Here is a 57,671-nt window from a genome sequence, read left to right as displayed (position 1 = left end):
AAGCGTATGGGATCAAGCTGGCAATAATAAAATAACCTTAACAGGTACATTTTCAGATCTAAATAATGATACAGTTTCAATTTCTGCAAAAATTGCAAATGTTACAAAGACGGTAAGTATCTCGAATACAGCGTCAAATCAAACATGGTCTCTTCAATGGGACATGGTTACCGATCAAATTCCTTCCGGAATTTATACTTCCATTCCTGTTACATTTAATGATGCATATGAAACAACATCAATAACGTATACAGGAAGCACAACGGTTGATCGTATGCCAAATCTACCTGGGAATACTCTCCCTGGCAACCTATCGGCAAATACGCCAGAAATTATACAAAATATAACACCTACGCTAACATGGACATTTTCAGATGTAGATGCGGGAGATAGCCAAACTGCTTATGAGGTCAGCATCAATAATGGGGCATCGCAAGTTTACGATTCTGGTTGGATTAACTCAAGTAGTACTTCATTTACAGTGCCAGATAAAATACTCAACAGAGGAACAACCTACAATTGGAGTGTGCGAGTGAAGGATAGCAAAGGAATTAGCAGTTTATACTCTTCACCTAAATATTTTAAGACGAATAATCAACCCTCGCTCGTTGTATTGTCACCAATCAATGGTCAAACATTTAGTGACAATATTCTTAATTTCACTTGGAATTACAATGATTCAGATAATCAACCACAAGTCTCATATCAAGTAATTGGCTCTAAGGATAATTGGGCGACACGAGAATATGACTCTGGAACAATTATCTCAGCCACAACAACACATAAAACAAGCGCATTAACAAGCGGTGGCTGGAATTTTGCAATAAGAGTTTTTGATAATTATGAATGGTCAAATTGGGTTTACATAACAAACCTATCGATCCCTTCAGCTTATGAGCCAAACGACTCCACTACGAATGCATTTGTTATTAATTATAATCAGACAATTGCCTCCAACATCTCTACAGCAACAGATATAGATTACTTTAAATATATTGCTCCTTTGACAGGGGTTGATCGAGTAACTATGAGTGTTCCTAGTGGATTAAATTATGATGTTTACATCTTGGATTCTAATAGTAATCAAATTGCATCAAGCACAAGAGGAACTGGTTTTTCTGAGAACGTTCTGTTTGATGTCACTGCTGGCAGTACCTATTTCATTAAAATCATTGGAGTTGGCGGTAGCTTCAGTACAACTTCATCTTATTCAATTAACGTCAATAAGTTAACTTTGCAGGTCCAAACGAATTATCAATATGATAGCAATGGAAACATTACAAACAAAACAACAACTAGTTCTAACTAGGAGGTTTCAATACTTTGAATATAATTTTGAAAAGAGTACTTTCTCTTACGTTGCTCTCAGCTCTGTTACTTTCTATTTTGCCACATGCTAGTGGGATATCTTATGCCTCGGAAGTGTTTATCAAGGATAATAAGCTAGTTGATATAACTGAGAAAAGAAAGAAGAATCTAGAGGATACCTTCTCGGTCACAATGGAAGAAATTCAGAGCATACTTGACCAGGGATATACATTAGAAGATGCAGAGAATGCTCTGCAAGATCAAAGGAAAACTAGTGGCGACATTAAAGTAAGTTTAGATAGGGTGAAACCGCACCCTGTTAACATGTCTAAAGAAGCGAAAAGCGAAGTGATTAGCGAACTGAGTGACGAAAGTGATGAGACCCCCATGATGATGAGTGCTAGTACTACTGATCCAGGTCCCATACCTGATTACAGCTATGTGAATACGCACCCTGACGAAGCGCCATATTCAGTTAAACTAGATCAGGAAACTGTTTCTACACTTTCTGGCGGGCTTTCTTTACAGGTTGCAGACTTAAGTCTCCCTGGAAGAAATGGGCTTGGATTTACCCTGTCTAGATCATATGACAGCGGTTCGTCTCAGTTTAGTCAGATGTCACTCTATGGAAGAATAAATGGTACAAGTAAACCATATGATGAGAAGCTGTTTCCAATTGGTAAAGGTTGGAGCTGGGATATTTCCTCTATAGAATTCGGTATTGATGTTAAATATTTGCATCTTGGTGGATCAGGGGTTTACAAGATTGATCAATTTAACAACAACTTGATAGGTTACCCATGGAAGGATCTTACATTTAAAAGTGATAGAACAGTGTCTGTCAATGGAATTTCATCAGAGTATGTGTTAAAGTCTACTCAAAATATTAGTCAATACTTCAGTTTGAACGGTCAGTTAATTCAGATATCTGATGCGTACAACAATAAAGTGACATTCACGTATGAAAATAATGTAGTTTATGGTTCGGTGTTAAGTGCCATTACAGATGCTATCGGAAACACAATAAGAATCACATATCGTACAGATTCTGTTGTTCTTACAAAAGGCACGCAAACAATAACTTACAACAAAACAATAAAGAATGGTAAAGAGTTGCTTAGCCAAGTGGTTGATGCTGTTGGGCGAGCAACAACATACGACTATAGCTTGAAGGATTCTCTTTTTAGTCTTGCTACAGGGGCTCCAGAGTTTAGCAACCCCTATGCACTTTTGACCGGTGTTACACATCCTACTGGCTCTAAATCAATCTATACGTATGAAGATACACCGATAAAAAGGCAAATTGGATTAGAATTCTTTAATAATGTATATCGTATAAAGTCAAGGCATGATCAATTCATTAAAACAGATGGCAGTACAGAAACGGCTAACCACAAGGATATTACTTATCCATTAAGTGATATGGGCAGTTCGTACAATCCACCTACACCACTGCTTTTCTCAGTTGCAATTGATGACGGATTAACAAAGTCGACTTTTACAAATAAAAAAGTTTATTTTGACGAAAATACGCCATCGGTTTTCTATAACACGAAAGTGGAGACAACCTCTCAATACGGTGGTAAAACGTATACGAATACAACAGACTACACCTATGATGAAGCAAAAAAATGGACATCGCCTATTGCCACAAAGGTAACAAAAGCGGAGTCTGGAAATGCCAAATTGAACGTGATAACTACTTCACAGTCGTATAACGACTATGGGAGTGTAACAAGCGCTGTTGATGTTCTTGGTGTTACTACGACGTATTCATATGATACAGCGTCACATTTACTGATCGGGGTATCTAAACCCATATCAGCTACCCAAACCCAGTATACGGAATATGTCCGTGATACGGTTCATGGGAATGTAACAACAGTACGCGTACGTGATGGTAGTTTAACAGGAGCTATTTTACAGGAAACGATAAATGAGAATTACGATGCCTTCGGAAATGCTTGGCAAACGCGGGTTAAGAAAGATGCATCCAGTTATGTAACCTTTCAAATCGAGTATAATGCAGCTGTTCCTTACTCAGGCGCTTTTCCGACCAAACAAACAATTGCTGTGACGGATGCTAATGGAACATCATCGACAATAACAAAACAATATAGTTACAATACAGCTAACGGGCAACTAAAAACGTTTATAGATGGTAAAACCAACAGCACGAGCTATGAGTATGATGCCATTGGACGCGTGACTAAAGCCATCCACCCAGATAACAGTTTTGTGAAAATAGATTACTTTGATCTCCAGAATCAAGTGCAGCAAACGGATGAGACTGGGGTCCAGTCGATTACCAAATGGAATCCGATTGGATGGAAAGTTGATGCTGGCATTAATGAAGGTGGCATCTATAAATCAAAAGCGAAGTATACCTATGATCAGTATGGTCGATTGACAAGCACAGAGGATGCATTGGGGAATAAGACGAGTTATGGGTATGATCAGTGGAATCGTCAGAATTTGACTACGTATCCAGATCTGTCAACTACAAGCGTGATGTATAATGATATTGATAACACGAAAACAAGCAAAGATGCTGAGGATTATTCCATCAAGGAAATAGCAGATATCGCAGGTCGCATAACGAGTAGGGAGGAAACTAAAAAGCTGCAAGGAGGTGGAACGCAATCCACGGTTTTAGGCACGTTTACATTTGATAATGTTGGACATGTGCTGACAGCAACAGATAATCAGACACCGAAAAAAAATATAACAACCTATAACTATGATACAGTAGGTCATTTGACCGGCGTAAAAAATGCCAAAGACGAGATTACATCGTATCAATATGATAATTTAGGTAATCTTCTCCTGGTTACATACCCTTCGCCGGAATTGAATACAAACCAGAAGAAATACGATGAAATAGGTCGTTTGATTCAAACAAAGGATGCTAATGGTAAAGTAGAGAAGTTCTTCTATGATGCTAATGGAAACCAAACAGGGCTAATTGATCGAAATAATACAAGTTTTAAGTATACATTCGACAATAGGAACTTTCTTGTAAAGAAAGAAATTACTGATGCCTCATGGGTGCCATTAACTAGTGAGGAAGCCATCTCCTTCAAGTATGATTTTGCTGGACGACGCACACAAATGACGGATGGTACAGGTGTAACCAAATATGACTTTTCACCGACAGCAGGAGTATTACAGACGCAAACCTATCCAGATGGCAGAACGATTAAGTATGACTACGATGCCGCGGGTAATCGTTTTGTGATGAATGATCCGTTTGGGGTTAATACGTACTATCATTATGATTCACGTAATCGTTTGGATATCGTAGCTCCTTCCCCTGATTTTCTAAAAGACACTGAAACAAAAAAGACTACAGATTACGATGCAAGATATACGTATTATAACAATAGCTTGTTGAAGCAGATCACACAGCGTAATGGAGTTACATCAGTCTTTGACTATGATGGAATGCGTATTGGCAGCCTTACGGAAAAAAGCGCAGCTGGTACTGTGTTAAACAAGTTTAGTTATACGTATGATAACAATGGCAATCAAGAGACAAAGACAGAGCAACAAGGTGCAAATCCAGCAGTTACAAACAATTTTTCGTATGATCAATTAAATCGTATCTCAACCTCCGATCAGTTTAACGAGACTTACGGATATGATAATCGTGGCAATCGCACAAGCATGACGACGAGCATTCCATTCGATAGTCCTGACTCGAAGCGTACCTTTGACAAACGTGATCGTCTTACCAATGTAGCTCTGACTAGTGGTGGTAACGTCACATATAAATATAATGGTGATGGGCTACTATGGGAACGAAGAGAGAATGGGCAGACTACACGTTACTATTGGGATGGAGATCAGGTAATAGCGGAAGGAAGAGTAGTTGGTGGCGTTGCAACGCTTAAAGCTCGTTATATACGTGGCCAGGGGCTAATTGCACGTGAGGATGGTCAAGGAAAGGCTTATTATCTTCGGAATGGTCATGGGGACGTGGTGAACCTTATGGACAGTACGGGTAATACGAAGCTGAATTCATACTCGTATGACATTTGGGGGAACATTGTCAGCCAGCAAGAAAATCTGCCACAGCTGTTTAAGTATAGTGGCGAGATGATGGATGATAAGGTTGGGCTGCAATATCTAAGGGCTCGATGGTATGATCCGTCGATGGGGCGTTTTATTAATGAAGATACGTATGAAGGGCAGATTGATAATCCGCTTAGTTTGAATTTGTATGCCTATGTTCAAAACAATCCATTGATCAGGGTAGATCCTTCAGGTAATGATAGCTACGTTCTGTATACAACGAATCCAGATTCTGACTTTAGTGAACAGGCAGAGTATCAGAAAAAAGTTCTAGAGGAAAAAGGTGAGAAAGTTCATCTCAAATTAGTAAATAGCGTTGAAGATTTTATTTCTTCGTGGAATTCTATGGGAATAGAAGATGAAGCGTCAGTAAGCATAGATACAGTGGTTATTTACACTCACATGTCTTACAAAGCTATTCTATTGCAAGATGGTACTCGTGATAATGCTCTATCCATAACTGGGAAATCAAGTTCTGGAGCTGACATCGGAAACTTAAATGATCTAAGCGCGAAGGAAATGAAAGAACTCGTACTACTAGGTTGTAATGCAGGTCATAGGACGGTAGCTTCAGAGAATTTAGCTAGCTTTTTCCTTGAAAATAAGGTAACCGGAGGAGATGTTTATGCTTTTGATGGTAACGTATCTTTTGGCAATCCATTAACAAGATGGGCTTCAGGAAATCTATATGCTAGGCTATCCGACAAACAAACAGCGTTCTATAACGTGCTAAATGATTTTGGAGCTTCTAAAAGAAAGCCAGAAGGACTTTATAGATACTATAGAAATAACGGCAAGACTTATCTGACACAATCTGATAAAGTATTTTAAAACTGTTTTTGAAGGGAAAGATATGGGTACATCTACATACAAATTTCTAGTGATCGTTGTCGTTGTATTTATTGCAATTGTTAGTTATCTGGTTATGAATGGAAAGCAAGAGTATGAATTAAAATATTTCGAGAAAACAGGTATCACATCACACTTGTATAATCAAATCGTTAGTGAGAAAGGTAAACTCATTGATGAAGAAATAGTATATGAAAAAAACGTTGCTATACTAAAATTGTATTATAAAGGGTACATTTATTGTTTTATTGGAATAAATCCTCTTGATAAAAGCAATGCGGTATTATCTAATGTTAGAATAACTGATACAGATTATAAACTGGGTAAATATAATGTTGGAGTTGGTAGTAGTAAGAAAGATGTTGAAAAATCCTACAGACAAATCAAGAAGATCTCTAATGTGGATCTGGGGTATATTGACAATGGGGTGTGGGTGGAATTTAAATTTGATGAAAACGAGAAAGTACAGGAAATACTAATTTATAGAGGTCCCTAAATGCATTCCGGAGTCTGTAAAATATTGTGCAGTGTTTAACCAACACACACTAGCCGCCTAGTGCTCACCGCATGGCGGCTTTTTTCGAGCAAGGCAGTTGCTGGAAGCACAGGACTTCATGCTCGGCAGCAAGGTTGAGGTGTGGGAATCGCGGGACGAGCTGTCGATTTGGTTACTCAAAACCTACAATAATCTTTAACTGACTAATTAACAAAGTCGAAATTCAAACTAACCTAATAAGATATTTAGCATCAGTTTTTAAAGATGATCATCTAATTTAATATCTTAATCTTCCGCCTTGCGACAATCGCTTGGCGGTTCTTCTTTTTCCGATACGGTGTTTCACCCCCACCCTCCCCAACCCCCAAAAAAATTCTTTTCAACCCACGGTCACACCGTACTAGCCGCACGCGCATATACTACCGTAAGACTGCAAAGAGGAGCTGTGCAGAGCATGATGCGCGTAGAACCCATTCTCCTTGAGGGACGTACTGCAATTGCGATAGAGGTTAAATTGCCTAAGACGACGCTGCTGGTAGTGACGACGGATAAAGGTTACATTATGTGCGGCGCGCTTGACGTTGCACTGCTCAATGAGCGCTTGCGGGATCGCAATATTGTCGCGGCAAGGGCAACCGGTGTCCGGACGATTGAGGAGCTTCTGGAAGCACCGCTGGAATCGGTGACGTACACGGCGGAAGACCTTGGCATTATAGCCGGAATGACGGGGAGAGAAGCCATTTTAAGAATGATGTAGCGGTCGGTCAATGATGGAAATCAAACGCTTGGAACCTTAAGTTCCAGGCGTTTTACTATTTTCTTTTGTGCGAAAAAACAAAGGAGATCAGCTTCGGTTGTGCAGAAATACGAAAATGAACGAAAACTGCGATTGCCTGCAATTTCCTGAAGAGTTTTCTAAACTTAAGCGTTGTCATTTTATTGACCAGGTGTTAAAATATGAGTCGTTCCATACATAGCACGGGGGGAATTATAATGAAAAAGTTATCGTTTTTTGTTTTGACAGCAGCTCTAGTCATCGGTTTAACCGGTTGCGGAGCTAAAGATAGCGGAGGCACGAAGTACAAATTTGCGACAGATGCTGCCTATGCACCAATGGAATATATGGATAAAGGCAAGCTGACCGGCTTTGACATCGATTTTCTTGCAGAAGTGATGAAAGAAGCAGGACTTTCCTACGATGTAGCGAATATTGGTTGGGACACGATGCTGACAAGCGTGAAGCAAGGCAATGAGTATCAAGCGGGCATTTCCAGCGTTTCGATTACCGATGAGCGCAAGCAATCCTACGATTACTCCGTCCCTTATTTCGAATCAACCAACATGATTCTTGTCAAAGAAGGCAGTCCAATCAAAAGTGCGACAGATCTGAAAGACAAGAAAGTCGCTGTTCAAATCTCGACGACTGCGGATATTTTGATGACCAAGATCATGGGCGATAACAATAAATCTTTGAAACGTTTGGATAACAACACGCTGGCACTGATGGAGCTGGAAAATAACGGCGTAGACGCGGTTGTCGCGGATGTTGCTATCGTTCGTGAATATGTGAAAAATAATCCGAATAAGAAATTCGTTACTATTTCCGATCCTAAAAACTTTGAATCCGAATACTACGGGATTCTGCTTCCAAAAGGCAGCGAGCTTAAAGCGAAGCTTGACCCGGCTATCAAAAAAGTCATTGAAAACGGGGCTTACGCGAAAGTATACAAAAAATGGTTCGGTCAAGACCCAGACACCAAAAAGTTGCTTGAACAAAAATAAGAATCAAACAGCATGCGTGACGTTATCCCTTGCGCATGCTGTTGTTCTGTTCACAGCTTAAATGACAAGGAAGGAAGTGTGGAATGAACTTTCGTTTTGACATCATCATTGAATATATACCGCTTTTATTAAAAGGTACGCTTTGGACCATTGGCATATCCATTTTTTCCATCTGTCTCGGCTCTGTGTTGGGACTGGCTGTTGGCTTAGGTAAAATGTCGCACCGCGGTTATTTAAGATGGCCGGCCAGCATCTATGTAAACTTTTTCCGCGGCACACCGCTGCTCGTGCAAATTTTGCTCGTACATTTCGGGGTCGTCCCGCTGTTTCTCGGAACAACGAATGCCATCGTAGCTTCTATTGTCGCTTTGTCGCTGAACTCTGCAGGCTATATGGCTGAAATTTTCAGAGCCGGTATCCAGTCCATCGATAAAGGACAAACCGAAGCTGCGCACTCGCTCGGCATGACCCATTTTCAAACGATGAAGAAGATCATTTTACCGCAAGCAATTAAGCGTATGATTCCACCGTTTGGGAATGAGTTTATTGTGCTGATTAAGGATTCTTCCTTGTTCGCGGTTATTGCTGCACCTGAATTGATGTATTGGTCCAATGCGATGCGCAGTCAATATTTCGCAGTTTGGGAGCCGTACTTGACTGCTGCGCTTATTTATTTCATTCTCACTTATTCTCTAAGCAAGCTGCTTAGCTATGTTGAAAGGAGAGTGTAGAGCTATGACCGCAATGATCGAAGTTAGAAATCTGAAGAAAGCATTCGGCGATAATGTCGTTTTGCGAGATATCTCTGCCGATATTCAAAGCCAGGAGGTTCTGGTTGTGATCGGTCCGTCAGGATCGGGAAAATCGACATTCTTGCGTTGTTTGAATCTGTTAGAGCAGCCAAATGGGGGTTCTATCAAGATTGAGGGCAAAGACATTATGGATCCGGCCAATAAAATCAATGAGATCCGCATGGAGCTAGGCATGGTGTTCCAGCGTTTTCATTTGTTCCCGCATATGAAGGTCATCGATAATATTATGATGGCACCGATTCAAGTGCGCAAATGGCCAGAAGATAAAGCGCGCAAAAAAGCGATGGAGCTGCTCGCGAAAGTTGGGCTGGCTGACAAAGCCAACGCGAGTCCGGATTCGCTTTCCGGAGGTCAGGCGCAGCGTGTTGCGATTGCCCGTGCACTCGCGATGGAGCCGAAGATTATGCTGTTCGATGAACCGACATCCGCTTTGGACCCCGAAATGGTCGGAGAAGTGCTTGCCGTTATGAAGCAGTTGGCCAAAGAAGGGATGACGATGGTTGTCGTAACCCATGAAATGGGCTTCGCCCGTGAAGTTGGAGATCGCGTGATGTTTATGGAGCAGGGCGTCATTGTCGAAGAAGGCAGCCCTCAGCAAATTTTCGAAAATCCGCAGCAAGAGCGCACGAGAGCCTTTTTGTCCAAGATACTTTAGTACGGTGAATAGGAATAGCGTGATAAAAAATGGAAAAGGAGCCGATTGGCTCCTTTTTTTTATTCTAAGCACATGTACTAGAGATAACGATAGATAGATTACTATAGAAAAAAAATCCCTTTGTGGTATATTGACTATAGCTAGATATTTCCATTAGAATAAATACATACTAATCCAGTAGGAATTATCGATTTTAGAGGAAATCAAATCATCCATCGTCCAAGGAGGCATGTGCAATGTCAGATTCCAAACGTCAGTATTTACCGGAAACATTAGCCATACACGCAGGTCAGGAGATCGACCCGGCCACCAACTCAAGAGCTGTTCCGATTTACCAAACGACGTCTTACGTGTTTAACGATACGGATCATGCGGCTAATTTATTCGCGCTCAAAGAATTCGGCAACATTTATACGCGTATTATGAACCCGACGACGGATGTTTTCGAGAAGCGGATTGCCGCTTTGGAAGGCGCTCCGGCAGCCCTGGCTGTAGCATCGGGTCAAGCGGCTATTACGTTCGCGATCTTGAACATTGCTGGAGCCGGAGATGAAATTGTTTCAGCTGCATCCTTGTACGGCGGAACTTATAACTTATTTGCGAATACGCTGGCGAAGCTGGGAATTACCGTTAAGTTTGTTGATTCCAGCAACCCGGAAAACTTCCGCAGTGCCATTACCGATAAAACCAAAGCGGTATATGCAGAATCGATCGGCAATCCTAAAGGGGATATTCTCGATATCGAAGCTGTAGCGGCGATTGCTCATGAGAATGGCATTCCATTGATTGTTGACAATACGTTCCCGAGCCCTTATCTGCTTAGACCGATTGAGCACGGGGCTGATATCGTCGTACATTCGGCAACCAAATTTATTGGCGGCCACGGAACGACCATCGGCGGCGTCATTGTTGACGGAGGCAAATTCGATTGGGCGGCGAGCGGCAAATTCCCAGGCTTGACGAAGCCGGATCCGAGCTATAACGGTGTTGTGTACACCGATGCGGTTGGGCCTATCGCTTACATCATCAAAGCACGAGTCCAATTGCTTCGCGATTTAGGCGCATCGCTTTCGCCGAACAGCTCGTTCCTGCTCCTGCAAGGGCTGGAGACGCTGCATTTGCGCTTGGAACGCCATAGCTCGAATGCTTTGAAAGTGGCGCAATTTTTAGAGTCTCATGATGCCGTGGAGTGGGTTAGCTATGCAGGACTGGAGAGCCATCCTTCCCATAAGCTTGCTCAGAAGTATTTGCCTAAAGGGCAAGGGGCGATCCTGAGCTTTGAAATCAAAGGTGGCGTAGAAGCAGGGAAGAAGCTGATTCATTCCGTTGAACTTTTCTCCCATCTAGCCAATGTCGGGGATTCCAAATCGCTCATTATCCATCCGGCCAGCACGACGCACTCGCAATTGAATGAACAGGAACAAATTTCTGCTGGGGTAACGGCTGGACTTATTCGTCTATCGGTCGGTACAGAAGCAATTGAAGATATCATTTATGATTTGGAGCAGGCAATTGCTGCAAGCCAAGCTTAAGAGTGACGCTGGAAACAGGTCAAAACTTGTAACCACAACTTTTTCCGCATAAAATATGAGAAGGCTGCGATTTGGGCGCAAAACCTAAATGGCAGTCTTTTTATGTTGAAAATGGAAATTGAAATTTGGGTTTGAAAATTGAAGTTTGACGTCATGCAACTTTTATTTTGAACGTGAAGTCTATTTCAGTAGATAAAAAAGTATAAGTTTTATACTTTTGCTTCGCATCTACCTTGACAAACGCGCCCGTCCTGACAGGACGAAGAAGTCGTTTGGGCTTGTGTGACTGTTTTTTACTTGGAGGAGGCATTCAATCGATCATGAACAAAAAGATGAAATACTCGCTAACCCTGCTGGTAGCGATATCCATAGTATCAGGCTGCAGCAGCAAAGAGGAAGTGAAATCCAGCGCCAGTCCGCCATCGAGCACAGCAGCAACGGCCGCTTCGACGCCTTCGCTTGGCGCGGCAAGCCCGACCCCAACGTCGTCTGCAACGGCAGCGGCTTCTCCGCAAGCAAGCTCGAAGCCGGCTCAAAGCCCAGCCGCATCGCCGAAGTCCTCCGGCACGCCTTCCAAAAGCGACGCCGTGCAAGTCATCGCCAAGCCGGAAAGCGTAACGGTTCTTGTGAATAAGCAATTCTCGCTGCCATCGAGCTACGAGCCAACCGATTTGGTATATCCGGATATTCCATTTACATTTACGGAGAAAGTAGAGAAACGGAAGATGCGAAGCGTTGCGGCGACAGCGATTGAGAAGCTTTTTGCCGGAGCGAAAAAAGATGGCATTAGTTTGGCCGGAGTCTCCGCCTATCGTTCATATGCCACGCAGAAGTCGGTTTTCCAGCGCTACGTGCAGAAAGATGGCGAGGAGAAAGCCAAAACCTACAGCGCAGTACCGGGAACGAGCGAGCATGAAACGGGACTGGCTATCGATGTAACAGGCAGCGACGGGAAGTGTGCGGCGGAGGATTGTTTTGGAGGGACGAAGGAAGCGGTCTGGCTGGAGAAGCACGCGCCTGAGTACGGGTTTATTATCCGTTATCCGCAAGGAAAAGCAGCTATTACTGGGTATCAATATGAGCCGTGGCATATTCGTTATGTGGGCGTAGATACGGCTAAGGATATCGTCGCCAAAAAGATGACCATGGAAGAATACTATAACGCCGTACCTGCAAGCAAGTGATAATGATGTCGTAATTCTGCACCCTCTTCTGTCGCTAATTCGAAATTTATCAAGCTGCAAAGGCATGTTATTATGAATCTAAGTCACTTATTTGGAGGTTAACATGATTAAAGTAGCGATGTTAAGTTTTTGGCACGTGCATGCAAGAGATTATGCGAAGCAGGTTACCGAGCACAAAGATACCGAGATTGTGGCCGTTTGGGACGAAATTCCTGAACGCGGACAAGCGGAAGCAGCGCAGCGTGGTGTAGCTTTTTACGCGGATTTGGCAGAACTGCTGGCAAATAAGGACATTGACGGCGTCGTTGTCGACACGCCAACCAACCTGCATCGCGATGTCATGGTGGCGGCTGCCAAGGCAGGGAAACATATTTTCACCGAGAAAGTAATTGCTCCGACTTTGCATGAAGTGAATGAGATTTTGGATGCGGTAAATGAAGCAGGCGTAACCTTGACGGTTTCATTGCCGCGTTTGAATCCATCGTATACATTGGCAATTCAAGAAATTATCGAGAAGGAACTGCTGGGACCGATTACGCTCGTTCGTGCCCGTTTATCCCATAACGGGGGCATTTCCACGGAAGCGAATCCGAAAGGGTGGCTGCCTGAGCATTTCTACAATGCCGAACAATGCGGCGGCGGCGCGTTAATCGATCTTGGTTGTCATCCAATGTATCTGACGCGTCTATTCCTTGGTCTGCCTGAGTCTGTAAGCGCTGCTTACGGCTATGTGACAGGTAGAGAAGTTGAAGATAATGCCGTAGCGACGCTTCAATACGCAAATGGCGCCCTGGGCATCGTTGAGGCTGGATTTGTGAACGCCCATTCGCCATTCGTCATTGAAGTTCATGGTACCGAAGGCAGCGTGCTGTACTCCGATCATGACGGCAGAGTGCTGCTCCGTACGAAAAAGCTGGCGGAAGCAAGCAATGGCTGGGTAGCTTACGAGAACGGCCCGAAAGAAAAACCGTCTGCTTTTGATCAATGGGTATCCCATATTCAAAACGGGACGAAAGCCACTGAAAATATTCAGCTGGCTGTGGACTTAACGATGCTGATGGAGGCTTCCAACCGCTCCGTTCAAGCCAAACAGCAAATACGCATTGATTCCCTGGCTCAGTAAGAGCTGTGAAGGATGAAAGGAGGTTCAGCATGAGTCAGCCCTTTTACTTTGAACCGATGCTGGAAAATCCAACGGCGCTTGATCGCTTGGATTTAAGATTTCGGTGGGGTTCTTACGGAATCCGTGTACTTCGCTGTCATTTGACCTCCTTTCCGGCCGGAACGGTTATTGATTTTCATCATCATTCCGAGTTCGAGTTTCATTATATTCCCAGCGGCAAAGGCAAAGTTATCCTGGAAGGGGTTACGCACCCGCTGCAGGAAGGAATGCTGTACCTCACAGGACCCGGCGTCTCGCACCGTCAAGAAGCAGATGAGCACGAGAAGATGGATGAGCTCTGTCTTCATGTTGATTTTGTGAAGCTGGACGAGGCTGAGCCGGCCGGAGATGCCGGGCATGGGGCTCAGTCCTGGGGAGAGGCTTGGGAGATCGCTGAGGCAGAAGCTTGTGTGAAGCAGCTAAGCGAGCTTCCGCATGTCCCTGCATTTGACCGCCAGGAAGCGATGAAATGCTTTCTGGTCGCCTATGAAGCTTGGCGGGACAATCAGCTCGGCCAGTATACGATCATTAAACAATCGATTATCCAAATGCTGCTCAGAACGATTGGCGCATACAAAGCGGATCATCATGGTCTTAACCTGCCGGCGCGCGATATGAAAAGCTATCGCTACCAGCTCGCAGTGCAGTTCATCGAGGACAACTTCGGGCGTCCGTTAACGCTTGAAGGCGTGGCCGAACGGCTGCAGATTTCTTCGAGACAGCTTCAGCGCATTTTCAAGGAGCAGGCGAACATTTCCTTCTCTGAATATTTGGAGCAAGTCCGTTTGAAACATGTGTGTGCGGAACTGCTGCAAACGACCATGACGCTGGAGAAAATCGCTGAAAAGAGCGGCTTTGCGTCCAGCAATTATTTGCATTACGTTTTCAAAAAAGCGCACGGCGTCACGCCGAACCGTTATCGTGACCGTGACCGCATGCATGGATAAAGAAAAAAAGGCTGTTCCCGCGCAGATTCTGCATCTCTGCGTTGGGACAGCCTTTTTTCATTAGATAAGAAAGTATAAGTTTTATACTTTTGCTTCGCATCTACCTTGACAAACGCGTTCGTCCTTGTTGCAATCTATTCGAAAAGCTTACGCAAGTTCTCTGCATAAGGAGCGCGAACGATGCCTTTTTCCGTAATAATCGCAGTCACATATTCGTTCGGCGTGACGTCGAAAGCAGGGTTGAACACTTTGACGCCTTGCGGAGCTGTGCGCTTGCCGAAGCCTTGCGTGATTTCATCCTCATGGCGCTCTTCGATCGGGATATCCCCGCCCGTAGGCGTGTTCAAATCGATCGTGGAAATCGGGCTCGCCACGTAGAATGGAATGCCGTGCGCCTTCGCCAAAACGGCCACGCTGTAGGTGCCGATTTTGTTAGCCACGTCGCCGTTTGCCGCGACGCGGTCGGTTCCGACGATGACCGCCTGGATCCAGCCCTTGGACATGACCGCACCGGCCATATTGTCGCAGATCAGCGTCACGTCGACGCCGGCTTGCTGCAGTTCAAAGGCCGTGAGCCGCGCGCCTTGCAGCACGGGCCGGGTCTCATCCGCGAACACTTTCAGGTTCACGCCTTTTTCTTTAGCCAAGTAGAACGGCGCTAGCGCCGTGCCGTACTTGGCTGTCGCCAAACCGCCGGCGTTGCAGTGCGTCAGCACGCCGAAGCCATCCTCGAACAGCGCCAGCGCGTGTTCGCCGATCAGGCGGTTGGTCTCCTCGTCCTCCGCTTGAATCTTCTGCGCTTCGTCGAGGAGCGCTGCCTTGAAGGCAGCCGGGCTAACGCCGGCCGCTGCCAAAGTGCTTGCCTGCGCTCTCATCCGGTCGAGCGCCCAGAACAAATTCACGGCTGTCGGACGCGACGTCGCCAGGTAGTCCGCTTGCTTCTGTACTTCCTCCAGAAGCCCGTCCACGGCAGCATCCGAGCTGCGGATGCCGAGGTAAACGCCATACGCGGCGGCGATTCCGATGGCCGGAGCGCCGCGAACCTTCAAATGACGAATCGCTTCCCACACCTCAATCGGCGTTTCCAGCGGCAAATAAACAATCTCTTCCGGCAGCAAGCGTTGATCTAACAGATCAAGCTGCTGTCCATTCCAACGCAAGGATTGCAAGGCACCTTGCTCCCCTAAATTCTGTACGTCTAAGTTCGTGTTAGTCATAGAACAAATCCTCTTTCTACTGCTGATTCTTTGGTGACGATGGCAATAAGCTCATCGATCGAAGCTACTTGGCGGTTTGCGCGGATAAACGCAGTGCCGATCGCTAATGCCAAGCGTTGAGCACGCTCTCTTGCGGCGCTGTCTTCAATTTTATCAATATCTGCGACATGAGCAAGTCCGACGATGCGGCGCACCATTTTGGCCCCGGTGAAGCCGGCCGTATCCTGAAGCAGATTTTTGAGGAAATAATCCTGATAGCCCGGCGTTTGGAACACACGATCCACACCATGCTCATTCCACAAAGCGCGGAAATTAGCTTCGAAATGCGTCCATACGTCCTTCACGGTTTGCAATAAATAGGCACGGTACGCTTGACGGCTTTCGTGATCAAGGCTCCAACCTTCTTGCCCGGCGAAGTTAAGGATAAGATTCGCCAGCACAGCGCCGATATCAAAGCCCATGGGTCCATAGTAGGCGAATTCCGGATCGATGACTTTGGTGGAATCCGGTTTGATGAAAATGCTTCCCGTATGCAAATCGCCATGAAGCAGCGCTTGCGCGTTCGTCAGAAATTTCTGGCGAAGGATCGCCACTTCAAATTTAAGCTCGCTGTCTGACCAAAGCTGTTCGGCCGCATCGCGGATCTGAGCTTCAATGTTGTTCGTCTCGGCATCGCGGTACGGATCGTCGAAAATCAAATCCTCTGTAATTTTGCACAGCTCGGGGTTGATGAAACGGCCTTGTTGAATTTTCTTTTCCTGCTGGTTTTTGCCTAAATCCGAAGTGAAGAACAGTGTATTCGCTAAGAACCGGCCGATATGTTCGGCAAACAGCGGGTATTGATTCCGTTCGATAAGCCCCTTGCGCATAATGACATGATCGCTTAAATCCTCCATAACCGTAAGGGCGAGATCTGCGTCATAAGCGTACACATGCGGCACCAGATCTGCAACTAACCCTTCCTCGATCAAAAGCGCTTCGCTCTCAATACGCGCCCGATCCAGCGTTAGCGGCCAGGATTCGCCGACAACTTTGGCATAAGGAAGAGCCTGTTTTAAAATAATGCTTTTTCCGGAAGCTTTTTCCGAAATGCGAAAAACGAGATTTAAGTTGCCGTCGCCGATTTCGTGGCTGGCCAGCTCCGCTCCCGGTTGAAACAAGTCCGGGATTTGGCGGGCGTATTCGATCGCTTGAGCTTCACTTAAAGGATGATAAGTAGACATGGCATTCCCTCCTATGAGTCATTGGAATTAATTCCAACTATTTTACTGTGTATTAATCATCTTTTCCTAGTATAAGACAAAAAGGTGCCGCTTGAAATACTCTCTTCGGAAATGTTGCACAAATTACATAAAATTAGCCTTTATAACGCAAATTAACGTGTACAAGCTGCACCGATAACCACACTATTAGGAGGCATATTCATGGCAACGACAACGATAACATCTGCGCAATCGATTCAAACCGTACTCAACAAGCAAATTGCAAACTGGGGCTTGCTGTTTATCAAGCTTCATAACTTCCATTGGTATGTAAAAGGCAGCCAGTTCTTCACTTTGCATGTAAAATTTGAAGAACTCTACAATGAAGCGGCGCTGCACATCGATGAGCTTGCTGAAAGGCTGCTTTCGATTGGCGGTAAGCCTGCGGCTACAATGAAAGCCTATATCGAGCTGTCCTCTTTGAAAGAAGCGTCGGGAACCGAAACGGCAACGAAAATGGTCGAAGCCGTCATCGAGGATTTTACGATCCTGACGCAGGAGTTAAAAGCCGGCATGCAAGCCTGTGAAGAAGTCCAAGACGAAACGACGTCGGATATGCTGCTCGCTATCCAAACATCGCTGGAGAAACACCGCTGGATGCTGCAATCGTTTCTCGGCTAGGTTTACAAAAACTTCAAGCTGAATAAACATAAGTTTAATCATACTAAGCTATACTGGTAGCAAAATCGCTTCGGAGGATCTGATGATGATGAAAATCCTGAATGTGCTGCTGGTAATGGCCGCGTGCTTCTTCTTGTTATTCATGGCTTTTGAGGCGGATGCTCCCCAAAAGAATGAAGATCCGAATCCGATGAAACAAAATCAAGAACAGTTTGCCCGTATACATCAATCGTATTACGCCGAAGATGTTAAATAAGTACGCTTAGGGATGGCCTGAGAGCCATCCCTTTCTTTTCGTGCTTTCATGAAATGTTGTTTTGCGCCTCGGAATTCCTTATAATAAATTGATTATTGGGTGAACGAGGAGTTGGCGGGTGTGGATAAACCAAAGGCCTTGAAAGAATGGGCATCGGCTGTTAAAGCACTGGAAGACGGAACGCAAATTTTTATTATGCGCAAAGGAGGTATTGTTGAAGAGACGAGGGATTTTCAAGTCGTTTCCAATGACTTTTTTCTTTATCCGACCTATGAACATCAGAGAAAGGAATTGCTGAAGGAAAATTTTCGCGAGGTGATTGATGAGACTCTGGCCGGTTGGAGCGCGCAGGATGAGCATGTCAAGATCAGTTCCTACGCCCGGATGGTTGAGGATATTGAAATCAGCGATGGCGAGCTGCTGAATAAGCTGTATCCTTTTCACATTTGGACGGAAAATTTCACGGAAGAAAGGCTGAAGTGGAAACGTAAAAATCCGCTGCATCTTATGCTTTTGAGAGTATATCAATTAGCAGAACCTTTACATATCCCCATTGAACAAGCTTATATCGGCTGCAAGTCATGGATCGAGCTGGGAGCTGAAACACCGCATGAATCAGCGTTGATTCCTGTGCTGAGCGATGAGGAATTCGCTGCGCAAATTGCTGAAATCAAACGCGCTTTGTCGCAATAAAAGGCAGGAGTTTCACAAAATGACCACCATTTTCATGCAATGGCCCTTTCTTGATTTGACATAGTAAGTTATAATAGAATTATTCTAATGAGAATCAATGATAATCACCTTATGATTGTCGTTTTTCCAGTACATTTAAACATTATGGAGGCTTAATGAAAATGGCAAACTCACCAACTTTTACAATAGACGGTCTTAGAGCGAACGTCGAAGGAAAGGAAATTTTGAAAGGTCTTAGTCTTGAGATTAAAGGCGGAGAAATTCACGCGATCATGGGACCGAACGGTACTGGTAAAAGTACATTGGCATCCGCGCTGATGGGTCACCCGAAATATGAAGTGACGAAAGGCTCCGTAACTTTGGATGGCGAAGATGTTCTTGAAATGGCTGTTGACGAAAGAGCACGCGCTGGCTTGTTCTTGGCTATGCAGTACCCAAGCGAAATCACAGGCGTAACGAACGCCGACTTCTTGCGCAGCGCAATCAACGTACGCCGTGGCGAAGGCAACGAGATCTCCTTGATCAAGTTCATCCGCCAAATGGAAGCGAAAATGAAACAGCTTGAAATGAACCCGGAATTTATGCACCGTTACTTGAACGAAGGCTTCTCCGGCGGCGAGAAGAAACGGAACGAAATTCTGCAAATGCTTTTGCTTGAGCCTAAATTCGTTATTCTTGACGAAATCGACTCCGGTTTGGATATCGATGCTTTGCGTATCGTTGCGGAAGGCGTTAACGCTATGCGCAGCGAAGAGCGCGGCTTCTTGATCATTACGCACTACCAACGCCTGCTTAACTACGTTAAACCTGATTTTGTACATGTTATGATGCAAGGTCGCATCGTGAAATCCGGCGGTCCGGAGCTGGCTGAGCGTCTGGAAGCGGAAGGTTACGACTGGATCAAAGAAGAACTCGGCATTGTGGATGAAACCGTTGGTCAGGACGAGGAAGAATTCAAAGTCCCAATGAACACGACTGCGCCGAAGTACTAAGAGAGGAGAGACTTTGATCTCCGATCAAAGATCCTTATAAATGGAGGAAAACATGAGCACTCAAACACAACTTTCCATAGATTCCAATGCTGTCATCGAGCTCTCCCGCAGCAAGCAAGAGCCGGAATGGATGACTGCCCTTCGTACGGAGGGGCTGGCGTTGGCGAATTCTTTGGAGTTACCTACGCTTGAAAAAACAAGAATCGATCGTTGGAGCATTTCCTCCTACGGTTCCTATAAAACGCAAGCCCCTTTGGCTTCCCTAGAAACTTTACCGGAAGTTGCCAAAGGCCTGACGAATTCGGATAACCTGATCGTACAACGCAACTCCGGTGTCGTTTACAGCCAGGTTTCGGAAGAACTCAAGAAGCAAGGCGTTATTTTCACCGATTTGGAAACGGCGATTCGCGATCACGCAGATCTGGTGAAGCCTTACTTCATGAAAGCAGTCGAAGCGAATGAAAATCAAGTGACAGCTTTGCACGCTGCGCTTTGGAACGGCGGTATTTTCATCTACGTACCGAAAGACGTTCGCGTGGAAGTTCCGCTTCAAGCGCTGTTTGTTACGGATGATGCCGAAGCGACATTTGCTCCGCACGTGCTGATCGTCGCTGAGCCATTCAGCTCCGTTTCCTACGTGGATAACTTCGTATCCTCCCTTTCAGGAGCAGAGCAAGTACAGAACGGCATCGTTGAAGTATTCGCGAAGCCGGGCTCACGCGTGAATTACGCTTCCGTTCACAACTTCGAAGAGTCCGTGACGGACTTGACTTACCGCCGTGCGATTCTTGACAATGATGCAAGCATTGCTTGGGTTGTAGGCGAAATGAACTATGGCAATACGATGTCGGACACGACGTCTATTCTTAAAGGCAATGGCTCCGACTCCGATGCCAAAGTGATCTGTGTCGGTACGCAAGAGCAGAAGCTGAACTTAACGACACGCGCCGTTCACTGGGGCAAAGCTTCGACGAGCGACATGATTACGCGTGCTGTCATGAGAGACGGCGCTACGGCGATCATCAACGGCATCACGAAGATTGAGAAAGGCGCGACAGGCTGCAACGGGCAGCAAACGGAGAAAGTGTTGATGCTCAGCCCGAAAGCACGCGGAGACGCGAACCCGATTCTTCTGATTGACGAAGATGATGTAAAAGCAGGCCATGCGGCGAGCGTTGGTCAAGTGAATGCCGAGCAAGTTCACTATTTGATGTCTCGCGGTATTACGAAGGAAGAGGCTCAGCGCTTAATTATTTACGGATTCTTGGCGCCTGTCGTTTCCGAAATTCCGATTAAGAGCGTTGAAGAACAGCTGCAAAGCTTAGTGGAGAGGAAGCTGGGACAATGAATACAGCCGAGATACGTGAACTTTTTCCCATTCTAAAACAAGAAGTGAACGGTCATCCTTTGGTGTATTTGGACAGCGCTGCAACCTCCCAGAAGCCCATTCAGGTGATTGAGGCACTGAAGCATTACTATGAATGGGACAATGCGAACGTACATCGCGGTGTTCATACCCTGGGTTCCCGGGCAACAGATGCGTACGAAGGAGCTAGAGCGAAAGTTGCTAAGTTCATTGGCGCATCCAGCGAGCAAGAAATTATTTTCACCAGAGGCACGACAACAGCCATCAATATTGTGGCGAGCAGCTATGCCAAAGCGGTGCTGCGCGAGGGCGACGAAATCGTCCTCACGCCCATGGAGCACCACAGCAATTTGATTCCATGGCAGCAAGCCGCTAAGGCAACAGGCGCCACTTTAAAATATATCCCGTTGCAACCCGATGGATCGATTTCGCTGGCAGATGTAGAAAATACGATTACAGACCGTACCAAAATCGTTTCTGTCGTCTATGTTTCCAACGTTCTGGGCGTCATCAACCCGGTCAAAGAGATCGCTCAAATCGCGCATAAGCATGGTGCGAAGATGATGGTCGACGGCGCACAAAGCACGCCGCACATGAAGGTGGATGTGCAGGATTTGGATTGCGACTTTTATGCGCTTTCCGGTCACAAAATGTGTGGACCGACCGGAATTGGGGCATTGTATGGCAAGAAGGCCTTGCTGGAAAGCATGGAGCCGGCTGAATTCGGCGGCGAGATGATCGATCATGTGGATCTATATGAGTCGACATGGAAGGAACTGCCTTGGAAATTTGAAGGCGGGACTCCGATCATCGGTGGAGCTGTTGCGCTAGGCGCGGCGATTGATTTTCTGCAAGAAGTCGGTATGGACAATATTTTCAAACACGATATTCAGCTCACGAATTATGCCATGGAACGCATGACGCAGATCGAGGATCTGACAGTTTACGGCCCATCGAGCAATCGTGCGGGACTCGTAACGTTCAATCTGGGCGATGTGCATCCGCATGACGTGGCAACCGTACTGGATGCAGAGGGCATAGCTATTCGTGCAGGCCACCACTGCGCTCAGCCTCTGATGAGATGGCTTGAGGTCAGCAGCACGGCGCGTGCAAGCTTTTATCTATATAATACGGAAGAAGATATTGACCGTCTTGTGATGGCCTTACAAAAAACAAAGGAGTACTTTGGCCATGCAATTGGATGATTTATACCGCAGAGTCATTATGGATCACTACAAAACGCCTCGCAACCGGGGAAAATTTGAGTCAGGCGAAGCGGTGACCATCGATCTTAACAACCCTACTTGCGGCGACAAAATTTCACTGCAAATGCAAGTGGAAAACGGAATCGTGAAGCAGGCCAAGTTCACTGGGGAAGGCTGCTCGATCTCGCTATCCTCCGCTTCGATGATGACGGATGCCGTGAAAGGCAAGACGATCGAAGAGGCGCTGAAAATGGCTGAAGATTTCTCTGGCTTGATGAAGGGCGAACCTGTAGAATTTGAATATGAAGATATAGAAGCTTTATCCGGGGTGAATAAGTTTCCGGCGCGGATCAAATGTGCGACCCTGGCGTGGAACGCGCTCCGCAAAGGTATTGAACATACCCAAAAGACCGATCATTGACGCATACGCGCTTGCATAGAACACGGCAATAAGATGGTCATACCATTACGTTAAGGAGGAATTAACCATGGCAAAACAAATGCCAGATCTCGAAGATTATAAATATGGTTTCCGAGATGAGCATAAAGCGATTTTCCAATCGGGAAAAGGCTTAACTCGTGAAATCGTTGAAGAAATCTCCAGAATGAAGGGCGAACCGGATTGGATGTTGGAGTTTCGTCTGAAATCCTTGGAGCAGTTCTTCAAAATGCCGATGCCTCGTTGGGGCGGCAACATGGATGATCTTGATTTTAACGACATCCAGTACTACGTGAAACCGTCCGAGAAACAAGGTAAAACGTGGGAAGAAGTGCCGACTGAAATTAAAGAAACGTTTGACAAACTGGGTATCCCTGAAGCGGAGCAAAAATTCCTCGCAGGTGTATCCGCACAGTACGAGTCCGAAGTTGTTTACCACAGCATGCAAAAAGAGCTCGAAGATCAAGGCGTTATCTTCACAGATACGGATACGGCTCTTCGTGAACACCCTGAGCTATTCAAAAAATATTTCGGCACCATTATTCCGCCAAGCGATAACAAATTCGCTGCGCTGAACAGTGCCGTATGGTCCGGCGGTTCCTTCATCTACGTGCCAAAAGGCGTTAAATGTGAAGTGCCATTGCAGGCTTACTTCCGTATCAACTCCGAGAACATGGGTCAATTCGAGCGTACGCTGATCATCACGGACGAAGAAAGCTTCGTGCACTACGTAGAGGGCTGTACAGCTCCTATCTACAGCACGAACTCCCTTCACAGTGCGGTTGTTGAGATTGTATGTCTCAAAAACTCCCGCGCTCGTTACACAACGATCCAAAACTGGGCGCCGAACATCTACAACCTCGTTACGAAACGTGCGGTTGCAGAAGAAGGAGCTACGATGGAGTGGGTCGATGGCAACATCGGTTCGAAGCTGACAATGAAGTATCCAGCGGTTGTGCTGAAAGGCCGCGGCGCTAAAGGGATGGTTCTTTCCATCGCTGTAGCCGGCAAAGGACAGCACCAGGATGCAGGAGCGAAAATGACGCACCTGGCTCCGGATACGACATCAACGATTGTGTCCAAATCGATCTCCAAACACGGAGGTAAAGTAACCTACCGCGGTCTGGCTTCCTTCGGACGCAACTCCCAAGGTTCCAAAGCAAACATTAAATGCGATACGTTGATTCTTGATAACGAGTCAACATCCGATACAATTCCTTACAATGAAATCATGAACGATAACATTACCCTTGAGCATGAGGCAACGGTATCCAAAGTGTCTGAGGATCAATTGTTCTACCTCATGAGCCGCGGTTTAACTGAGGCTGAAGCGACACAAATGATCGTAATGGGCTTCATTGAGCCATTTACCAAAGAGCTTCCAATGGAATATGCCGTGGAAATGAACCGTCTCATCAAGTTCGAGATGGAAGGCTCCATCGGTTAATCGATGTAAACCCCAAAAAGCGTGCCCGAATTTCTCGGGCACGCTTTTTTTAATACGAAGACTAAGAATTAATCCGTTTGCGATTTTGCGTTGCCAGCGTGAGGATCGCAACATAGAAGGGCTGAAGGTTGAACTTTTTGCCAAACTCAAATTTATAAGCTGCGGTGGATACGTTGTTTGCTTTGAAATACGGGGATGTAATATAGTGAATGGTCAGTTCGCTATCGTCAAACCCAGTACCCGCGGTTTCCATTGTCACTTCATAGATGGAATCCAGATCAATAGAGGCAATTCTCGTTTTTTTGCCTGTAACTCCCTGATGATCGATCAGAATAATTCTTTCGTCGGTTACGATGAACGTATCCCGAATCAACTTGAAGCCGGTTGTCACCTTTTCATTAGGCATCAGATAGATGCTATACTGCCGTGAGAGCTCATCGACGGAAACCTCTGAGAAATTGCCTAGAAGACCATTTAAAAAACCTGCCATGTGACCACTCCTTTTTAAACATTGTACTTCTTAACAGTATTCGATGAATCCAATAAGATTCCCTTCAACCGCATCTCAGTCTCTGGACGGACATGGTAAGCCGCCTAAAGGCGGTTCTGAACGCAAATCGAACGTGATAGGATAAGAGTAAAGACAGCCTGGATGTGAGGCTGCGAAGCGAGGGATAGCCTTATGAGCAGCAATAACTGGTTTAATGGCATGTGGGAAAGCAGGGGATGGAACCATCGGGAAATCGATTATCAATGGCCGTCTCCTTCCCTGCCCATCATTAACATTCGAACGGGCGGCGCGCGAAAAGGCCGGCACCGGGTAGCGATCGGCCTTATCGCTGTAGGCGATATCGCAGTTGGTCTGGTATCGGTTGGGGCCGTAAGCGTTGGTGTATTTTCGATAGGCGCAGTCGCGATATCGTGGCTTGCATCGTTTGGCGCAGTTGCCCTTGCAAGTTACCTAGCAGGAGGGGCTGTCGCCATCTCGGGCTGGCTATCCGTCGGCGCCGTGGCGATAAGCGAGTTGGCTCTAGGCGCTGTTGCGATTGGCAGGACTGCGCTCGGTGCGGTAGGAATCGGGGAATATGCTTACGGTATTGTTGTGATCGGCCAGCATGGATGGGGGCTCGTGCCGATAACGGCCGATTTTGCCAATTGGATCAAGAGGATATTCAAATCATCTTAATGGCTTGCTTTCCAGCATGCTCCAAGGAGCTCTTGCCTTGGTGAATGCATATTTATTTCCCACAAATCTCACTCTATAGAGGATCATAAAGCGTCCCTAAAGGAGAGAAGTGAAGGTATGTGGAACAAGCTGAAAATAGCGGGAATTGGGAGTATGGTTGTCGTTCTGGCGACAACGACAGCTTGCGGGAAAGAGTATACGGCCCCCAAAAATCAGTTACCGTCAACGCCGAACGGAGTGACACAATCGGGTACAAGCAATTCGCTTCCACACAGCTTGTCGCAGGGGAATGGTATTACGAAGCTAGGTACAGATGATGCCGTGCTGCCTATAAAAGTAATCAACAATGTAAATTATGTTGCTGCCAGTGAGCTTATCCAAACATTAAAGTTCCAGTCTGATTGGGATGTTAATGCTCAGAAGCTGCTGATTGGCGATAATGATGCCAATTTTGAAGTATCGGTCAATGACAAGAAGGCGATGAAGGATGGGGCAGAAATGCATGTCAACCAGCCTTTTGTTAAAGAAGGCGACGCCGTTTATTTGCCGGTCTCCGCCATCGCCGATCTATTTCAGGAAGAAATGTCCTATGATATAAGCGGCAACCAACTGAACATTCATCCTTCGCCCGTTGCGCCAATCGAGAATATGGACGCCTCCGATCCCAGTGCGGACTCTCCGGAGTTTGCGTTTGCCGACGACCCGAGCGATCCTTTCAAAGGCCAAGCGGCGGCTGAAACACACCCGGCCACTAAGAATATTCATGCCCATCATGAGCAGCCTGTATGGTCGCCTTTCGGCGAGGACGCTATTCCCGTCCTGAAAAACATTGATATTAATGCCCTGATTAGCAAAGGCGAACAGTATAAAGGGGTTAAGTATAAATTCGGAGCGGGTCCCTATCCGCAAACCGGGCGATTTGATTGCTCGACGTTTACCCAGTATGTATTTGGCAAATTTAACGTGAAACTTCCTAGACTTGCTCGCCAACAAGCAACGGTAGGCACTTTGGTCAGTCGTAAATCTTTGCGCAAAGGCGATTTGCTGTTCTTCTATGTCCCAGGCCGCTTCAAAACCAATAAAACGGTCGGACATGTAGGCATCTATATAGGCAACATGCAGATGCTCCATGCCTCGCCAGAGCCAAAGAACGGCGTTCAGATCAGCAATATTGATAAAGCGTATTGGAAAAAAACGTTCCTTCGGGCAAAACGTGTTGTATATTAAGTCATTCAAGTCTATCCTTAGGGGTAGGCTTTTTTTTACATCTTTGAAACAAATACAAGGTTCGTGCGTTTTATCTAGTATGAAGTCATCGATGAGGGAGGAAGAAAACGAATGACGATTGTGCTTTTCGAGAAATTGGCGGATGGACAGCTTTTGAAAATAAGTGAACGTCCATGGGATGAAAAACTGATGCAAGCGCTGGATGCAGCGAATTATGTGCTTGTTGGCGGTAAGGAATACGAAATGATCGAAGGAAGACTGAATTTGGATTCGGATGTGTTTGAGCTTCTACTTGTTGCAGTCCCTTCAGAAGGAGGAGGGAACAAGCAGTGAAAAGACGGCTAAAGGTATTCTCAGCTTCGTTAAGCCTCGTACTTGCCAGTCAATTGCTGCTAGTGCCGGCGTATGCCGCGGAGTCGCCTAGTCCAAACCCAGCATCTTCGAAGCTGGTCGAATGGTCGACCGACGAAGTGAAGGCATACTTCGATCCTTCGGTTGACTGGAATTTACCGCTCCCGCCGGCCTCAGGCGCGGCATCGCCATCGCCTTCTCCGACGCCAGGCAGCGCCTCGACAGGCGGAGGCACAACGCCCGTTATCGTGAACAACATCGGCGGAGGGAGCGGGTTCGGATGGGATGATCTGCTATTGTACCATCTCATTTTTAATAGACCTAGCCCGTATTCCTCCAGCAGTTGGGGAAGCAGTCACCGCTCTTATTACTACCGTTCAAATACACCGTATGTTACCAAGACATACCAGCCCAGCTCGTTCACTAACCGTTCCACCACGAAAGAGCCAACAACGTCAAGCGGATCGGGGACCTTTACCACGAATAAGTCTTCCTCTTCAAGCGCGAAGTCGGGAACAACAAGCTCATCAGGAACGAGCAGCGGTACAACATCAAGCTCGAAATCAACTTCTACCTCCACCGGCAGCATAGGCGGCAAATCGAGCGGTTTCAGCTCCTCATCCAGCTCAGGAGGTTAATGAACGTGGTATTCGAAGTCATCGGAACGCCTTCGCCGGAGAGAGAGCAGAGAGTCAGGCAGCTGGAGGAGATCGGATTCACATGGGCGAATCTGGAAGATGAAGCTTACTGGATCGATCAAATTGTCCTCATGGAACAGCAAACTTATGAGGAACTAATCTGCGCGGCGGCGCTGCTGTGGCGCGTATTTGATAAAGCCGCTCGCCATGTGAAAGGAAACAGGGTGTTATACGAACGGCTGTCTATTCCCGAGGTGCTGTGGGACGGCTTAGACCGGCTGGAACTGGGTGCCATAGGGGTTATCAGCCGCTATGCACGGTTTGATTTTTCGGTGAATCAGCAGGGAGAAATTAAGCTCTTGGAGCTGAATGCAGACACGCCGACAGGTTATGTGGAAGCATCGATGGCAACACCGTGGTTGTGCGAACAAATCGGGCTTGTTTCCCCGAATACAGAGATGAGAAACCTGCTTCGCGCGGCGTGGGACATCGAAGGACCGGACTTTGCCGCCTGTGTGGCCTATGGGCGGCATGCGGAAGATACGGGAACCATCGATGCGCTCGTGGCTCATAGCGGAAGAAGCATGACTTGTGTAGATTGCCTGGATTTATGGATTGACGAAGGCGTGGTCAAGGTCGGCGAGCATCAAACTATCTCCAAAATGTTCGCGCTGTACCCAAAGGAATGGATGGGGATAGATGACGGTGGCGAGGCGCTTTCCTACGCCATTGAAGAACAATTCATTCAATTGTTCAATCCTTTGCATGCCGTCATCCTGCAGTCGAAGGGTTTGCAAGCCCTTGTATGGGAATTGCACAGGGAGAATTCCGCCATGTTCGCCTTGGAAGAGCATAAGGCGATAGCCGCCTATATGCTGCCTACCTTTTTCTCTGAGGAGCTGTCGGGGGATTATGTGTCCAAATCGATGTTCGGAAGAGAAGGGGGATCTGTTGAACTGTATGGCGCCACCGGCGAGCTGGAAATCAAGGATGAAGCCGGCTTTGATACGAGCGTTTTTTTTAAGCGTGTATACCAGCAGCGGGCGGATTTACCGGAACTAGGCTTTGCGCATGGAAGCAGGCATTTATTAACGGGACTTTTTGTATTGAACGGAATACCTTGCGGACTCCTAGGCCGGGCAGGCGGGAAAATTACAGGAAATGCAAGCCAATTTGTACCGATTGGAGTGAAAGCACCTTGAAACATAGACGATTTTGGCTTATGGGGGCGCTCGTCTTCGTCGTCATATTGATGATTTGGGGCGTAAGCAGCTTGTTCAACAAGAAGCCTTCTGTGTTAAGCAATGCGGCAGCCGGGAGCTCAGCGAGCGTAAGCGGCACGAACGGTGAAGTGCCTTGGGATTATCAAGTGCAGCAAGCCAAAGTTGGGGATTTGCTCGATGGAGATATGGTGCTGCTGCCGAACAATGAGCGCATATCGAATGACCAGAATTTTGCAACAGGCGACCAAATCTATGTGCTTAGCTATATGCAAGCAGCGATGAAGACGGATGATCAAGGGAAGAACGACGTGACATTATCACAATGGAAGCCCATCAAAACGTTCAAAACAAAGGAAGAAGCCGATAAAGATTTGACTGAATTAAAGGTGGAAATAAAGACGGATGTGAAATTGGTTGGCGTATATAAAACGGAGCTGGACGGTAATTTCCGCTATTTCGCTGTTGCGGAGCTGCCGACAGGGCAAAAGGTGAAGCAGCCGATTCCGGAGGAGCGCTATGCAAGCTTCAAAAACAAGAAGGAAGTTCAGGCTATTTTGGAGGAAGTACACGATTACAGCAATTATGATCAATCTATGGCAAAATTTCGGGGGTGGGCAGAATGATCGTCTTGAACATTGCGATTAGCTTCTTTGTTATTGTCCTGCTGCAATTTGCAGGGATGTATATATTTAGTTTAATGACGCCCTACCGCGATATGGAGGAAGTAAATAAGGGGAACGTAGCCGTTGGAATCACGATGGGCGGCAAATTTGTGGCAACCGCGATTGTACTGGCGATCGCCGCATACAGCAACTCCTCGATTTGGCATATGAGCTTATGGTTTGCGGTAGGTTACGTCTGTTTGCTTGCGGCGTACTGGGTATTCGATTGGCTGACGCCGGGCGTGAAGCTATCCGATCAGTTAAAAGGCGGCAACGTGGCTGTCGGCACGGTGCTTGCTTCCGTATATATCGGAATTGCCCTGGCCGTCAGTTCGCTTATTATTTAAAACGAATTAGATCGCGATCGACGAAATTTCGACGCTGCTCTGCAGCGAGAGATCCAGGAATTCATCATTGATGTTGATGAGCGGCCGGAAAAAGTCGGAAGGATTCGTCATGACGATGGTACCGGTTCGTCCATCGCTCAGGGATGCTTTTTTGCCGATAAAGTTAGGAATCATGTTGCGAATAAACACTTGGGTGATCTTCGGATCAAGCTGTCCGAAGCTCATCCGGTGAAGCTCCTTGAGAACGAACAAGAGATCGCGCTTCTCCTTATAAACCCGGTTGTTGATCATAGCGCTGTAGACATCGGCAACGGCAACAATTCGGGAGTAGGAGTGAATTTCCGTATTTTTTTTGCGTAAAGGATAGCCTGTACCGTCCATGCGTTCATGGTGCTCCAGCGCAACGAGAGCAAGGGTGTTGTCCTTTAACGAGGTTTTGATATACTCATAGCCATAAATGGTGTGCTTCTGTATTTCACCGAACTCGTCATTGGTCAGTTTGCCGGGTTTATTCATGATCGCCGGATCGACTTTGCATTTGCCGACATCGTGTAAATAGCCGGCTTTCCCAATGACGAGAGCTTCCTGCTCGCTTTTGTCCATCCATTTGGCAATGTAGTAGGACAACATGCCTACTTGTACACTGTGCAGAAACAAATAATCGTCTTGGCTGTGTAAAGAAAGAAGTAAGGAAACGACATCATTCTCTTCCTCAAAGCTCTCGATTAACGGATTGAAAGCGGATTCTATTTTTTGGTTTGATAGTAGTTCCGCGGTTTCTACACAACGAAAAATGTCTTTGATACCAGACATGCAGTCGTGAAAACAATTTAATTGAGCCAGCTTTACTTTGGGCACGGCTGCCGGCTCAGGGTCGGCTGCCGCAACCCTTGGGGCAATATCCACATATTCCACACTGTGGCGGTTAAGCATCGATATATCGCTTGCATCCACCACAGTGCCCGCTGACAGCAGATGAAGCCCTTTGGTATTGTAGGAATCGGAAATCAGTTTATCGCCAACTACCAGTTGAAGCACATGTATATGCATTGAATTTCCTCTCCCAGTCCTATGTTCATGTAGGTATATTGTAATACTACATCCCTATATAACGGCTGTAAAGACTTTTGGCCTGAATTAGATCATCCGTTCCTTGGATGAGGACGCGCCCGTCCGGGAAAATAATCATCGTCAAATCGGTAGCCGGTTGGAACTTTAAGAGGAAGCGGTTCCGCTCAACCGGACCTAGCGGTTTTAAACGCTCTTCCCAATATTCAAGCGGCTTGGCGGCAGGTATGACCGGATGAATCTGGACCGAGTTGCGACCGCATAAAGACTGGATGGTGTCGCTGTCCAAATGAGCTTCCAAGTAATCATATTGCTTGGAAGCGCAGGCGGGACAATCCGCTTTCCGCGCGCCGGTCATTTGAATGGCAGAGTGCTGATTGAACCAAAGGTCCCACTGCTGCATACGGGTATTCAGCTGCTCCGCAGCGCCCACCAGCAGCTTCATAGCTTCCGTGGCTTGAAACGAAGCCACAACATGAATAATGCCGCCAATGACACCGGCGGTATCGCAGGTTTCCGTCGTCCCCGCAGCCGGGGCTTGCGTGAACAGACAGCGGAGGCAGGGCGTTTGTCCCGGGAGGATCGTCAAAGAGACGCCTCTGGAAGCAACCGCGCCGCCATAAATCCAGGGAATGCCCAGCTTGATGCTCACATCGTTGATAAGGAATCGGACGGAGAAGTTATCCGTGCCATCTAGAATTAAATCCACATCGCCTAATAAGCCTTCGGCATTGGTGGCATTGAGATCCGTTACATGGGGCTCGATTGTGACCAGTGAATTCACTGACTGCAAGCGTTTGGCAGCTGCAACCGCCTTAGGCGTCATAGCTGCCGCATCCTCTTCGTCGTAAAGCATTTGGCGCTGCAAATTGCTGGCCTCGACAAAATCGCGGTCAATCAACCGGACATATCCGACTCCGGCGCGCACCATATGATTGGCTAGCACGGTGCCCAAGGCTCCCATGCCTACGATGGCGACTCGGCTGTTGTTCAGTTTGCGCTGCCCTTCCGAACCGATGGGGGAAAAGAGCACTTGTCTTGAGTAGCGCGCATCCACGCCGTTTTCTTGCCCTGTATGTAAAAATGTATCCACGTAAGTCATCTCCATTCCATCTATTCCGCTGTTGGCGCTTGGAGCGGGTTCCAGGGGCCGGTTTGGCTGCCTTTCCACTCCGAGCCGTCTTCCCAAATTTCCTTTTTCCAAATCGGTACGATTTGTTTCAAGCGTTCGATGGCATAGCGGCTGGCCTCATAGCAATCGGCCCGGTGCGGGGAAGAAACGGCAATAACGACGCTAGTCTCGGCAATGGCCACCTTGCCCAAACGATGGGTAATTGCACACAGGGTACCTGGCCAGCGGTCATCGATTTCTTGACCGATTGCTTCCATCGTTTTAATCGCCATAGGGACGTAGGCTTCATATTCCAAAAGGACGGTGCGCTGTCCATGCGTCATTTCCCGGGTTGTCCCCATGAAGACGAGCGAAGCGCCGTGATTGGGATGGTTCACTTTAGCGGCAACCTGCTGAGCGTCAATCGTCGTGTGGGTAATCTCATAGAAGGAAGGCTGTCCGCCGGACACCGGGGGAATGAGCGCGATTTCGTCAGCCGAAGAGACCATATCCCCATCGCCTGCATAGGCTTGATTTTTGGCAAAAAAGGAAGAGCTCAGTTGAGGAACCGCTGCCGGGTATTGTTCAGCGATCCTCTCTCTAAGCTGCTTAATGGAAACGGCCTCTTGTTCGATTTGTATATGTAGGACGGAAGTCCCGAAAAGTTCAACGAGTCCTGCGAAAAGTTGGATGCGTAGGTTCACGGCTTTGCTCCTAAATGCTTAGTGTTAGAATCCCTTACAGCATATCATATTTTCACCTCGGAATGGTATAATGGATGGTGCCAGGAGATGGCAGAGGCAAGCCTATGGGATGAGAGGAGAATGGTCAAGTGCAAGCAGATTTACGTATACAAGTGTCGGACACACATATAAAGGATGAAGCATTTACTGTTCAGGAAATGGTTGACTTGGCGGAGACGAAGCTAGCGCTGGAAGACCGTGTTCCGAATGCTGCGGGAGATGCTTTTGATTTGAAATCGTGGTATGGAAGCTGGAAACGCAGTCGTGGCGGGCAGCATCAGGGTGAGCCTACGCACTTGAAAGTAGAAGCTGCCGATGAGTTTCAAGCGCTGATGTCATGGGCGGAGGCAGATTCAGCTGTATTTCTGTATGCGCTGGACGGTGAACCGCTGAAGAAAGGGTACCCGATTCGCTTGTATGTGCCGGATGGCAGCAGTGAATGTCTCAATGTCAAAAGTGTCGTTAAAATATGGTTCCTTCACGATGCAGCGCTCGGCCAAGAAGCTTCCTTCGGATTTAAAAATAAAGTAACGCTCGATGAGCTGAAAATCAAGAAATGAGACGACTCCTTATTTTACATACGAACGATCTGCATAGTCATTTTGAGATGATGCCCCCAATTAGCGCTTATTTCAACCGTGCGCGCAGTCAGTGGCCATCCGATCAAGTGCTGACGCTGGATATAGGCGATCATATGGACCGGATGAGCCCGGAAACGGAAGGCACTAATGCCATCGCAAATTTGGAAATTATGAATGCGACCGGCTATGATGCCATGGTTCTCGGCAATAATGAAGGGCTGACGTTCACGCCTGACTTTTTGGGGGAGGTTGTCAAAGCGCATGCCGGTTTTCCGATTGTTGGAAGTAATATTTACGATAAAGCAACGGGCACAACGCCGGATTGGCTGCTGCCCTCTCTCATTCTTGAGAAGTCGGGCTTAAAGATCGGACTGATTGGCGTAACAGCGGCATATCCGGCTTATTATGAGCTGCTCGGTTGGCAGGTCACGGATCCGATTGCGGCCGTCAAGAAGCATACGGAGCTATTGCTCCCCCAAACGGACCTCATCGTCGTCATGTCTCATCTGGGTCTGCCGATGGACCGGCGCATAGCGGAGGAGCTGGAAGGCATCGATGTGATCCTCGGCGGTCATACGCATCATGTGCTGGAGGAGCCGCTCCTTATCGGCGGCACTTATTTGGCTGCGGCCGGCAAGTACGGGCAATACGCCGGCCATATCGAACTTGCTTACGATCCGGCGCAGCGCCGGATCGCCGAGTTCAAGAGCCGCGTCGTCCCGATGACGGCGGACAGCGAAGAAGACAGCAGCGTGGCTGCGCTGCTGGAGCGCTTTCGCATCGCCGGCGCAGCCGCGCTGGATGAAGAAGTGGCGCAGCTGCGGGAGCCGCTGCGCCTGGACTGGTACGGCGAATCCCCCCTGGGCAACTTGCTTGCCGCCGGGATTCGCCGCTGGACCAGCGCCGATATCGGGCTGGTCAACAGCGGCCAGCTCCTTCAGTCGCTGAAGGAGGGCCGCCTGACGCGCGGCAGATTGCTGGAAATCTGCCCGGGGCCGATCAATCCCTGCCGCGTGCTGCTCCGCGGCGCCGATTTGCGGCAAGCGCTCGAAGAGTCGCTGCTGCGCGAATTCATGGAGAAGCCGATCCGGGGACTCGGCTTCCGTGGCGAGGTGCTGGGCGTGCTCAGCGTCGACGGTATAACCGTTCGCGTGGACAGCTCCCGGGCACCTTACGAACGCGTCATCGCCGTGTATGTTGGCGATGAGCTTTTGGACCCGGGCCGTGACTATAGCGTCGGCACGATCGATATGTTTACTTTCGGGTCGGGTTACTTGTCCTTAAGCCGGGGGAAAGATGTGGTGTATATGCTCCCTGAATTTATTCGTGACATACTGGCACGCGAGCTTCGCGATCATGAGGCTGTCGCAGCCAGCCATTTTGCCAGATTTACGGATATTAGTCTCCCTAGTGAAAGGGAGTAAACGCGCGAATTTGATCAATGCAGTTGTCAGACTCCTCCTGTTCCAAGTAGAATATATAATTGGACAGGAGTCCGACAATAAACTCTACCTTTAGGGGGAAATCATGCATACTATTTTTGAAGCGATCATCATCGGAATCGTGGAGGGGTTAACCGAGTTCTTACCGGTGTCTTCTACGGGACATATGATTTTGGCGCAAAGTTTGCTGAACACGCAAAACGACGAAGTCATGAAAACATTCGATTTCGTTATCCAGCTTGGAGCCATTATGGCTGTCGTCATTATTTATTGGAAACGGATTTTATCTTTGTTTGGTTTGGTGAAAAGAAAGAGCGAGAGCAGAACGGGGAAAAAACTGAACCTGCTGCATATTCTTATCGGGATTATACCTGCCGGCGTTGTCGGCGTTATGTTTAGTCATGTTGTCGATGAGAAGCTCTTCAACTCGACGACTGTGCTTGTCGGACTTGTACTTGGCGGTATTCTGTTAATCATTGCCGAGCAGAAGAAATCACGGCCAACCACGGAAGTTTTGGACGACTTGACGTATCGCCAAGCGTTCTTCATCGGATTGTGGCAGTTGGTGTCCATCTGGCCTGGCTTCTCCCGTTCCGGCTCGACGATTGCGGGAGGGATGCTCTCCGGCGTTAGCCGCGCAGCTTCCGCCGACTTTACGTTCATCATGGCGATTCCCATCATGTTCGGCGCTTCAGGCATCTATTTTCTGAAAAATTATCATGCTCTTTCATCTGGTGACATTCCCTTCTTCGCAGTAGGCTTTGTGGTGGCGTTCATCGTAGCCATGCTGGCGGTTGTGTCCTTCATCAAATTCGTTCAGAATATGAAATTGACCTATTTTGCCTACTATCGTTTTGCGGTAGCGATCGTTTTTGCACTCTATATGTTCTTAAAGTAATAAGCCTTGTTTCATTAGCGAACCGCGTCGAATGATGCGGTTTTTTATGTTGAACTTTTATGTGAAATCTATTACATTTAGATAGAAAACAACGCTCAGCTACACGGGGGTCCTTACATGCTGTTAATGCCGATCAACAAGTGTCATCCTGGAATGAGGCTGGCCAAGAACATTTACAACGAAGATGGTATGGTTTTACTGGCTGTTAACGTTGAACTTACGCAGAGATTAATTGATCGGCTATTTTCTTACGGTATTGACTACATATATATCGCAGATTCCAGGACCGATGACGTGATTCAGGTCGATGTCATTCAAGATGAAACGCGCAGCAGGGCGGTTATCGAAATTCGGGATACCTTTAAGAAGGTTATGGAAGACTCGAACAAACGCGGAGCTGTCAGCTATTACGATATCGGGCGCAATTTCCGTGACGTCATGAAAATGATTATTGATGATTTAAGCGCTCATCAGGGCGCTATGGTCATGCTCAATAATATGAATATTAAAGATAATTATTTGTTTCAGCATTCGGTGAATGTCAGCATTTACGCCATCATGCTCGGCATTAGTTTCGGGTACAGCCGTGAAAAGCTGGAGACGCTTGGGCTTGGCGCTTTGCTGCACGATATTGGAAAGACCAAAATTCCGCTCGGCATTCTGCGCAAGCCGTCTCAATTGACTGCGGAGGAATTCGCCGAAATGAAAAATCATACGACCTACGGTTTTCAAATATTGAAAAATGAACCGAACATTCCTCTGCTGTCCGCACACTGCGCTCTACAGCATCATGAACGAATGAACGGAAGCGGGTACCCGAGAGGCTTGGAAGGTCCGGACATTAATGAATTTGCAAGATGGATCGGGTTGGTAGACTCTTACGACGCGATGACGACAACACGTGTGTATCGCAGGCCGTTATTGCCGCATGAAGCCATGGAGCAGCTATTTGCAGGTTCAGGCACCATGTACGATCAAAGCCAAATTGCCTTGTTCCGCGATAAAATTGCGATTTACCCGCTAGGCATCACCGTGAAATTGAACACAGGCGAATTCGGTATCGTATCCAAATTAAATATGACGGTTCCGCAAAGACCGGTTGTCCGGATTCTGCAGGATGAATCGGGAAGAGAACTGAAAGAACCTTACGAAATCGATCTGTCCATTAAGCATTCCGTCTTAATTTCGGAGATCGGAGAAATTAAAATCAACGATCTGGACACAGAATCGGGTATGCCAGCCATACTTTGAGATAAAATAGAGATAACGAATATGAAGAACCTGGGCTCCCAGGTTCTTTTTGCAAATCAGGGGGGATGAATGTGAGAGAATCAGCGGTGAAAGGGAAATTTTGGAGATGGGGATACGCCATGTACCGCTTTCGATGGCTTGTCCTTACAATTGGCGTGCTGCTGCTCCTTAGCTTCGCTATTTTTGCTCAGAAAACACCCGGCATCCTCAAGGACAACGGCTTTACACCCAAAGGCAGCGAGTCGGATCGCGGTTTGATCCAATTGAGGGACGAGCTTGGCGTGCCGCTTACGAGCCTTAACCTGGTGTATACGGGAAATGGCCTCGATATGACGGAGAAAGCACAGCAGCAAGCGATCATGGATTCGCTCAGCGAATTGAAGAAGCTGCCGTATGTAGAAAGCGTAAATTTCATCGCTACACCGCGGAACGAGGGGCATACGGATGTGCAGGCTGTCACCGTTTCGTTAGACTTGGACACGGACCCGGCATTGGAGAAATACCCCGAACTGAAAGATCGCGTGCATCCTCCAGAGGGAATGAAGGTCTACGTCACGGGAGGGCCTGCGATCTTGCATGACATGCAGGAAGCGAGCAAGCATGATATTGCCAAATCGGAAGCGATTGGCTTGCCGATTGCGCTTATCGTATTGTTAATTGTTTTTGGGACGTTAGTCACCGCGCTGCTGCCTATGATTGTTGGTCTCATGAGCGTAACGCTGACGCTTGGAATTACTTATTTTATCGCGCAGCACCAATCCTTATCGAATTTCCTCCCCAATATGGTGACGATGCTGGGACTTGCTGTCGGTATTGATTATGCGCTGTTTCTGGTCAGCCGCTTCCGGGAGGAGCTCAAGGTGCAGCCGAATGCAGCTGAAGCCGTAGCGATGACTTGCCAGACGGCGGGCAAATCGATTTTCTTTTCCGGCATTGCGGTTTTGATCGGACTTCTGGGGATGCTGTTCGTGGACCTTACCTTCTTTCGCTCCTTGTGCTTAGGGGGAATTATCGTTGTATCCATCTCTGTCGTTGTCGCCAACACGATGCTGCTTTCTCTGCTTGGGCTGCTCGGAGAGCGGATCAACTCCCTGCAGGTGCTTCCTAAGCGCTTTCGTAAGCAGGAAACGTCCCGTTTCTGGGAAAAGGTCGCTTATGGCGTGATGAAAAGGCCGATCCTGTTGGTCGTCCTTGTCGGCGGCGTTTTGATCTACGCGATGACGCCCATCGGTCAGATGAAGCTAAGCGTGCCTAACGCGGAGGTGCTGCCTCCGAGCTACGAGTCGAGATATGGTTCCGATTTGCTCAAAACGGCCTATGACCCCCGCATGATGGGACCGATCCAAATCGTTGTACATACGCAAGATGACGTATGGGAAGAGTCATCGATTCGCCAAATCCGCGCCTATGTGGATCAAGTAAAAGACGTTTCCGGCGTCAAAGACATTCAAAGCTATCTCAGTACGCTTGGCCAACATACAGATGCTGAATTAGCCGGCATATTGAAAGGGCCCGGAGTCAAAGAAAAAATCGAAGGAAGCAAGCTGGCGAAAGGGCACACTGCCCTTCTCGTGATCGTGCCTGAGAAGGACCCGGATGACACGACGACGGACGGGCTCGTGCGGAAGCTTCGCGCCTTGGACCGGGGCGGACTCGATATTGCAGTCACCGGCGGCCCTGCGTACCGGCTTGATATCATCGATCGGATTCAGAATGAGATCCCGATGGTGCTCACTTTCGTCATGGGAATCACCTACATCGTCCTTCTGTTTGCTTTCCGGTCTGTTCTGCTGCCGCTTAAGGCCGTTCTGATGAATATGCTTAGTCTCGGAGCGAGTCTCGGTTGTGTGGTGCTCGTGTTTCAGCACGGCTACATGGCGGATCTGCTGCACATTACATCCATTGGCTATGTCAGTGCGACGCTGCCGGTCATTATTTTTTGCGTCGTGTTCGGCATTTCGATGGATTATGAAGTTTTCTTGATTTCCCGCATTATGGAGGAATATGAAGCAAGCGGCGATAACGATAAGAGCACCGCGGAAGGACTTAAAAAAACAGGCAGCTTGATTACAAGCGCAGCATTCATTCTGGTCGTTGTCGTCGGCTCGTTTATTTTCACGGATATTGAAATTATGAAGGCGCTCGGTTTGGGGCTTGGCCTTGCGGTTCTGATCGACGCGACGATCGTTCGCGTAATGCTCGTTCCCGCTTTGATGAAGCTGCTTGGTGATGCGAACTGGTGGGCGCCGAAGTGGCTGCGGGCGAAATCGCCTGTTCATGCGAATAAACAGTAGCGGAACGGGAGGGCGGTTTCCTTTTTTACGAATCATAAGTTACAATAAAGGGCATAGGTATAGGCATGATAAGAACAAACAGCAAGTGAATAGGAAATGATAGGTCAGGTGTAAACAGCATGAATATGAATGGAACACGCTCCTTGTTACCGGAGCTATCCCCCGTGTACGATCCTTGGGACCCGATTCGGTCTTATCGCAAATACGGGAAGCACGTACTTACAAGTGTAGAGTTAACGATAACGAATCTGTGCAATATGAGGTGTGAGCACTGTGCGGTAGGCGATTCGTTAACGATGACGGAAGGGCCTCGTATTCCCTTGCCGGTTATTTTGAATAAGCTGGATCAGGTGGAGCATTTGGAGACGATTAGTTTGACAGGCGGAGAACCCTCCTACCATATCAAAATTGTCAAAGACTATATGCTGCCCATCCTTCAATATGCCCGCGATCGCGGCATTCGAACACAAATCAATTCCAATTTGACGCTGGACTTAGAGCGTTATGAGCTTCTGGCTCCCTATTTGGATGTTATGCATATCTCCTTTAATTACTTAAATGCGGACGATTTCCACCAAGTCGGCTTCGTTAATTCTCAGCATCCTGTAGGCCGCGAAACGGCGGTGCGCATGTATGAACGTATGGTGGAAAATACGATAGCGCTCAGCAAAGGCGGGCTCTATGTCTCGGCGGAATCCATGATTAACACGCGTACGCATGAGAAACTGCCGCAAATCCACAAGCTTATTGACGAAATGGGCTGCAAACGGCACGAGGTTCACCCGATGTATGCGAGCTCCTTTGCCTCACATTTGCCCATGGTTTCGCTGGACGAGTTAAGAAGCAGCATTCACCGGCTGCTGGACAGCAGGAATCGCGATATGTGGATGCTATTCGGCACATTGCCGTTCTTTGCTTGCAATGAGCTTGAAGAGGACCGGACGCTGGTCAAAAGGCTTCGCGAGGAGCCGAATGTTACGGTCAGGAATGATCCGGACGGACGAAACCGCTTGAATGTGAGCACATTTACCGGCGAGGTGTTCGTTACGGATTTCGCCAATGAACCTCCTTTGGGCAATATTCATGACGATCCTCTGGATGACATTTTTGCACGATGGGAGCATAATCCGCTCAATCAAAAAGTGAACTGCTTCTGCAGCGCAGCCTCTTGCTGCGGACCGAACCTGCTGGTTGCCGACTCATATTACCGTTCCGTGGATTTCAAAAAGCGTAAAGCTATTATCTAATATCATCAATCTGAAGGAGATATCCGCAATTGCCACATACTTCCTTTGAAATTGGACCCATCTTTCTTAATTTGGTATTAGTATTTATTCTCGTTTTTCTGAACGGTTTCTTCGTTGCTGCTGAATTTGCGCTTGTGAAGGTGCGGCATTCCCGCATTCAGCAGCTTCTTAATGAGGGCAACGGCAAAGCCAAGTATGCGAGCAAAGTCACATCGCAATTAGATACCTATTTGTCAGCTACGCAGCTGGGCATTACACTGGCCTCGCTGGGTTTAGGCTGGGTTGGGGAACCGGCTGTTTCCGAGCTGATTATGGAGCCATTTTTCCACACGCTGGGCTTGCAAGCTTCCGTATATACACATGCGGCTTCCTTCATCGTTTCATTTGGCTTTATTACGTTTCTGCACATTGTGATGGGGGAGCTGGCTCCGAAATCTTTCGCGATTCAAAAAGCGGAACTAACTTCGCTGTGGCTATCTGCGCCGCTTTTGTTCTTCTACAAGCTGTTTCGTCCGATCATTTGGTTTCTTAATGGTGCGGCGAACAAGTTTTTGTCCTGGATTGGCGTAGAACCGGCAAGCGAGCATGAAGCCGCCCATACGGAGGAAGAAATTCGCATCCTCATGGACGAAAGCGTGAAAAGCGGTCATATCGACCAAGATGAAATGGTGCTTTTTGATAATATATTTGAATTCTCGGAACGGATTGCCCGTGAAGTGATGCTGCCGCGTACGGATATGGATTGTCTGTATTTAGAGCTGAGTTTTATTGAAAATTTAAGCATGGTTCATGAAACAAAACATACCCGCTATCCAGTTGCCGACGAGGATAAAGATAGAATTGTCGGTTTCGTACATATTGCCGACCTGTTTACAGCCGATCCCGATGTCGAGCATGAGATTAAGGATTTCCTTCGCCCTATTCTCAATGTTCCCGAATCGATGGAAGTCAGCCGCGTTCTGAAACTCATGCAAAAAAAGCATTCGCAATTAGCGATCGTCGTGGATGAATACGGCGGTACGGCCGGACTTCTCACTTTAGAGGATATTATGGAGGAGATTGTTGGCGAGCTGCATGACGAGTTCGATATCGACGAGCGGCCGGGCGTTGAGGTGAAAGACAAATATACGTCCGTTGACGGGCGTGTGTTGATTGAGGACTTGAACGATCTGCTCGATCTGGAGATTGAGGACGAAGATGTGGACTCCATCGGGGGTTGGCTGTTTAAAAATTTGGAGGGTGCTCCGGTTAAAGGTAAAAAGATAGCATACGGCAATCACGTTTTTGAAGTTTCCGAAGTGGATCGATTGCGAATTGTACGCATACATATTACTAAAATCAACGATGTAAAGCCCGATAATGAATAAGCGGAGGAATTCCTATGTCGCCTAAGACGACACTGACCATGGTGCTTGGATTGCTGCTCCTGTACGGATTGTTCACGATAGGGTTACCTTTCCTGCTCGCTTTAGTGACAGCTATTTTTTTGGATCCTCTCACTGTGCTGCTCATGCGCGCTATAAAGGTTAGCCGGTTGATTGCCGCGTCAATCATCTCCACGATTTTTACATTGCTGGCCTTGGCCTTGTTCTATTTCATCGGGTTTAATGTCGTGACGGAAGTCATCGATTTGGGGCGGAAAGCTCCCAATTATATGGACGAAGTCAATAAATACGTCGATCAGGCCGTGAGCCGGACCCAGTTGTTCTACGATTCCTTGTCGCCGGAAATGGCGGCACAGGTGCAAACTTGGCTGGAGCGAAGCACGGAAACTTTAACCAAGACATTAACCGACGCTCTTAGCGGCGTTTCCGGATTTTTCCTGAACATGGCAGGTAAAATACCGAATTTCTTCATCGTCATGATCGTCTATGTTATCGCGTTATACTTGTGTATGTTTAGCCTGCTGAGAATGAGAGCTGCGTTCCTGTCCATGTTCGAAGAGCAGACAAGAGCAAAGATGGAAAATGTCCTCGTTTATTTGCGGGAAGCCATCTTCGGCTTTATCCGGGCCCAGCTCATCATGGCGATCTTAACGTACCTGGTCACCTTCATAGGCTTGCTGGTGCTCGGAGCTGAATATCCGCTGGCGATTTCATTACTGGTGATGGTCATGGAATTTGTTCCGGTCATTGGTACGGGGCTTGTGTTTATCCCTTGGTTTGGCTATCAGCTGTTGGTCGGACATACGGGCATGGGAATCGGATTATTGGTCTTGTTCCTTGTGCTGACGATATTCCGCCGGATTGTGGAGCCTAAGGTGTTAAGCGAAGCGGTGGGGATTAATGCACTCGCTGCATTAATTAGCTTGTATATCGGCTTCGAGCTGCTAGGCGTAGCCGGTTTGTTTTTAGGACCTTTGGTCGTTATTATTTATCAGGCGATGCGGAAGGCCGGCCTTTTGAAGTTGAATATCAAGTTGGACTGATATAGAAGGAAGTCCCTGCTCTTTGCCGGTTATGGCGTGGGGCAGGGACTTTTTTTTGTCAAAAAGGCCGTCTCATGTGCAGATCGTATGTGTCAAACAAACACAAACTAATAAACTCGCTTAGCTCCTAGGTACCTAGGACCCCAATACGAGCTTGTAAGGCTTTGCGGGTAGATGCCTGCGGATCGTGTGGCGGACAGGAACTGCCCATTCCCCATATAAAATCCGACATGGTCAACGACGCCAGGGGTAGATATCGAAAAGAACACCAGGTCGCCTGGCTGCAAATTCCCCTGACTCACAGATACCCCTGTGTCAAAAAGCTCTTTGGAGGTTGTTCGCACTGCCGGTATTCCGTTTCTCTGAAACATGTAATAAACAAAACCGGAGCAATCAAAGCCTTGAGGGGTCGTGCCGCCCCATAGGTAGGGAGTTCCGATAAAGTTTTTCGCATCGTCGAGCAGTTGGCGTTTTTTTAGCGAATGAGAGATGCTGGTCTGAGTAGCGGCATCCGCTATGCCAGTTGGAGATAGCGAGTAAGCTTTTTGATAATCAATAACAGCTTGAGCTGTGATCGTACCGAAGTAACCAGTGATGGTCGGATAGGTAAAGTAGCCGAGGGTTTTTAAATTTGTTTGCAGGGCGGACACCGAGGAACTGGTCATTCCTTGCGTTAAAGTGGCGCTGCTTGAGACAGCGGTTGCTGCAGATGCGGAAGGGGCGGGAGTCATGACGTTAATGGCGACGGTGGCAAGAATTGTTGCAGAAACAAGAATTCGTATGGATCGTGTCATTAGTGAAGTCCTCCAGATGTTAGATTGTGTAAGTAATGGAGCCACATGGATTAATTCTATAATAAGCGGTAAAAGCATTCGGTGACTATAACGAAATATTGGCAAAACAGTGATTTTGGCCAAGTCGTGCCGCATATACGTGTTTTATAGGCTTTTGCCGCTATGCCCGATCTCTGTGCAACGAAGTGAGAAAAGGAGGTGTCGTATGCATTCGCAATATAAAAAATACTTCCCCTACATCAGTCCGTTCGATCCTTGTCCGCCAATCCGTGTGAAATTGTATAATACACCGCCGCAGCTCTATATGAGCTTTCAGCCGCCAGGCTTGCCGCAGTTTAGCCCATATGAAGCTTTGCAAAAGGGAACGCTCTGGCCTGCTCTGTTTGGACCTTACGAATCAAAAATAGAAGAAGGGAGCCCATGGATATGAATCCACCAGCGGTACCGGAATCTTATTACAAGATGATGCATGACCTGCAAGCCGTTGACTTCGTTTTGGTGGAGTTGACGCTTTATTTGGATACGCATCCGCACGATCTCGCGGCTATCCAGCAGTACAATCAATTCGCGCAAAAGAGAACGATGCTGGTTCAGGAATTTGAACTGGAATTTGGCCCGCTTATGGCTTTTGGTCAAGCCTACAGCAAACATCCTTGGCAATGGATTGAAACGCCATGGCCATGGCAGGTCTGAACAAGGAGGAAGAGCCATGTGGATTTATGAAAAAAAGCTGCAATATCCTGTCCGAGTCAGCAAATGCGACCCTCGAATGGCGAAGCTTCTGCTTGAGCAGTACGGCGGTGCGGACGGTGAGCTTGCTGCAGCATTGCGGTATTTGAATCAGCGTTATGCCATTCCGGATAAGGTGGTGGGGCTGTTAACGGATATTGGCACGGAGGAATTCGCTCATCTTGAGATGATTGCGACCATGGTTTATAAGCTCATGAAAGACGCAACCCTTGACCAACTCAAAGCTGCCGGACTGGATGATCATTATGCGAGTCATGACAGGGCCCCGTTTTATCAGAACGCGTCAGGCGTGCCATGGACGGCCGCATACATACAAGCGAAGGGAGATCCCATTGCAGATCTCTATGAAGATATAGCTGCTGAAGAGAAAGCAAGAGCTACGTACCAATGGCTGATTGATTTGACGGATGACGTCGATCTTCAGGATAGTTTGAAATTTCTTCGGGAGCGGGAGATTGTGCATTCTCTGCGGTTTAGGGAGGCTGTTGAAATTTTGAAGGAGGATAGGGAGCAGAGGAAGATTTTTTGAGGGCACAAGTGATCTGAGAAGGGGATAAGGCTTGGGTGCCTGAACTGTGAGTTTATTTGAATGATAGGTTTAACCACTTTGCGATTAAATGTCGTTTGGTGGTTTTTTTGTGTTTGGTTTTTTCGACTAGCGATTTAAAATGGCACTACTTGGCACGTTATAAAGAATCCGCTGAGTTTGAATTTGTATACGTATGTTAAGAAAGCCCGTTTCCGAAGTTCCTATTGTTATTGGAACTGGTAGCAAAGCGAACCCAAATACTTGTTGCCGGACAGCCGGAAGAAGTCCGACGTTGTTTCTTCTTAGATGGTAATAAGGTTAACGTTCTGCTTGAACTCGTATCATGGGGAATGTTTGACAGATGGGATTTCAACAATTATTCATCTCTAAGTTCTTTTACAGATATTTTTGAAGATGATAGAACTATTAGTAAAGAAAAAAGGTGCTCAAAATGCATTTTGAAATGGACAATACTTTTGCCCCTATATCTTTAGAAGCTATTCAAGAAGTAGAGAAGAGATATGGGTTTATACTACCAAATGATTACAAGGATTTTTTATTAAAGTACAATGGTGGGAAACCAAGACCTAATGTGATGTTCACTACTAAAAATGGATTTTTAACAAGCTATCTCATTTTTGTTCTTCCTTTATTTGACAGGGAAGTGCCTAGCTTAGTTGGAAATTTTCTGTTTTTTCACAAAGAAGAAGGAAACCTTCCATCCAATATAATTACATTTGGAGAAGACCCTCTTAGAAATTTACTGTGCATTTCGGTAGAAGGCAATGATAATGGATTTATTTACTACTGGGATTACATGAATGATGATAGTGATACACCAACCTATGATCATTTAGTACTTATCTCAGAGAGTTTCTCTAAGTTTATTGAAGAACTACGAACTGAGTAGGCAGATTACTCCACCTTGCGACTAACCACCCGTAGGGTGGTTTTCTTTTTGTTGCTGCTGTAGCGCTAACAATGTATATCACCGCTAAAACTTTACAAGCGGCGAAACTTTCATTTCAGAAGACAACTTTAACATTACTCAAAATTGCAGCATATTGCGACAGAGATAAATGTAACAACTAAAAAAGAGGACTTTGAAACAGACGATGGAAAACATTTGAAAAATATTTTTCCAATTCTTGTAACAAATAATCATATAGTAGTGTCTACTATTATGTAGTGGAATTTATATTATATTTTAGGAGGAACCATCAATGAAAAGAAAAGTAGTAACAGTCCTGGCAGCATTCGCAGTATTTATGTCACTCACCTCATCTGCATTTGCAAGACCTGCCATGCCGGAAGAAGACAGTGCGAGTAACCCTAATATTTTTTATGGAGTAGGAGATTATTTCACTGGTACTTTCTCTAGTTTTAATGATATCGATTATTTCCAATGGACAAACGATACAGGTTCAGCTAGAACGGTATTTTTGTATTTCTGGCAGCCAAACTACACGACTTTAAATTATGGTATTAATTCCGTAGGTATTTCTGGTGGAAGCGCTCCGGGTGCTTCAACTCGACTTTGGAGTGCAAATGGCCGTGAAAACTGGCAGTTGTATGTTCCTGCTGGGGCAAAAGTAACCGTCACCACGAGAAGCTATACGTATTCTGGAACAGATCCGAGTGTTCCGTACGAACTGCTTCTAAACTCAGGCTACACGCCGCAATAAAGCGTCTTTGGATCAAAGGTACAGCATTCTCAATTTTTTGAGAGGGCTGTACCTTTTTTACTTAAAGGGACTCTTCAGTGACCTCACTGCCGGGAATTTCCCCGCATTATCGAAAGCACCGTCATGATGGCCCTTGAAATAACCATTGTACTGAGCGGCCTTCTAAATGCCCCAAGTTGCCATGCTTTAAATTTAGTGGTAACATACATTTGGAAATTCCAGGTCAAAATCATCAGGTGGTAAAAATCATGGATATGGACTTTTTCATGTTAATATTCGGCTGTATATTCGCCGTGTTCGCTACGGTGGGGCTCGGTTTCTTATTATTCCTCTTACGCCGGGAGAGAAGAAAATCCGATGAATATGAATAAAAATAGGCGACAAGAGCATGATCTCATTAAAAACCGCGTAAATCGCGGTTTTTTTCTATGTTTTAAATAAAAGCTGTTGTTAAAAACACGATTAAACGATCCCCAGGCTAACGGAACAATCACTCTCCAAATGCGTCAAATATTGGGAGAGATGACTTGTAAGGAGGTAAAAATGGCCTATACACGATTAATTGTTTTGGTGATGGTGTTTGAAGTATTCATTACGACTGTAGTCGGACTTGGCATTTATTTTGGATTTTCCATATTTCCATATTCTCAGTCATTGGTAACGACAACTGGTGCAGCTGTGCAGACAGCCGGGTTTAATGCAACGATTCCTTTATATATGCCGTCTCTTGCAGATTTGAAAATCCCGTACACGTATCTTCAGGCCGGGGCTCCGGCATGGGGAATCGCGGCATTTCTTGTATCTGCGGCTGTAATGGGGGTGCAAAGTTTTGTCCGGGGCATGTACCTCGGGGGTTTGAAAGGTTGGGTTCTGAACCGTAAGGCAGTCCCTCTGATCGCATGCGGACGCAGGTATTTCGGCGATATGATTGCATGGTCTCTTTTTCAAAGCGTGATTGGCGCGTTAATGGTTTTCCTTGCTGCAGCTTTTTTTCCGGTTGGGCTCATCTTGATGGTTGCTTTGATGTTTTACTCGCTTACGCCGTATTTGATTGTCCTCCAAAATATTACCTTTAGCGAAGCGCTGGCGAAGGCGCCACGCATGTTTCGGCGCTATTTCGGCACATTGCTGCCGCTTGCGCTGTTTGCAATGCTTTGCACGTTCATTGTCAGCTTATTCCGATCTCTGCCGCCTCCGTGGGGCTACGCGGTGCCGCTGCTCGCTTACGCATGCATTGGAACCCTGCTGATTAGCGAGCTAATGAGGAAACTGGCAGTGAAGTTAACGCTGGACGGCGAACAGACTCCGGATCAGCCTTTTTGGGAGGTCCGCGCGTATAACGCAATATTTGTGGCGCTCGTGCCGGTGCTAGTTGTGGCGGGGATTTTTGCAGCTTCCGGAAAGCACTTAAGTGCGTTTGAATTCGGTAGTAAAAAGCAGCTCAATGGTATTTCCTATTTGACGAATTTCTCCGACGTATTCCATGCGTCAAAGCAGAACTATACAGCTTACGAGTGGCAGACAAGTGATTACAGCATTGCAATAAGCCTTCCGGACTTGTCCGGAGAGAAGAAGCCTGACGAACTGCGTGGAATAGCCGACATTACATGGCAGGTGAATGAGGAAATTCGCACTGTAAATGGGCATTCAACCCAAATCGACGTAAAGCCGATCATGCACAAAAGCCGGTTGATATACAGACTTGTCCGGGAAACAGCCGCCAATGGCAGCTACTACTACTCCAGCATGCGTGGTTCTGCCTCGATCCTGCCGGGGGATGAGCGGCCGCGTGAGCCATTGTCCATTCAAATGATGGTTAGCGGAGACGGCAGTCAGATTTTTGCCATGCAATACCCAGCACGTTTTGATATCACACAGGTATTCCGTGTTTCGGATGACGGGCGGTACTTGATCCCGGGCACAAGCCGAACGAATCCGATGGATTTCCATACGTATTGGTTCACCGCAGAACAGAATACGGAGAATCTATTAGAATTGCTGGCAGCCAAAAATAAAACGAATTACTTTCCTACGACTGACCGAGCTTACCTAGCGCTTGCTTGTGCCATGCAGGAAGGAGATGGGCGCATGGTCGCCAATTTGCTGGAGACGATGCGGCAGGCTGGCATAAGCGTGAAAGCTCCTGATTGGGATGAGCTGACGTGGTCAAACAATTTGCATGACAAATATAAAGGTGCAAGCTTGCAGAAAACCCTAGAGCTACTAACAAAGGCTGGCATTCAAGGCGGTTATGAAGCCAAGGAATTATCGGATAAAAGCGATGAAAAGGTCGGTGTTTACCGCCTCGAGGTACCGTTCCCGGACGGCATGCTGCCTATTACTTATACCGAATCTAAGGCAGACGGCAAATTGATGTCGTTAAATGTAATAGACTAGAGTATTATGGATTCTGCGAGTCGTGTTAAAATATGGATATGCCTTTTAATCGAGGCTTTACACAGGAGGAAAAGTGATGAAAATTGCTCTTGCAACTCATTTAGACTATGGCTATATACAAGAGCATGACCACCATATTTTACAGAGTTTAATTTTACAAAAAATTAATGCCAATGAGATCTATATTTTGCGGGACGAAGATGAGAATAATATCGGATTTATGAGGTACGGTTATTTCTGGGACAATACGCCGTTCATGAATATGATTTGGATCGACGAACAATATCGACGCCAGGGGTTAGGGAAGCAAGTCATCCTTTTTTGGGAAGAAAAAATGAAAGAAAAGGGTTTTCATTTGGTTATGACCTCGACGCTTGCAAATGAAGAAGCACAGCACTTTTACAGAAAAATAGGTTATCGGGATTCAGGATGTCTTTTGCTCGAAGATGAGCCCTTGGAAATCATTTTGACTAAAAAGTTGAATAAATAGCAAAAGCCAGGAACATTGGTTTATGGTCCCAGCCTGTGGAATGTTACGGTTCATCCATATATTCTTCTTCGTCTGGCATGCTGTTCACTAGGTTTTTATCGTTGTGTTCCGCATCTTGCTCGGTATCGCAGTTAACGATACAGTTCATTATTTCTTCGGAGTTGTCTTGAATGTTCGTGTACTCAACCATGTATGTACCTCCTTTCATCGCTATTAGAATTTTCCAATATCAAGAAAAGTATTCGGGTACGGGGCCACAGATACGTAAACTTCTATAAAAAAAGGAGATGTGACTGAAATGGATTTTGAAAAATTGGTTCTCAATACTAGGCACTTTGAGGTAATGCAGATTACTCCAGGGGTTTATGCTGCAATAGCAAACGAAGGTACTGGTGCAATGGCAAATGCCGGATTTATTGACTTGGGAGAATCCATTCTAGTTTTTGACTCGTTTAACACGCAACAGGCTGCAGCGGAGCTTCGAAACGTAATCGGGGAACTCACCGGGAAGCCTGTATCTCATCTCATTAACAGTCACTGGCACGGAGATCATATTCGCGGAAACCAAGCGTTTCGAGACGTATCTATTGTGGCAACCGGGCAGACAAAAATCATCATGCAGGAGAAGCATCCTGCTAGAATTAGGGAACAGCGTTCTGGACTTGAGGGATTAGGCAACTACATTCAAAAGCTTGAGGAACAAAGGGAGTCAACTGTTGAAGAAAAACAGAAGTTGCAGCTGGCAGTACAAATCTCCATTTTAAAAGAAATTCAACTATCTCTGCCTTCTCTGGAATTAGTTCTACCCAATGAAGTCTTTGAATCGGAGTGGTGTGTGAAAGGAACGAGTCGAACGGTGGTATGCCATACTCTTGGCGGCGGCCATACCGCTTCTGATTCCTTTCTGTATGTGCCTGATGCGAAAGTTTGTTACATAGGGGACTTGGTAGCCGTCAATAATCACATGTTGATTGTGGACGGGGACATTCGAAAGTGGATCTCCATTCTGGATGAACTGAATACTTGGGATATTGAGCACGTTGTACCTGGTCATGGACCCGTAGGCGGGAAGGAATGGCTTGCAAAAGCCAAAGATTACTTAGGCGATTTACTTGAGACAGCCGAAATGCTTAGAGCTAAGGCATTCCCACTAGATCAAATAGGTGAAATTGCCGTACCTGAGAAGTACATCCATTGGTCCGCTCGTGAGCTTTACGTGAAAAATTTAAAACATTTGGTCAGTCAAGGATAAGCCATCACGTACTAAATTGAAAGGCAGGTGTACAATGACTAATATTTATTTTGTGTGAGGGTAAAAACATAGCCATTGGTACGCATGGTAATCTCATGGCGCTAACGATGAACCACTATAATGCTGCGTTTGATTATAACTTTTGGAAACAGTTGGATATGCTTGACATTTATAAACTTAGCTTCGAAGGCATAAATCTTATGGAAGTGACTAAGGTTTGGAATAGAGGATAACGATTTCAAAACTAATCATTACGAATAATTAGATAAACGATCAGCCCTAGAATCGGGAAAAACAACATGGCTAACAGGATTAAGATTGCAAATTCCGTGCTTTTCCCTCTTCGTATGCAATCTCGATATGCCCATACACATAAGACTATATGCAGCAAAAATAACGCAATGGATATTAGAAAAAATAATAAAATAATACCGGAGCTAAAAGCAAAAGTTTGCAAGGTTGTTCCCCCCTTTTTGAATTGGTAAACCATGGATGGCTATGCCCCTATTTATTATAATAGTGTTCTCCTCAACAATAAATACTGAGTTTATGCAAATAACTTTAGTTCGGTCCTATACCGGGCTTAGGTTATTTTTTTATACGCGTTTTTTCATTTTTATCGAAATAAGTCGGAAACGTTAAAGGAATAAGTCTGTATAGTGATAGGAATTGGTTGAGGTAGCAGTTAAAATAAGCATATATGGAAGGTGATCTATGTTCTACGGGTTGTTACGTCTGTTATGATACATTTCGTATCACAAAACGAGACGAACATCGACTTTCACGCGTGGCCTCTTAACGAATTTGAAATCGCTTACAAAACTATGCTCTGCTAACACACGATTGGGGGTGGTGAGTGGTCAATAACGATTTGAAAGCCCGGGGGCAAGAGATTAACCCAATGTTACCAGATCAGGGTTTAACTTGGTTATAAAATCATCTACTTGGAGGACTGCACATGAAAACAAGTCGTATGAAAAAAGCATTCAATGTACTATTAAGCACAACGCTGTTAACAGGGATTATAGGTTTTGCTCCATTCTTAACGCAGCCTGCTCTGGCGGACGACGCAGTAATCCTGAAAGATCAGGCGTCGATTGATCAAGTAATAAAAGCGCTATCACAGGCTCAAAAACTATCGCTCATTAGCGGGGCATCACAATCTTTGGCCACTGGCGCTGCCGGTGCAACTGCCGCTGTTCCTTCTTTAGGCATCACGCAAGTCGTAGTGGCAGACGGTCCTACAGGTCTCAGACTTGGTGCGGGCAGATCGACTCAATTCCCTAATCCGACGTCGCTATCAGCTTCCTTTGACAAAAATTTAATATACGAAGTTGGGGAAGCTATCGGCAAAGAGTTGAAAGTCCAAGGAGTCGATGAAATACTGGGGCCAGGCCTCAATATCCAGCGGGATCCAAGGAACGGAAGGAACTTTGAATATTATTCGGAAGATCCTTATTTGGCTGGAAAATCGACTGTAGAATATACAAAAGGCGTTCAATCGCAGGGCGTGGGCGTTACTTTGAAACATTTTGCAGCAAATAATCAGGAGACAAACAGGAGCACGATTAACGCGACGATTTCAGAAAGAGCCTTGCGGGAAATTTATTTGTCCGCTTTCGAGATGGGCGTGAAAGAAGCTGATCCATGGTCGGTTATGACTTCGTACAACAAAGTGAACGGTACATGGATGTCCGAGAACAAGACGATTGTTGGCGATATCCTAAGAGGCGAATGGGGCTACAAAGGATTAGTTATGTCAGACTGGGGCGGAGTACACACAGCGGTCGACATGTTGAAAGCCGGAAGTGATCTGGGGATGCCAAGCACTAGCACAACTACGATAAATACCGCATTAAATAATGGAACGCTCGATCCATCCTACTTAGATGATGCTGTTCGGCATGTGTTAAGCACGGTTATTAAATCGCCTAGATTTAAAGGGGAATACGCTGGTTATGCTGCCAACAAAGGTGTGCTAAGAACAGCGGATCCAGCCTTATATGCAGCCCATCAGGAGCTCGCCCGTAAGTCTGCTTCTGAAGGTATGGTTCTATTGAAAAACAATGCGAATACGCTGCCGTTTAAGCAGGATATCCAGAAGGTGGGGATTATCGGGACTAACCAGTCTTCCAGCAGCTGCTTCCAAAGCTTAGGCGTTTGCAGCACCGCCAATGCCGCAGTTACCATGTATACGGCGGGAACAGGAAGTGGTTATGTAGCTCCTGAGAGTGCAAGTTACGTGGTGCAGCTTCCAGAAGGTCTGACTAACGCAGGCTATACGCCGATCTATACCAATGCAGACAATACAGCAAACTTAACGCAGTCGTTGACGGCACAAGAGGCTGATTCGCTAGCGTCTCGCTCTGATATCGGTGTCATTGTCATGGGTAGAGATGGTGGGGAAGGTACCGATAACACGGCTACCAATATCAATACTACGGCTGCGGAATTAACTTTTATCGATAATGTTTCCAATGCCTTTCACGCTCAAAATAAAAAGGTTGTCGCTGTACTGGATATCAGCCAACCATTAATCGTAGATGATTGGAAAGATAAAGTCGATGCTATTCTAGTAGCATGGCTGCCAGGACAGCAAGCAGGCAATGCGATTGTCGACATTTTGAAAGGAGCCGTCAATCCTTCAGGAAAACTTCCTGTCACGTTCCCGAAAAAATTAGAAGATATCCCTACGGTCAACTTTGGCAATACGAATAATGCGGTTGGCTCGGCAGCGGCTAACGTTATGTTCCCAGGAACAGGCGGGGTGGTCAATTACTCCGACGATATTTACGTAGGATATCGTTATTATGACACGTCGAGTGTCAACACGTCGAATAAGGAGCCTCAATATCCATTCGGTTATGGACTTTCTTATACGACTTTTGACTATTCGAACTTACGCATCAATTCAAAAAATCAAACGGTTTCCGTGGATGTAACGAATAAAGGCAGTGTCAAAGGCAGTGAAGTCGTTCAATTGTATGTTCATGACGGACATTCCCAAATTAACCGTCCGGAAAAAGAACTGAAAGGTTATGAGAAGCTGTCTTTACTGCCTGGAGAAACGAAAACGGCAACTTTCACCTTGGATAAACGGTCATTTGCATACTACGATACCGCATCCCATGATTGGGTTGCTGAGCCTGGCAAATATGACATTCTGGTCGGCAGTTCCTCCAGAGATATCCGGCAAACGGGTGCATTCAATCTTCAAGAAACTCCTGTGAACTCCGTGGTATTAAGCGGTGATCAAGATGTGCAGCCTGGTCAGTCCTTTGACTTGACCTATGGCTTGGGCAAGGTGAGCCAAGACGTTTACGCGCAAGATATTACTGTCACTTACGATCCTGAATTCGTTGAATTTGTATCGGCTGAGTCGCTGTCGGAAGATTTTAAAATACTGGAAACTGGCAAAAAACAAGGAAAAATACGCGTAATTGCTGCCCAACTCGGAACGAATCATCAGGCCAATGGCGATTTCATTAAATTCCACTGGAAAGCTAAATCGCCTGTGGCAACTGCAAGCTCAGTGATCACAGCGAATGCAATCTCAGCGGATGCGCAAGGTGTGGAGCTGAATTTGAACGCTGCTTCCCACAATTTCCAAATTACAGTTGTAGATAAAGCGGCTCTCATTTCTTTGATCGCAGATGCGCAAAGTAAGCATGATGCTGCGGTGGAAGGTACGAGAACAGGTCAGTATCCAGCTGGTTCCAAAGCAACTTTACAAGCTGCAATCGATGCAGCCACGCTGGTGCTTAACAACTCTGGTGTTAGCCAGTCGCAGATTCAACAAGCTGTATCCAATTTGAATGCGGCTCTGCAAGCCTTTATTGCTTCCGTGAATGTGTCTACTCCTGGCGATCTGAACGATGATGGCAAGTTTACGATCGGCGATTTGGCTATCGTGGCTGCCGCTTACGGCAAAACATCGGCTGATCCGGATTGGGAGCTGTACAAGAAAGCGGATGTCAATAACGACGGCAAAGTGGACATCGATGACTTGGCTGCAGTGGCTAGACAAATCCTTGATCAAATTTCATAAGGGTCGGATTTAGAGGAAGGCGGCAGAGATGCCGTCTTCTTTTTTTCTGCGGTTGACTTTCAATCTACATCGAGGCTTGTCAGCCAAGCAGCCAACTCTTCGGTTTGGCTTAGAATCGCTATCGGGTCCCAGTAACCGGAACGATCGCTTTTCCATAGGAACACATGATCATTTTTGACTGCCGGCAGCGAGCCCCAGATTGGGTACTTTTTGAGATCGGCAAGCGTTTCTGAATCGGAGGTCAGAATAATATAGTCTCCTGCGTAGTCTGGCAATACTTCAGCAGAAAATGAGGCCCAGCCGGGATTGGCCATTTCGGCAGCGCTCTTCGCAGGCGGCTTGAAGCCGAATCCATTGTATATCGGCTGACCGCCTTTTCCATAGTCGGTTCCGACGGCCATGATGCTTTTATCGCTGCCCAGTTCGATCACCGAAAAGGTGCTGTCCGCAGGTATAACCTTCAACACCTTATCCTTCGCAGTAGCGACACGGCTGTCATAGTCGGCGAGCCAGGCTTTCGCTTGGTCTTCTTGGCCAAGCAGATTTCCGAAATAAGCCAGTTCTTCGTGCACCGTTTTGAGCGAAGCGTAAGGAACAACGACAGTAGGAGCAATTTTGGACATCTTCTCATTCAGCTCGGGATAGAAATCGTCCATAATGATTAAATCCGGTTGAAGCGCCAAAATCTTCTCAACGTTGCCATTTCCTTCCCCGATATTCTCAACGTTTTTCAAATATTGCCGAAAATAAGGGTTTTTAATATGATGATCCGAGGTACCGATAGGCATTATCCCCAGCGCAATCAGACTCCCAAGATATTCGCCTGCAACAATTCGTTTAGGGTGTACAGGCACTTCCACGTCACCGTTAACTGTTTTAACGATTTTGGTCTGCTTCTGCTCGGAAGCAGCCGGCGTGTCGCTTGGACTTTGCTGTGATGCAGGTTTCTCCGTGTTACCGTTCGCACCGCATGCGCTCAGAATCAGAATGAAACTCAGAAGCAATGCCGATGCCAGCGCTGTCCTTGAATATTTAAACATGAATAAATCTCCCTCTCCGTCACGATAATACTGATAATCATTATCAGTATCATTAGTATAGTTAACTGGTTCCGGGGGGACAATGGAGGATTCTATGGTTATGCTAGGACAATCTTCTAGTCTCTTCTTTTTGGCATGCACTTCTCTGTAACGTATTGGGGGAAGGCCTTTGTGCTTCTTGAACATTCTGCTCAAATAGCTCGGGTCTTGATAGCCGACGCCAACCGCAATTTCCTTCAGAGTAGCATCCGTTTCTAGTAGCAGAGCCGCTGCCTTATCGATGCGCACCTTAATTAAGTAGTCAATCGGACTAAGCCCGGTACGGATTTTGAAGTAGGAGGACAAATGCGGGACACTATAGTTCAGACTTTCCGACAATGACTCCAGCGTTATGGATTCTGCATAATGTTCATGAATGATGGCGGCGACCTGAGCGGTCAGATCGCGCTTCGCAGAGCCTGCATCCTGCCTCTGCATTTGATGAAGCAGCTCATGCACAAACTGGTAGAGCAAAGTGCGAACGCGCAAAGAAACAAGCGGCTGCTGTTTCTCCCAATCCTTAAACATTTCGCACAATATTCGATACAGCGGCACCGGATTGTCCGGCGTTATGCTATATGAATCGAAGGAGCGGGCGGCAAGCTCCTCTGAAGGCAGTGGAGAATGAATACTGGCTTTATAATATACGCTATAATAATCCAGTCCTTCGCTGCCCGGAACAATGTCTAGCACAGCGCCTTTACTTGCATGCAGCACGGTAAAGCGCTCCATGCGATAAAATGCCTGCCCCAGATTAGCTGCTGCATTGCCGCGAATCGTCATGACAAACAGGCTCGAGGGCACATAATAGCCGCGTATAGCTTCGCCAGCCCTGATCGTGTTGCGACGAATATCTATGACTTTGGCAGTCGCGTGATTCCATATCGCCATAAGCTCATTTATATCCATGCCGCATTCTCCCTTCTACTCTGCCTCCCGGATGACTTTCCGGAAACCTTGTGCTTATAGGACCATTATACCGCCTCTCACTCCGAAGGAGTAGCGGAGAGAACGCCAGTACTTTCCAGCACCGTCCTTGCAGCATGTCCCCGTGGGCCGGGCAACTAAGAAATCTTTTTTTCTGCGGCCGCTGAAAGGTAGAGAATAATTTCATTTATTTTCGGTCTTGTATAAATGTATACTCTGTTGTATTTTAAAGCGGGAGCCATATAGATAGAGAATTTTTCAAAAAGTTCTCAGGAGAGGGAAGTGAAATTCATATGAAGCAATACAATACGAAGGCAATCATGGCATCACTGCTCATTTGCGGCTTCGTAGGCATGTTCAGCGAGACGGCACTCAACATTGCAATTAGCAATTTAATGAATGTGTTTCAGATTTCGGCTGCGACTGCACAGTGGTTAACGACAGGCTTTTTGCTGACACTCGGTATTCTGATGCCGATGACAGGTTTACTGCTGCAATGGTTGACAACCAGGCAGCTTTTCATTGTTTCGCTTACAAGTTCGATCGTTGGGACATTGATCGCAGCGCTTGCGCTTAATTTCGAAATGCTGATGGTCGCCCGCGTTCTGCAGGCAGCCGGCATGGGCTTATTGATTCCGCTCATGTTCAATACGATTCTCGTCGTTTATCCTCCGGAGAAGCGCGGGGCAGCGATGGGCTTCGTTGGTCTGGTCATCATGTTCGC

Annotated in this window: 55 protein-coding genes (2 of these 55 cut by a window edge); 43 read left to right on the top strand and 12 right to left on the bottom strand. The window is 46.7% G+C overall.

Annotation, left to right across the window (positions count from 1 at the left end; translation table 11 throughout):
* From AC3WRW_RS12625 to AC3WRW_RS12575, 11 genes are all read left to right on the top strand, one after another.
* Window positions 1-1,309, top strand: partial view of a S8 family serine peptidase gene (locus AC3WRW_RS12625; protein ID WP_492546671.1) — the 3' portion only. 2,288 nt of this gene lie to the left of the window's left edge; 1,309 of the gene's 3,597 nt are visible here — the last part of the coding sequence; its start codon lies beyond the left edge, outside the window; its stop codon occupies window positions 1,307-1,309.
* A 14-nt stretch (window positions 1,310-1,323) separates the two neighbouring features.
* On the top strand, window positions 1,324-6,213 hold the full coding sequence (locus tag AC3WRW_RS12620) for an RHS repeat-associated core domain-containing protein (RefSeq protein ID WP_492546670.1): 4,890 nt from the start codon (window positions 1,324-1,326) through the stop codon (window positions 6,211-6,213).
* A gap of 22 nt (window positions 6,214-6,235) precedes the next feature.
* The gene (locus AC3WRW_RS12615) at window positions 6,236-6,727 is read left to right on the top strand and encodes a hypothetical protein (RefSeq protein ID WP_492546669.1); all 492 of its coding nucleotides are present in this window, start codon (window positions 6,236-6,238) and stop codon (window positions 6,725-6,727) included.
* A 454-nt stretch (window positions 6,728-7,181) separates the two neighbouring features.
* Window positions 7,182-7,484, top strand: coding sequence for a YunC family protein (locus tag AC3WRW_RS12610; RefSeq protein ID WP_492546668.1), 303 nt, complete (start codon window positions 7,182-7,184; stop codon window positions 7,482-7,484).
* 236 nt (window positions 7,485-7,720) lie between these two features.
* Window positions 7,721-8,509 carry a basic amino acid ABC transporter substrate-binding protein gene (locus tag AC3WRW_RS12605; protein ID WP_492546667.1) on the top strand — a complete coding sequence of 263 codons (789 nt, stop codon included), beginning with the start codon at window positions 7,721-7,723 and terminating at the stop codon, window positions 8,507-8,509.
* Between the two features lie 83 nt (window positions 8,510-8,592).
* On the top strand, window positions 8,593-9,240 hold the full coding sequence (locus AC3WRW_RS12600; protein ID WP_492546666.1) for an amino acid ABC transporter permease: 648 nt from the start codon (window positions 8,593-8,595) through the stop codon (window positions 9,238-9,240).
* Window positions 9,241-9,253: 13 nt separating this feature from the next.
* Window positions 9,254-9,976, top strand: a complete 723-nt coding sequence (locus AC3WRW_RS12595) for an amino acid ABC transporter ATP-binding protein (RefSeq protein ID WP_492546680.1) — start codon at window positions 9,254-9,256, stop codon at window positions 9,974-9,976.
* Window positions 9,977-10,212: 236 nt separating this feature from the next.
* Window positions 10,213-11,508: a homocysteine synthase gene (locus tag AC3WRW_RS12590; RefSeq protein WP_492546665.1), complete on the top strand. Its 1,296-nt coding sequence runs from the start codon at window positions 10,213-10,215 to the stop codon at window positions 11,506-11,508.
* A 320-nt stretch (window positions 11,509-11,828) separates the two neighbouring features.
* Window positions 11,829-12,692, top strand: coding sequence for a M15 family metallopeptidase (locus AC3WRW_RS12585; protein WP_492546664.1), 864 nt, complete (start codon window positions 11,829-11,831; stop codon window positions 12,690-12,692).
* Window positions 12,693-12,795: 103 nt separating this feature from the next.
* Window positions 12,796-13,815 carry a Gfo/Idh/MocA family protein gene (locus AC3WRW_RS12580; protein WP_492546663.1) on the top strand — a complete coding sequence of 340 codons (1,020 nt, stop codon included), beginning with the start codon at window positions 12,796-12,798 and terminating at the stop codon, window positions 13,813-13,815.
* Between the two features lie 29 nt (window positions 13,816-13,844).
* Complete coding sequence (locus AC3WRW_RS12575) at window positions 13,845-14,801, top strand: cupin domain-containing protein (RefSeq protein ID WP_492546662.1); 957 nt, start codon at window positions 13,845-13,847, stop codon at window positions 14,799-14,801.
* 134 nt (window positions 14,802-14,935) lie between these two features.
* On the opposite strand, the gene mtnA is transcribed toward AC3WRW_RS12575, so the two are convergent.
* Together mtnA and mtnK are read right to left on the bottom strand one after the other, a co-directional pair.
* Window positions 14,936-16,018: an S-methyl-5-thioribose-1-phosphate isomerase gene (gene mtnA, locus AC3WRW_RS12570; protein WP_492546661.1), complete on the bottom strand. Its 1,083-nt coding sequence runs from the start codon at window positions 16,016-16,018 to the stop codon at window positions 14,936-14,938.
* Entirely contained in the window at window positions 16,015-17,241 is a 1,227-nt protein-coding gene (mtnK, locus tag AC3WRW_RS12565) for an S-methyl-5-thioribose kinase (protein WP_492546660.1), read from the bottom strand. The genes mtnA and mtnK overlap by 4 nt, the downstream gene beginning before the upstream one ends.
* A 201-nt stretch (window positions 17,242-17,442) precedes the next feature.
* On the opposite strand from mtnK, the gene AC3WRW_RS12560 reads away from it, so the two are divergent.
* The 8 genes from AC3WRW_RS12560 to sufB all read left to right on the top strand — a co-directional run bounded on the left by AC3WRW_RS12560 (window position 17,443) and on the right by sufB (window position 24,299).
* A complete protein-coding gene (locus AC3WRW_RS12560) occupies window positions 17,443-17,901 on the top strand; it encodes a Dps family protein (RefSeq protein ID WP_492546659.1) in 459 nt (152 codons plus the stop codon).
* Between the two features lie 85 nt (window positions 17,902-17,986).
* A complete protein-coding gene (locus tag AC3WRW_RS12555; protein ID WP_171684205.1) occupies window positions 17,987-18,157 on the top strand; it encodes a hypothetical protein in 171 nt (56 codons plus the stop codon).
* A 120-nt stretch (window positions 18,158-18,277) separates the two neighbouring features.
* Complete coding sequence (locus AC3WRW_RS12550) at window positions 18,278-18,850, top strand: DUF1802 family protein (RefSeq protein WP_492546658.1); 573 nt, start codon at window positions 18,278-18,280, stop codon at window positions 18,848-18,850.
* A 161-nt stretch (window positions 18,851-19,011) separates the two neighbouring features.
* Window positions 19,012-19,842: a Fe-S cluster assembly ATPase SufC gene (sufC, locus tag AC3WRW_RS12545; protein WP_492546657.1), complete on the top strand. Its 831-nt coding sequence runs from the start codon at window positions 19,012-19,014 to the stop codon at window positions 19,840-19,842.
* Between the two features lie 52 nt (window positions 19,843-19,894).
* Entirely contained in the window at window positions 19,895-21,190 is a 1,296-nt protein-coding gene (gene sufD / locus AC3WRW_RS12540) for a Fe-S cluster assembly protein SufD (RefSeq protein ID WP_492546656.1), read from the top strand.
* Window positions 21,187-22,413: a cysteine desulfurase gene (locus AC3WRW_RS12535; RefSeq protein WP_492546655.1), complete on the top strand. Its 1,227-nt coding sequence runs from the start codon at window positions 21,187-21,189 to the stop codon at window positions 22,411-22,413. The genes sufD and AC3WRW_RS12535 overlap by 4 nt, the downstream gene beginning before the upstream one ends.
* Window positions 22,400-22,834, top strand: a complete 435-nt coding sequence (gene sufU / locus AC3WRW_RS12530; RefSeq protein ID WP_492546654.1) for a Fe-S cluster assembly sulfur transfer protein SufU — start codon at window positions 22,400-22,402, stop codon at window positions 22,832-22,834. The genes AC3WRW_RS12535 and sufU overlap by 14 nt, the downstream gene beginning before the upstream one ends.
* Before the next feature lie 67 nt (window positions 22,835-22,901).
* The gene (gene sufB, locus AC3WRW_RS12525) at window positions 22,902-24,299 is read left to right on the top strand and encodes a Fe-S cluster assembly protein SufB (RefSeq protein ID WP_492546653.1); all 1,398 of its coding nucleotides are present in this window, start codon (window positions 22,902-22,904) and stop codon (window positions 24,297-24,299) included.
* 61 nt (window positions 24,300-24,360) lie between these two features.
* On the opposite strand, the gene AC3WRW_RS12520 is transcribed toward sufB, so the two are convergent.
* Entirely contained in the window at window positions 24,361-24,789 is a 429-nt protein-coding gene (locus AC3WRW_RS12520) for a PH domain-containing protein (RefSeq protein WP_492546652.1), read from the bottom strand.
* Between the two features lie 192 nt (window positions 24,790-24,981).
* Between AC3WRW_RS12520 and AC3WRW_RS12515 the strand changes: the two genes are divergently transcribed.
* From AC3WRW_RS12515 to AC3WRW_RS12505, 3 genes are all read left to right on the top strand, one after another.
* Window positions 24,982-25,485, top strand: coding sequence for a hypothetical protein (locus AC3WRW_RS12515; protein WP_492546651.1), 504 nt, complete (start codon window positions 24,982-24,984; stop codon window positions 25,483-25,485).
* 117 nt (window positions 25,486-25,602) lie between these two features.
* A complete protein-coding gene (locus AC3WRW_RS12510) occupies window positions 25,603-26,712 on the top strand; it encodes a C40 family peptidase (RefSeq protein ID WP_492546650.1) in 1,110 nt (369 codons plus the stop codon).
* A gap of 111 nt (window positions 26,713-26,823) precedes the next feature.
* Entirely contained in the window at window positions 26,824-27,045 is a 222-nt protein-coding gene (locus AC3WRW_RS12505; protein ID WP_492546649.1) for a hypothetical protein, read from the top strand.
* Window positions 27,046-27,094: 49 nt separating this feature from the next.
* Here AC3WRW_RS12505 and AC3WRW_RS12500 read toward each other — a convergent pair whose 3' ends face one another.
* Both AC3WRW_RS12500 and AC3WRW_RS12495 read right to left on the bottom strand, forming a co-directional pair.
* Window positions 27,095-27,373: a hypothetical protein gene (locus AC3WRW_RS12500; RefSeq protein WP_492546648.1), complete on the bottom strand. Its 279-nt coding sequence runs from the start codon at window positions 27,371-27,373 to the stop codon at window positions 27,095-27,097.
* A gap of 60 nt (window positions 27,374-27,433) precedes the next feature.
* Entirely contained in the window at window positions 27,434-27,652 is a 219-nt protein-coding gene (locus tag AC3WRW_RS12495; RefSeq protein ID WP_492546647.1) for a hypothetical protein, read from the bottom strand.
* A gap of 48 nt (window positions 27,653-27,700) precedes the next feature.
* On the opposite strand from AC3WRW_RS12495, the gene AC3WRW_RS12490 reads away from it, so the two are divergent.
* From AC3WRW_RS12490 to AC3WRW_RS12480, 3 genes are read left to right on the top strand one after another with little or no spacing between them, the layout of a single operon-like run.
* Window positions 27,701-28,903, top strand: a complete 1,203-nt coding sequence (locus AC3WRW_RS12490; RefSeq protein WP_492546646.1) for a glutathionylspermidine synthase family protein — start codon at window positions 27,701-27,703, stop codon at window positions 28,901-28,903.
* Window positions 28,900-29,547 (top strand): signal peptide protein, encoded by a 648-nt coding sequence (locus tag AC3WRW_RS12485; RefSeq protein WP_492546645.1) that lies wholly within the window; start codon window positions 28,900-28,902, stop codon window positions 29,545-29,547. The genes AC3WRW_RS12490 and AC3WRW_RS12485 overlap by 4 nt, the downstream gene beginning before the upstream one ends.
* Window positions 29,544-29,933: a DUF350 domain-containing protein gene (locus tag AC3WRW_RS12480; RefSeq protein ID WP_492546644.1), complete on the top strand. Its 390-nt coding sequence runs from the start codon at window positions 29,544-29,546 to the stop codon at window positions 29,931-29,933. The genes AC3WRW_RS12485 and AC3WRW_RS12480 overlap by 4 nt, the downstream gene beginning before the upstream one ends.
* A 6-nt stretch (window positions 29,934-29,939) precedes the next feature.
* On the opposite strand, the gene AC3WRW_RS12475 is transcribed toward AC3WRW_RS12480, so the two are convergent.
* The 3 genes from AC3WRW_RS12475 to AC3WRW_RS12465 are packed head-to-tail and all read right to left on the bottom strand — an operon-like array spanning window position 29,940 to window position 32,816.
* A complete protein-coding gene (locus AC3WRW_RS12475; RefSeq protein ID WP_492546643.1) occupies window positions 29,940-30,983 on the bottom strand; it encodes an HD-GYP domain-containing protein in 1,044 nt (347 codons plus the stop codon).
* Between the two features lie 46 nt (window positions 30,984-31,029).
* Window positions 31,030-32,103, bottom strand: a complete 1,074-nt coding sequence (locus AC3WRW_RS12470) for a ThiF family adenylyltransferase (RefSeq protein ID WP_492546642.1) — start codon at window positions 32,101-32,103, stop codon at window positions 31,030-31,032.
* 11 nt (window positions 32,104-32,114) lie between these two features.
* Complete coding sequence (locus AC3WRW_RS12465; protein ID WP_492546641.1) at window positions 32,115-32,816, bottom strand: molybdenum cofactor biosynthesis protein; 702 nt, start codon at window positions 32,814-32,816, stop codon at window positions 32,115-32,117.
* A 128-nt stretch (window positions 32,817-32,944) separates the two neighbouring features.
* Between AC3WRW_RS12465 and AC3WRW_RS12460 the strand changes: the two genes are divergently transcribed.
* The 8 genes from AC3WRW_RS12460 to ytvI all read left to right on the top strand — a co-directional run bounded on the left by AC3WRW_RS12460 (window position 32,945) and on the right by ytvI (window position 42,996).
* Window positions 32,945-33,415, top strand: coding sequence for a hypothetical protein (locus tag AC3WRW_RS12460; protein ID WP_492546640.1), 471 nt, complete (start codon window positions 32,945-32,947; stop codon window positions 33,413-33,415).
* The gene (locus AC3WRW_RS12455) at window positions 33,412-34,860 is read left to right on the top strand and encodes a bifunctional metallophosphatase/5'-nucleotidase (protein ID WP_492546639.1); all 1,449 of its coding nucleotides are present in this window, start codon (window positions 33,412-33,414) and stop codon (window positions 34,858-34,860) included. The genes AC3WRW_RS12460 and AC3WRW_RS12455 overlap by 4 nt, the downstream gene beginning before the upstream one ends.
* 103 nt (window positions 34,861-34,963) lie before the next feature.
* Complete coding sequence (locus tag AC3WRW_RS12450) at window positions 34,964-35,776, top strand: undecaprenyl-diphosphate phosphatase (RefSeq protein ID WP_492546638.1); 813 nt, start codon at window positions 34,964-34,966, stop codon at window positions 35,774-35,776.
* A 117-nt stretch (window positions 35,777-35,893) separates the two neighbouring features.
* Window positions 35,894-37,027, top strand: coding sequence for an HD-GYP domain-containing protein (locus AC3WRW_RS12445; protein ID WP_492546637.1), 1,134 nt, complete (start codon window positions 35,894-35,896; stop codon window positions 37,025-37,027).
* A 65-nt stretch (window positions 37,028-37,092) separates the two neighbouring features.
* Complete coding sequence (locus AC3WRW_RS12440; RefSeq protein WP_492546636.1) at window positions 37,093-39,321, top strand: MMPL family transporter; 2,229 nt, start codon at window positions 37,093-37,095, stop codon at window positions 39,319-39,321.
* Window positions 39,322-39,446: 125 nt separating this feature from the next.
* Window positions 39,447-40,568 carry a radical SAM/CxCxxxxC motif protein YfkAB gene (yfkAB, locus tag AC3WRW_RS12435; RefSeq protein WP_492546635.1) on the top strand — a complete coding sequence of 374 codons (1,122 nt, stop codon included), beginning with the start codon at window positions 39,447-39,449 and terminating at the stop codon, window positions 40,566-40,568.
* A 29-nt stretch (window positions 40,569-40,597) separates the two neighbouring features.
* On the top strand, window positions 40,598-41,935 hold the full coding sequence (locus AC3WRW_RS12430; RefSeq protein ID WP_492546634.1) for a hemolysin family protein: 1,338 nt from the start codon (window positions 40,598-40,600) through the stop codon (window positions 41,933-41,935).
* A 14-nt stretch (window positions 41,936-41,949) separates the two neighbouring features.
* Window positions 41,950-42,996 (top strand): sporulation integral membrane protein YtvI, encoded by a 1,047-nt coding sequence (ytvI, locus tag AC3WRW_RS12425; RefSeq protein ID WP_492546633.1) that lies wholly within the window; start codon window positions 41,950-41,952, stop codon window positions 42,994-42,996.
* 107 nt (window positions 42,997-43,103) lie between these two features.
* Here ytvI and AC3WRW_RS12420 read toward each other — a convergent pair whose 3' ends face one another.
* The gene (locus AC3WRW_RS12420; protein ID WP_492546632.1) at window positions 43,104-43,790 is read right to left on the bottom strand and encodes a C40 family peptidase; all 687 of its coding nucleotides are present in this window, start codon (window positions 43,788-43,790) and stop codon (window positions 43,104-43,106) included.
* 205 nt (window positions 43,791-43,995) lie between these two features.
* On the opposite strand from AC3WRW_RS12420, the gene AC3WRW_RS12415 reads away from it, so the two are divergent.
* The 7 genes from AC3WRW_RS12415 (at window position 43,996) to AC3WRW_RS12385 (ending at window position 49,641) form a co-directional block, all read left to right on the top strand.
* On the top strand, window positions 43,996-44,220 hold the full coding sequence (locus AC3WRW_RS12415; protein WP_492546631.1) for a spore coat associated protein CotJA: 225 nt from the start codon (window positions 43,996-43,998) through the stop codon (window positions 44,218-44,220).
* The gene (locus AC3WRW_RS12410; protein WP_492546630.1) at window positions 44,217-44,483 is read left to right on the top strand and encodes a spore coat protein CotJB; all 267 of its coding nucleotides are present in this window, start codon (window positions 44,217-44,219) and stop codon (window positions 44,481-44,483) included. Before AC3WRW_RS12415 ends, AC3WRW_RS12410 begins: the two co-directional genes overlap by 4 nt.
* A gap of 16 nt (window positions 44,484-44,499) precedes the next feature.
* On the top strand, window positions 44,500-45,069 hold the full coding sequence (locus AC3WRW_RS12405; RefSeq protein ID WP_492546629.1) for a manganese catalase family protein: 570 nt from the start codon (window positions 44,500-44,502) through the stop codon (window positions 45,067-45,069).
* A gap of 451 nt (window positions 45,070-45,520) precedes the next feature.
* The gene (locus AC3WRW_RS12400; protein ID WP_492546628.1) at window positions 45,521-45,979 is read left to right on the top strand and encodes an SMI1/KNR4 family protein; all 459 of its coding nucleotides are present in this window, start codon (window positions 45,521-45,523) and stop codon (window positions 45,977-45,979) included.
* Between the two features lie 313 nt (window positions 45,980-46,292).
* Window positions 46,293-46,754 (top strand): hypothetical protein, encoded by a 462-nt coding sequence (locus AC3WRW_RS12395; RefSeq protein ID WP_492546627.1) that lies wholly within the window; start codon window positions 46,293-46,295, stop codon window positions 46,752-46,754.
* A gap of 543 nt (window positions 46,755-47,297) precedes the next feature.
* On the top strand, window positions 47,298-49,151 hold the full coding sequence (locus AC3WRW_RS12390; RefSeq protein WP_492546626.1) for a hypothetical protein: 1,854 nt from the start codon (window positions 47,298-47,300) through the stop codon (window positions 49,149-49,151).
* Between the two features lie 76 nt (window positions 49,152-49,227).
* Window positions 49,228-49,641 carry a GNAT family N-acetyltransferase gene (locus AC3WRW_RS12385; protein WP_492546625.1) on the top strand — a complete coding sequence of 138 codons (414 nt, stop codon included), beginning with the start codon at window positions 49,228-49,230 and terminating at the stop codon, window positions 49,639-49,641.
* Window positions 49,642-49,684: 43 nt separating this feature from the next.
* Here the strand turns inward: AC3WRW_RS12385 and AC3WRW_RS12380 are convergent, their stop codons facing one another.
* Window positions 49,685-49,831 (bottom strand): hypothetical protein, encoded by a 147-nt coding sequence (locus tag AC3WRW_RS12380; RefSeq protein ID WP_492546624.1) that lies wholly within the window; start codon window positions 49,829-49,831, stop codon window positions 49,685-49,687.
* A gap of 108 nt (window positions 49,832-49,939) precedes the next feature.
* Between AC3WRW_RS12380 and AC3WRW_RS12375 the strand changes: the two genes are divergently transcribed.
* Window positions 49,940-50,893, top strand: coding sequence for an MBL fold metallo-hydrolase (locus AC3WRW_RS12375; RefSeq protein ID WP_492546623.1), 954 nt, complete (start codon window positions 49,940-49,942; stop codon window positions 50,891-50,893).
* 244 nt (window positions 50,894-51,137) lie between these two features.
* Here AC3WRW_RS12375 and AC3WRW_RS12370 read toward each other — a convergent pair whose 3' ends face one another.
* The gene (locus AC3WRW_RS12370) at window positions 51,138-51,383 is read right to left on the bottom strand and encodes a PLDc N-terminal domain-containing protein (protein ID WP_492546622.1); all 246 of its coding nucleotides are present in this window, start codon (window positions 51,381-51,383) and stop codon (window positions 51,138-51,140) included.
* A gap of 468 nt (window positions 51,384-51,851) precedes the next feature.
* On the opposite strand from AC3WRW_RS12370, the gene AC3WRW_RS12365 reads away from it, so the two are divergent.
* The gene (locus tag AC3WRW_RS12365) at window positions 51,852-54,941 is read left to right on the top strand and encodes a glycoside hydrolase family 3 C-terminal domain-containing protein (protein ID WP_492546621.1); all 3,090 of its coding nucleotides are present in this window, start codon (window positions 51,852-51,854) and stop codon (window positions 54,939-54,941) included.
* A 59-nt stretch (window positions 54,942-55,000) separates the two neighbouring features.
* Here AC3WRW_RS12365 and AC3WRW_RS12360 read toward each other — a convergent pair whose 3' ends face one another.
* Window positions 55,001-56,929 carry an AraC family transcriptional regulator gene (locus AC3WRW_RS12360; protein ID WP_492546620.1) on the bottom strand — a complete coding sequence of 643 codons (1,929 nt, stop codon included), beginning with the start codon at window positions 56,927-56,929 and terminating at the stop codon, window positions 55,001-55,003.
* Between the two features lie 311 nt (window positions 56,930-57,240).
* On the opposite strand from AC3WRW_RS12360, the gene AC3WRW_RS12355 reads away from it, so the two are divergent.
* On the top strand, window positions 57,241-57,671 hold the 5' portion of the coding sequence (locus tag AC3WRW_RS12355; RefSeq protein WP_492546619.1) for a DHA2 family efflux MFS transporter permease subunit. Its footprint extends 1,003 nt past the window's final position; the window shows 431 of its 1,434 coding nt (coding positions 1-431); the start codon lies at window positions 57,241-57,243; its stop codon lies beyond the right edge, outside the window.

This window comes from Paenibacillus sp. FW126-R14, from assembly GCF_058789495.1.
Note: the sequence above shows the minus strand (reverse complement) of the source record. Positions and strands in the feature narration are given on the sequence as shown.

What these genes read in the sequence shown, in the direction of transcription:
- AC3WRW_RS12480 (WP_492546644.1), top strand. Translation starts at nt 29,544, where the DNA reads ATGATCGTCTTGAACATTGCGATTAGCTTCTTTGTTATTGTCCTGCTG.
- AC3WRW_RS12360 (WP_492546620.1), bottom strand. Translation starts at nt 56,929, where the DNA reads ATGGATATAAATGAGCTTATGGCGATATGGAATCACGCGACTGCCAAA.
- AC3WRW_RS12400 (WP_492546628.1), top strand. Translation starts at nt 45,521, where the DNA reads ATGCATTTTGAAATGGACAATACTTTTGCCCCTATATCTTTAGAAGCT.
- sufB (WP_492546653.1), top strand. Translation starts at nt 22,902, where the DNA reads ATGGCAAAACAAATGCCAGATCTCGAAGATTATAAATATGGTTTCCGA.
- AC3WRW_RS12415 (WP_492546631.1), top strand. Translation starts at nt 43,996, where the DNA reads ATGCATTCGCAATATAAAAAATACTTCCCCTACATCAGTCCGTTCGAT.
- AC3WRW_RS12490 (WP_492546646.1), top strand. Translation starts at nt 27,701, where the DNA reads ATGAACGTGGTATTCGAAGTCATCGGAACGCCTTCGCCGGAGAGAGAG.
- AC3WRW_RS12395 (WP_492546627.1), top strand. Translation starts at nt 46,293, where the DNA reads ATGAAAAGAAAAGTAGTAACAGTCCTGGCAGCATTCGCAGTATTTATG.
- sufC (WP_492546657.1), top strand. Translation starts at nt 19,012, where the DNA reads ATGGCAAACTCACCAACTTTTACAATAGACGGTCTTAGAGCGAACGTC.
- AC3WRW_RS12390 (WP_492546626.1), top strand. Translation starts at nt 47,298, where the DNA reads ATGGCCTATACACGATTAATTGTTTTGGTGATGGTGTTTGAAGTATTC.
- AC3WRW_RS12600 (WP_492546666.1), top strand. Translation starts at nt 8,593, where the DNA reads ATGAACTTTCGTTTTGACATCATCATTGAATATATACCGCTTTTATTA.
- AC3WRW_RS12385 (WP_492546625.1), top strand. Translation starts at nt 49,228, where the DNA reads ATGAAAATTGCTCTTGCAACTCATTTAGACTATGGCTATATACAAGAG.
- AC3WRW_RS12420 (WP_492546632.1), bottom strand. Translation starts at nt 43,790, where the DNA reads ATGACACGATCCATACGAATTCTTGTTTCTGCAACAATTCTTGCCACC.
- mtnA (WP_492546661.1), bottom strand. Translation starts at nt 16,018, where the DNA reads ATGACTAACACGAACTTAGACGTACAGAATTTAGGGGAGCAAGGTGCC.
- AC3WRW_RS12440 (WP_492546636.1), top strand. Translation starts at nt 37,093, where the DNA reads ATGAATGTGAGAGAATCAGCGGTGAAAGGGAAATTTTGGAGATGGGGA.
- AC3WRW_RS12405 (WP_492546629.1), top strand. Translation starts at nt 44,500, where the DNA reads ATGTGGATTTATGAAAAAAAGCTGCAATATCCTGTCCGAGTCAGCAAA.
- ytvI (WP_492546633.1), top strand. Translation starts at nt 41,950, where the DNA reads ATGTCGCCTAAGACGACACTGACCATGGTGCTTGGATTGCTGCTCCTG.
- AC3WRW_RS12580 (WP_492546663.1), top strand. Translation starts at nt 12,796, where the DNA reads ATGATTAAAGTAGCGATGTTAAGTTTTTGGCACGTGCATGCAAGAGAT.
- yfkAB (WP_492546635.1), top strand. Translation starts at nt 39,447, where the DNA reads ATGAATGGAACACGCTCCTTGTTACCGGAGCTATCCCCCGTGTACGAT.
- AC3WRW_RS12505 (WP_492546649.1), top strand. Translation starts at nt 26,824, where the DNA reads ATGACGATTGTGCTTTTCGAGAAATTGGCGGATGGACAGCTTTTGAAA.
- AC3WRW_RS12595 (WP_492546680.1), top strand. Translation starts at nt 9,254, where the DNA reads ATGATCGAAGTTAGAAATCTGAAGAAAGCATTCGGCGATAATGTCGTT.
- AC3WRW_RS12535 (WP_492546655.1), top strand. Translation starts at nt 21,187, where the DNA reads ATGAATACAGCCGAGATACGTGAACTTTTTCCCATTCTAAAACAAGAA.
- AC3WRW_RS12370 (WP_492546622.1), bottom strand. Translation starts at nt 51,383, where the DNA reads ATGGTTTACCAATTCAAAAAGGGGGGAACAACCTTGCAAACTTTTGCT.
- AC3WRW_RS12495 (WP_492546647.1), bottom strand. Translation starts at nt 27,652, where the DNA reads ATGCTGCCGGTGGAGGTAGAAGTTGATTTCGAGCTTGATGTTGTACCG.
- AC3WRW_RS12380 (WP_492546624.1), bottom strand. Translation starts at nt 49,831, where the DNA reads ATGGTTGAGTACACGAACATTCAAGACAACTCCGAAGAAATAATGAAC.
- AC3WRW_RS12575 (WP_492546662.1), top strand. Translation starts at nt 13,845, where the DNA reads ATGAGTCAGCCCTTTTACTTTGAACCGATGCTGGAAAATCCAACGGCG.
- AC3WRW_RS12605 (WP_492546667.1), top strand. Translation starts at nt 7,721, where the DNA reads ATGAAAAAGTTATCGTTTTTTGTTTTGACAGCAGCTCTAGTCATCGGT.
- AC3WRW_RS12410 (WP_492546630.1), top strand. Translation starts at nt 44,217, where the DNA reads ATGAATCCACCAGCGGTACCGGAATCTTATTACAAGATGATGCATGAC.
- AC3WRW_RS12555 (WP_171684205.1), top strand. Translation starts at nt 17,987, where the DNA reads ATGATGAAAATCCTGAATGTGCTGCTGGTAATGGCCGCGTGCTTCTTC.
- sufD (WP_492546656.1), top strand. Translation starts at nt 19,895, where the DNA reads ATGAGCACTCAAACACAACTTTCCATAGATTCCAATGCTGTCATCGAG.
- AC3WRW_RS12365 (WP_492546621.1), top strand. Translation starts at nt 51,852, where the DNA reads ATGAAAACAAGTCGTATGAAAAAAGCATTCAATGTACTATTAAGCACA.
- AC3WRW_RS12560 (WP_492546659.1), top strand. Translation starts at nt 17,443, where the DNA reads ATGGCAACGACAACGATAACATCTGCGCAATCGATTCAAACCGTACTC.
- mtnK (WP_492546660.1), bottom strand. Translation starts at nt 17,241, where the DNA reads ATGTCTACTTATCATCCTTTAAGTGAAGCTCAAGCGATCGAATACGCC.
- AC3WRW_RS12375 (WP_492546623.1), top strand. Translation starts at nt 49,940, where the DNA reads ATGGATTTTGAAAAATTGGTTCTCAATACTAGGCACTTTGAGGTAATG.
- AC3WRW_RS12585 (WP_492546664.1), top strand. Translation starts at nt 11,829, where the DNA reads ATGAACAAAAAGATGAAATACTCGCTAACCCTGCTGGTAGCGATATCC.
- AC3WRW_RS12615 (WP_492546669.1), top strand. Translation starts at nt 6,236, where the DNA reads ATGGGTACATCTACATACAAATTTCTAGTGATCGTTGTCGTTGTATTT.
- AC3WRW_RS12610 (WP_492546668.1), top strand. Translation starts at nt 7,182, where the DNA reads ATGATGCGCGTAGAACCCATTCTCCTTGAGGGACGTACTGCAATTGCG.
- AC3WRW_RS12470 (WP_492546642.1), bottom strand. Translation starts at nt 32,103, where the DNA reads ATGACTTACGTGGATACATTTTTACATACAGGGCAAGAAAACGGCGTG.
- AC3WRW_RS12450 (WP_492546638.1), top strand. Translation starts at nt 34,964, where the DNA reads ATGCATACTATTTTTGAAGCGATCATCATCGGAATCGTGGAGGGGTTA.
- AC3WRW_RS12515 (WP_492546651.1), top strand. Translation starts at nt 24,982, where the DNA reads ATGAGCAGCAATAACTGGTTTAATGGCATGTGGGAAAGCAGGGGATGG.
- sufU (WP_492546654.1), top strand. Translation starts at nt 22,400, where the DNA reads ATGCAATTGGATGATTTATACCGCAGAGTCATTATGGATCACTACAAA.
- AC3WRW_RS12445 (WP_492546637.1), top strand. Translation starts at nt 35,894, where the DNA reads ATGCTGTTAATGCCGATCAACAAGTGTCATCCTGGAATGAGGCTGGCC.
- AC3WRW_RS12520 (WP_492546652.1), bottom strand. Translation starts at nt 24,789, where the DNA reads ATGGCAGGTTTTTTAAATGGTCTTCTAGGCAATTTCTCAGAGGTTTCC.
- AC3WRW_RS12500 (WP_492546648.1), bottom strand. Translation starts at nt 27,373, where the DNA reads ATGAGATGGTACAATAGCAGATCATCCCATCCGAACCCGCTCCCTCCG.
- AC3WRW_RS12455 (WP_492546639.1), top strand. Translation starts at nt 33,412, where the DNA reads ATGAGACGACTCCTTATTTTACATACGAACGATCTGCATAGTCATTTT.
- AC3WRW_RS12590 (WP_492546665.1), top strand. Translation starts at nt 10,213, where the DNA reads ATGTCAGATTCCAAACGTCAGTATTTACCGGAAACATTAGCCATACAC.
- AC3WRW_RS12475 (WP_492546643.1), bottom strand. Translation starts at nt 30,983, where the DNA reads ATGCATATACATGTGCTTCAACTGGTAGTTGGCGATAAACTGATTTCC.
- AC3WRW_RS12510 (WP_492546650.1), top strand. Translation starts at nt 25,603, where the DNA reads ATGTGGAACAAGCTGAAAATAGCGGGAATTGGGAGTATGGTTGTCGTT.